This is a genomic window from Halosimplex marinum (assembly GCF_051414075.1).
Classification (GTDB): domain Archaea; phylum Halobacteriota; class Halobacteria; order Halobacteriales; family Haloarculaceae; genus Halosimplex; species Halosimplex marinum.
The window spans coordinates 163,357-218,354 of record NZ_JBLKNY010000007.1 but is presented as its reverse complement, the minus strand read 5'-3'; the positions used below and the strand labels follow the sequence as shown (position 1 = coordinate 218,354).

Annotated in this window: 55 protein-coding genes (1 of these 55 running past the window's edge); 19 read left to right on the top strand and 36 right to left on the bottom strand. The window is 70.0% G+C overall.

The window, feature by feature from the left end; genetic code table 11:
* The 3 genes from ACMGFI_RS19650 to ACMGFI_RS19640 form a co-directional block, all read right to left on the bottom strand.
* Positions 1 to 2,164, bottom strand: the 5' portion of a protein-coding gene (locus tag ACMGFI_RS19650; protein WP_436911908.1) for an MEDS domain-containing protein. Its footprint begins 1,268 nt before the window's first position; 2,164 of the gene's 3,432 nt are visible here — the first part of the coding sequence; its start codon is at positions 2,162 to 2,164; the stop codon falls past the left edge of the window.
* Between the two features lie 424 nt (positions 2,165 to 2,588).
* Entirely contained in the window at positions 2,589 to 3,644 is a 1,056-nt protein-coding gene (locus tag ACMGFI_RS19645; RefSeq protein WP_436911905.1) for an alcohol dehydrogenase catalytic domain-containing protein, read from the bottom strand.
* Between the two features lie 117 nt (positions 3,645 to 3,761).
* Positions 3,762 to 4,865: a lamin tail domain-containing protein gene (locus ACMGFI_RS19640; RefSeq protein ID WP_436911904.1), complete on the bottom strand. Its 1,104-nt coding sequence runs from the start codon at positions 4,863 to 4,865 to the stop codon at positions 3,762 to 3,764.
* A 208-nt stretch (positions 4,866 to 5,073) separates the two neighbouring features.
* On the opposite strand from ACMGFI_RS19640, the gene ACMGFI_RS19635 reads away from it, so the two are divergent.
* Both ACMGFI_RS19635 and ACMGFI_RS19630 read left to right on the top strand, forming a co-directional pair.
* Entirely contained in the window at positions 5,074 to 5,898 is an 825-nt protein-coding gene (locus ACMGFI_RS19635) for a DUF7537 family lipoprotein (RefSeq protein WP_436911903.1), read from the top strand.
* A 100-nt stretch (positions 5,899 to 5,998) separates the two neighbouring features.
* The gene (locus ACMGFI_RS19630; protein ID WP_436911902.1) at positions 5,999 to 6,307 is read left to right on the top strand and encodes a hypothetical protein; all 309 of its coding nucleotides are present in this window, start codon (positions 5,999 to 6,001) and stop codon (positions 6,305 to 6,307) included.
* Positions 6,308 to 6,437: 130 nt separating this feature from the next.
* Here ACMGFI_RS19630 and ACMGFI_RS19625 read toward each other — a convergent pair whose 3' ends face one another.
* A complete protein-coding gene (locus tag ACMGFI_RS19625) occupies positions 6,438 to 7,613 on the bottom strand; it encodes a multicopper oxidase domain-containing protein (RefSeq protein ID WP_436911900.1) in 1,176 nt (391 codons plus the stop codon).
* 252 nt (positions 7,614 to 7,865) lie between these two features.
* Between ACMGFI_RS19625 and ACMGFI_RS19620 the strand changes: the two genes are divergently transcribed.
* Together ACMGFI_RS19620 and purL are read left to right on the top strand one after the other, a co-directional pair.
* On the top strand, positions 7,866 to 8,729 hold the full coding sequence (locus ACMGFI_RS19620; RefSeq protein WP_436911899.1) for a universal stress protein: 864 nt from the start codon (positions 7,866 to 7,868) through the stop codon (positions 8,727 to 8,729).
* A 119-nt stretch (positions 8,730 to 8,848) separates the two neighbouring features.
* Positions 8,849 to 11,008 carry a phosphoribosylformylglycinamidine synthase subunit PurL gene (gene purL / locus ACMGFI_RS19615; RefSeq protein ID WP_436911896.1) on the top strand — a complete coding sequence of 720 codons (2,160 nt, stop codon included), beginning with the start codon at positions 8,849 to 8,851 and terminating at the stop codon, positions 11,006 to 11,008.
* A 53-nt stretch (positions 11,009 to 11,061) separates the two neighbouring features.
* Here the strand turns inward: purL and ACMGFI_RS19610 are convergent, their stop codons facing one another.
* Complete coding sequence (locus ACMGFI_RS19610; RefSeq protein ID WP_436911894.1) at positions 11,062 to 11,280, bottom strand: hypothetical protein; 219 nt, start codon at positions 11,278 to 11,280, stop codon at positions 11,062 to 11,064.
* Between the two features lie 110 nt (positions 11,281 to 11,390).
* Entirely contained in the window at positions 11,391 to 12,581 is a 1,191-nt protein-coding gene (locus ACMGFI_RS19605; RefSeq protein ID WP_436911891.1) for a hypothetical protein, read from the bottom strand.
* A gap of 132 nt (positions 12,582 to 12,713) precedes the next feature.
* Between ACMGFI_RS19605 and ACMGFI_RS19600 the strand changes: the two genes are divergently transcribed.
* Positions 12,714 to 13,307 carry a YbhB/YbcL family Raf kinase inhibitor-like protein gene (locus ACMGFI_RS19600; protein ID WP_436911889.1) on the top strand — a complete coding sequence of 198 codons (594 nt, stop codon included), beginning with the start codon at positions 12,714 to 12,716 and terminating at the stop codon, positions 13,305 to 13,307.
* A 9-nt stretch (positions 13,308 to 13,316) separates the two neighbouring features.
* On the opposite strand, the gene ACMGFI_RS19595 is transcribed toward ACMGFI_RS19600, so the two are convergent.
* The 4 genes from ACMGFI_RS19595 to ACMGFI_RS19580 all read right to left on the bottom strand — a co-directional run bounded on the left by ACMGFI_RS19595 (position 13,317) and on the right by ACMGFI_RS19580 (position 19,486).
* Positions 13,317 to 13,523, bottom strand: a complete 207-nt coding sequence (locus ACMGFI_RS19595) for a DUF7550 family protein (RefSeq protein ID WP_436911888.1) — start codon at positions 13,521 to 13,523, stop codon at positions 13,317 to 13,319.
* 89 nt (positions 13,524 to 13,612) lie between these two features.
* Entirely contained in the window at positions 13,613 to 16,183 is a 2,571-nt protein-coding gene (locus ACMGFI_RS19590) for a beta-mannosidase (protein ID WP_436911886.1), read from the bottom strand.
* A 60-nt stretch (positions 16,184 to 16,243) separates the two neighbouring features.
* Positions 16,244 to 18,958: a cytochrome c oxidase subunit II gene (coxB, locus tag ACMGFI_RS19585; protein WP_436911885.1), complete on the bottom strand. Its 2,715-nt coding sequence runs from the start codon at positions 18,956 to 18,958 to the stop codon at positions 16,244 to 16,246.
* A gap of 108 nt (positions 18,959 to 19,066) precedes the next feature.
* A complete protein-coding gene (locus ACMGFI_RS19580; RefSeq protein ID WP_436911883.1) occupies positions 19,067 to 19,486 on the bottom strand; it encodes a DUF6789 family protein in 420 nt (139 codons plus the stop codon).
* Positions 19,487 to 19,652: 166 nt separating this feature from the next.
* Between ACMGFI_RS19580 and hisF the strand changes: the two genes are divergently transcribed.
* Positions 19,653 to 20,468, top strand: a complete 816-nt coding sequence (gene hisF, locus ACMGFI_RS19575) for an imidazole glycerol phosphate synthase subunit HisF (RefSeq protein ID WP_436911881.1) — start codon at positions 19,653 to 19,655, stop codon at positions 20,466 to 20,468.
* 1 nt (position 20,469) lies between these two features.
* Positions 20,470 to 21,366 carry a spore germination YkwD domain-containing protein gene (locus ACMGFI_RS19570; protein ID WP_436911880.1) on the top strand — a complete coding sequence of 299 codons (897 nt, stop codon included), beginning with the start codon at positions 20,470 to 20,472 and terminating at the stop codon, positions 21,364 to 21,366.
* A gap of 32 nt (positions 21,367 to 21,398) precedes the next feature.
* Here ACMGFI_RS19570 and ACMGFI_RS19565 read toward each other — a convergent pair whose 3' ends face one another.
* Together ACMGFI_RS19565 and ACMGFI_RS19560 are read right to left on the bottom strand one after the other, a co-directional pair.
* Positions 21,399 to 21,593 (bottom strand): hypothetical protein, encoded by a 195-nt coding sequence (locus tag ACMGFI_RS19565; protein WP_436911878.1) that lies wholly within the window; start codon positions 21,591 to 21,593, stop codon positions 21,399 to 21,401.
* A 114-nt stretch (positions 21,594 to 21,707) separates the two neighbouring features.
* Positions 21,708 to 22,196 (bottom strand): HTH domain-containing protein, encoded by a 489-nt coding sequence (locus ACMGFI_RS19560; RefSeq protein ID WP_436911876.1) that lies wholly within the window; start codon positions 22,194 to 22,196, stop codon positions 21,708 to 21,710.
* 442 nt (positions 22,197 to 22,638) lie between these two features.
* Here ACMGFI_RS19560 and ACMGFI_RS19555 point away from each other — a divergent pair, with 442 nt between their 5' ends.
* Positions 22,639 to 23,781 carry a CBS domain-containing protein gene (locus ACMGFI_RS19555; RefSeq protein ID WP_436911873.1) on the top strand — a complete coding sequence of 381 codons (1,143 nt, stop codon included), beginning with the start codon at positions 22,639 to 22,641 and terminating at the stop codon, positions 23,779 to 23,781.
* A 93-nt stretch (positions 23,782 to 23,874) separates the two neighbouring features.
* Here ACMGFI_RS19555 and ACMGFI_RS19550 read toward each other — a convergent pair whose 3' ends face one another.
* The 5 genes from ACMGFI_RS19550 to ACMGFI_RS19530 all read right to left on the bottom strand — a co-directional run bounded on the left by ACMGFI_RS19550 (position 23,875) and on the right by ACMGFI_RS19530 (position 29,258).
* The gene (locus ACMGFI_RS19550; protein ID WP_436911872.1) at positions 23,875 to 24,024 is read right to left on the bottom strand and encodes a DUF7557 family protein; all 150 of its coding nucleotides are present in this window, start codon (positions 24,022 to 24,024) and stop codon (positions 23,875 to 23,877) included.
* A 120-nt stretch (positions 24,025 to 24,144) separates the two neighbouring features.
* A complete protein-coding gene (locus ACMGFI_RS19545) occupies positions 24,145 to 24,909 on the bottom strand; it encodes a DNA-directed RNA polymerase subunit epsilon (RefSeq protein ID WP_436911966.1) in 765 nt (254 codons plus the stop codon).
* Between the two features lie 413 nt (positions 24,910 to 25,322).
* On the bottom strand, positions 25,323 to 25,664 hold the full coding sequence (locus tag ACMGFI_RS19540; protein ID WP_436911871.1) for a DUF6176 family protein: 342 nt from the start codon (positions 25,662 to 25,664) through the stop codon (positions 25,323 to 25,325).
* A 131-nt stretch (positions 25,665 to 25,795) separates the two neighbouring features.
* On the bottom strand, positions 25,796 to 26,251 hold the full coding sequence (locus tag ACMGFI_RS19535) for a hypothetical protein (protein WP_436911869.1): 456 nt from the start codon (positions 26,249 to 26,251) through the stop codon (positions 25,796 to 25,798).
* A gap of 781 nt (positions 26,252 to 27,032) precedes the next feature.
* Entirely contained in the window at positions 27,033 to 29,258 is a 2,226-nt protein-coding gene (locus ACMGFI_RS19530; RefSeq protein ID WP_436911867.1) for a CDC48 family AAA ATPase, read from the bottom strand.
* Between the two features lie 254 nt (positions 29,259 to 29,512).
* Here ACMGFI_RS19530 and larC point away from each other — a divergent pair, with 254 nt between their 5' ends.
* Entirely contained in the window at positions 29,513 to 30,853 is a 1,341-nt protein-coding gene (gene larC, locus ACMGFI_RS19525; RefSeq protein WP_436911865.1) for a nickel pincer cofactor biosynthesis protein LarC, read from the top strand.
* Positions 30,850 to 31,785 (top strand): sugar nucleotide-binding protein, encoded by a 936-nt coding sequence (locus ACMGFI_RS19520; protein WP_436911863.1) that lies wholly within the window; start codon positions 30,850 to 30,852, stop codon positions 31,783 to 31,785. Before larC ends, ACMGFI_RS19520 begins: the two co-directional genes overlap by 4 nt.
* 25 nt (positions 31,786 to 31,810) lie before the next feature.
* Here ACMGFI_RS19520 and ACMGFI_RS19515 read toward each other — a convergent pair whose 3' ends face one another.
* Positions 31,811 to 32,548: a hypothetical protein gene (locus tag ACMGFI_RS19515; RefSeq protein ID WP_436911861.1), complete on the bottom strand. Its 738-nt coding sequence runs from the start codon at positions 32,546 to 32,548 to the stop codon at positions 31,811 to 31,813.
* Positions 32,549 to 32,644: 96 nt separating this feature from the next.
* Here ACMGFI_RS19515 and radB point away from each other — a divergent pair, with 96 nt between their 5' ends.
* Positions 32,645 to 33,331: a DNA repair and recombination protein RadB gene (radB, locus tag ACMGFI_RS19510; RefSeq protein ID WP_436911859.1), complete on the top strand. Its 687-nt coding sequence runs from the start codon at positions 32,645 to 32,647 to the stop codon at positions 33,329 to 33,331.
* Positions 33,332 to 33,352: 21 nt separating this feature from the next.
* On the opposite strand, the gene ACMGFI_RS19505 is transcribed toward radB, so the two are convergent.
* The 7 genes from ACMGFI_RS19505 to ACMGFI_RS19475 all read right to left on the bottom strand — a co-directional run bounded on the left by ACMGFI_RS19505 (position 33,353) and on the right by ACMGFI_RS19475 (position 40,632).
* Positions 33,353 to 33,499, bottom strand: a complete 147-nt coding sequence (locus tag ACMGFI_RS19505; protein ID WP_436911857.1) for a hypothetical protein — start codon at positions 33,497 to 33,499, stop codon at positions 33,353 to 33,355.
* A 922-nt stretch (positions 33,500 to 34,421) separates the two neighbouring features.
* On the bottom strand, positions 34,422 to 35,102 hold the full coding sequence (gene phoU, locus ACMGFI_RS19500) for a phosphate signaling complex protein PhoU (protein ID WP_436911854.1): 681 nt from the start codon (positions 35,100 to 35,102) through the stop codon (positions 34,422 to 34,424).
* A gap of 118 nt (positions 35,103 to 35,220) precedes the next feature.
* A complete protein-coding gene (locus tag ACMGFI_RS19495) occupies positions 35,221 to 35,880 on the bottom strand; it encodes an HAD family hydrolase (RefSeq protein WP_436911853.1) in 660 nt (219 codons plus the stop codon).
* Between the two features lie 63 nt (positions 35,881 to 35,943).
* Entirely contained in the window at positions 35,944 to 36,873 is a 930-nt protein-coding gene (pstB, locus tag ACMGFI_RS19490; RefSeq protein ID WP_436911848.1) for a phosphate ABC transporter ATP-binding protein PstB, read from the bottom strand.
* Entirely contained in the window at positions 36,870 to 38,510 is a 1,641-nt protein-coding gene (gene pstA / locus ACMGFI_RS19485; RefSeq protein WP_436911846.1) for a phosphate ABC transporter permease PstA, read from the bottom strand. The genes pstB and pstA overlap by 4 nt, the downstream gene beginning before the upstream one ends.
* Positions 38,507 to 39,550 carry a phosphate ABC transporter permease subunit PstC gene (gene pstC, locus ACMGFI_RS19480; protein ID WP_436911844.1) on the bottom strand — a complete coding sequence of 348 codons (1,044 nt, stop codon included), beginning with the start codon at positions 39,548 to 39,550 and terminating at the stop codon, positions 38,507 to 38,509. The genes pstA and pstC overlap by 4 nt, the downstream gene beginning before the upstream one ends.
* Positions 39,547 to 40,632, bottom strand: a complete 1,086-nt coding sequence (locus ACMGFI_RS19475; RefSeq protein WP_436911842.1) for a PstS family phosphate ABC transporter substrate-binding protein — start codon at positions 40,630 to 40,632, stop codon at positions 39,547 to 39,549. The genes pstC and ACMGFI_RS19475 overlap by 4 nt, the downstream gene beginning before the upstream one ends.
* Positions 40,633 to 41,098: 466 nt before the next feature.
* Here ACMGFI_RS19475 and ACMGFI_RS19470 point away from each other — a divergent pair, with 466 nt between their 5' ends.
* Positions 41,099 to 42,097, top strand: a complete 999-nt coding sequence (locus ACMGFI_RS19470; protein WP_436911841.1) for a PhoU domain-containing protein — start codon at positions 41,099 to 41,101, stop codon at positions 42,095 to 42,097.
* Between the two features lie 338 nt (positions 42,098 to 42,435).
* On the opposite strand, the gene ACMGFI_RS19465 is transcribed toward ACMGFI_RS19470, so the two are convergent.
* Complete coding sequence (locus ACMGFI_RS19465) at positions 42,436 to 42,807, bottom strand: 30S ribosomal protein S8e (protein WP_436911839.1); 372 nt, start codon at positions 42,805 to 42,807, stop codon at positions 42,436 to 42,438.
* 209 nt (positions 42,808 to 43,016) lie between these two features.
* On the opposite strand from ACMGFI_RS19465, the gene ACMGFI_RS19460 reads away from it, so the two are divergent.
* From ACMGFI_RS19460 to ACMGFI_RS19450, 3 genes are all read left to right on the top strand, one after another.
* Positions 43,017 to 43,466 (top strand): DUF2240 family protein, encoded by a 450-nt coding sequence (locus tag ACMGFI_RS19460; protein WP_436911837.1) that lies wholly within the window; start codon positions 43,017 to 43,019, stop codon positions 43,464 to 43,466.
* Positions 43,466 to 43,837, top strand: coding sequence for a DUF7993 family protein (locus ACMGFI_RS19455; RefSeq protein WP_436911836.1), 372 nt, complete (start codon positions 43,466 to 43,468; stop codon positions 43,835 to 43,837). Before ACMGFI_RS19460 ends, ACMGFI_RS19455 begins: the two co-directional genes overlap by 1 nt.
* Before the next feature lie 76 nt (positions 43,838 to 43,913).
* Positions 43,914 to 44,594 carry an HAD family hydrolase gene (locus ACMGFI_RS19450; RefSeq protein WP_436911834.1) on the top strand — a complete coding sequence of 227 codons (681 nt, stop codon included), beginning with the start codon at positions 43,914 to 43,916 and terminating at the stop codon, positions 44,592 to 44,594.
* On the opposite strand, the gene ACMGFI_RS19445 is transcribed toward ACMGFI_RS19450, so the two are convergent.
* Both ACMGFI_RS19445 and ACMGFI_RS19440 read right to left on the bottom strand, forming a co-directional pair.
* Complete coding sequence (locus ACMGFI_RS19445; protein ID WP_436911832.1) at positions 44,546 to 45,022, bottom strand: hypothetical protein; 477 nt, start codon at positions 45,020 to 45,022, stop codon at positions 44,546 to 44,548. The two genes, ACMGFI_RS19450 and ACMGFI_RS19445, sit on opposite strands and share 49 nt — an antisense overlap.
* Positions 45,019 to 45,852: an SDR family oxidoreductase gene (locus ACMGFI_RS19440; protein WP_436911830.1), complete on the bottom strand. Its 834-nt coding sequence runs from the start codon at positions 45,850 to 45,852 to the stop codon at positions 45,019 to 45,021. Before ACMGFI_RS19440 ends, ACMGFI_RS19445 begins: the two co-directional genes overlap by 4 nt.
* Positions 45,853 to 45,937: 85 nt before the next feature.
* Here ACMGFI_RS19440 and ACMGFI_RS19435 point away from each other — a divergent pair, with 85 nt between their 5' ends.
* Together ACMGFI_RS19435 and ACMGFI_RS19430 are read left to right on the top strand one after the other, a co-directional pair.
* Positions 45,938 to 46,600: a helix-turn-helix domain-containing protein gene (locus ACMGFI_RS19435; RefSeq protein ID WP_436911828.1), complete on the top strand. Its 663-nt coding sequence runs from the start codon at positions 45,938 to 45,940 to the stop codon at positions 46,598 to 46,600.
* Between the two features lie 94 nt (positions 46,601 to 46,694).
* The gene (locus ACMGFI_RS19430; RefSeq protein WP_436911827.1) at positions 46,695 to 46,970 is read left to right on the top strand and encodes a hypothetical protein; all 276 of its coding nucleotides are present in this window, start codon (positions 46,695 to 46,697) and stop codon (positions 46,968 to 46,970) included.
* 128 nt (positions 46,971 to 47,098) lie between these two features.
* On the opposite strand, the gene ACMGFI_RS19425 is transcribed toward ACMGFI_RS19430, so the two are convergent.
* Positions 47,099 to 47,470, bottom strand: coding sequence for a hypothetical protein (locus ACMGFI_RS19425; RefSeq protein WP_436911826.1), 372 nt, complete (start codon positions 47,468 to 47,470; stop codon positions 47,099 to 47,101).
* Here ACMGFI_RS19425 and ACMGFI_RS19420 point away from each other — a divergent pair.
* Entirely contained in the window at positions 47,453 to 48,034 is a 582-nt protein-coding gene (locus ACMGFI_RS19420; RefSeq protein ID WP_436911825.1) for a hypothetical protein, read from the top strand. The two genes, ACMGFI_RS19425 and ACMGFI_RS19420, sit on opposite strands and share 18 nt — an antisense overlap.
* A gap of 216 nt (positions 48,035 to 48,250) precedes the next feature.
* On the opposite strand, the gene ACMGFI_RS19415 is transcribed toward ACMGFI_RS19420, so the two are convergent.
* The 4 genes from ACMGFI_RS19415 to ACMGFI_RS19400 form a co-directional block, all read right to left on the bottom strand.
* A complete protein-coding gene (locus ACMGFI_RS19415; protein WP_436911824.1) occupies positions 48,251 to 49,924 on the bottom strand; it encodes a GTPBP1 family GTP-binding protein in 1,674 nt (557 codons plus the stop codon).
* A gap of 132 nt (positions 49,925 to 50,056) precedes the next feature.
* Positions 50,057 to 50,728 (bottom strand): phosphoglycolate phosphatase, encoded by a 672-nt coding sequence (locus ACMGFI_RS19410; protein ID WP_436911822.1) that lies wholly within the window; start codon positions 50,726 to 50,728, stop codon positions 50,057 to 50,059.
* Positions 50,729 to 50,849: 121 nt separating this feature from the next.
* Entirely contained in the window at positions 50,850 to 51,695 is an 846-nt protein-coding gene (locus tag ACMGFI_RS19405; protein WP_436911821.1) for a M14 family metallopeptidase, read from the bottom strand.
* Between the two features lie 101 nt (positions 51,696 to 51,796).
* The gene (locus ACMGFI_RS19400; RefSeq protein WP_436911819.1) at positions 51,797 to 52,390 is read right to left on the bottom strand and encodes a J domain-containing protein; all 594 of its coding nucleotides are present in this window, start codon (positions 52,388 to 52,390) and stop codon (positions 51,797 to 51,799) included.
* A 150-nt stretch (positions 52,391 to 52,540) separates the two neighbouring features.
* On the opposite strand from ACMGFI_RS19400, the gene ACMGFI_RS19395 reads away from it, so the two are divergent.
* Entirely contained in the window at positions 52,541 to 52,750 is a 210-nt protein-coding gene (locus tag ACMGFI_RS19395) for a hypothetical protein (RefSeq protein WP_436911818.1), read from the top strand.
* A 36-nt stretch (positions 52,751 to 52,786) separates the two neighbouring features.
* On the opposite strand, the gene ACMGFI_RS19390 is transcribed toward ACMGFI_RS19395, so the two are convergent.
* The 3 genes from ACMGFI_RS19390 to ACMGFI_RS19380 form a co-directional block, all read right to left on the bottom strand.
* The gene (locus tag ACMGFI_RS19390; protein ID WP_436911816.1) at positions 52,787 to 53,431 is read right to left on the bottom strand and encodes a sensor domain-containing protein; all 645 of its coding nucleotides are present in this window, start codon (positions 53,429 to 53,431) and stop codon (positions 52,787 to 52,789) included.
* A 94-nt stretch (positions 53,432 to 53,525) separates the two neighbouring features.
* Positions 53,526 to 54,335 carry an orotidine-5'-phosphate decarboxylase gene (pyrF, locus tag ACMGFI_RS19385; protein WP_436911815.1) on the bottom strand — a complete coding sequence of 270 codons (810 nt, stop codon included), beginning with the start codon at positions 54,333 to 54,335 and terminating at the stop codon, positions 53,526 to 53,528.
* 230 nt (positions 54,336 to 54,565) lie between these two features.
* Complete coding sequence (locus tag ACMGFI_RS19380; RefSeq protein WP_436911813.1) at positions 54,566 to 54,955, bottom strand: DUF7827 domain-containing protein; 390 nt, start codon at positions 54,953 to 54,955, stop codon at positions 54,566 to 54,568.
* Between the last annotated feature and the right edge of the window lie 43 nt (positions 54,956 to 54,998).

The following is a 54,998-nucleotide window of genomic DNA, read 5'->3' as shown; positions in this document are numbered from 1 at the left end:
GGTCGGCGCGGCCGCAGGCCGTCTCGACGGTCGCGGCCGTCGTCTCGACGAACTCCAGCTCGGCGTCGCAGAACCCGCCGGGCGCCTCCGTCGCGGTGACGAACACGCCGTGGGGACCCAGCGGCACCGCCGCGACCGCGGTCACGTCGTCGCCCGTCCCCGACACGTCGAGGTCGTCGACGACCCGCGTCTCGCCCGCGGTGAACGCCGCCCAGAGCGGCCCCGACGGCGTCTCGCTCAGCGCGGCCGTCGGGAGCTCGTCGACCGCGCGGTCGGTCCGCGCGGCGGTCTCCAGGCGGCCCTCGCCCCTGTCGTAGCTGACCACCGCTGTCAGCGGTAGCTCGAGCCGGTCGGCGGCGTGGTCGACAGTCGTCTCGGCGATGGCCGCCGCCGTCTCGGCGCCCATCAGGTCGCGGCTCGTCTCGTTGAGCGCCGCCAGTTGCGCCTGGCGCTGCTCGCGCTCCAGCTCGTAGCTGACCCACTGGGCGGTCAGCTCCAGGAAGGTCCGCTCGGCGTCCGAAAAGGGCCGGTCGCGCGCCTCGCGGGCGGCGAAACACAGCGTCCCGTAGCGCTCGCCGCCGACGGTGACCGTCGTCCCGACGTAGCTGTCGAGGCCGTAAGTCTCGAAGGCCGGGTCGTCCGCCCACCCCGCCGCGGGCGCGTCGGCGACGGCGACGAGCCCGTCGTTCTCGACGACGCGGCGGCAGTACGTCTCCGAGAGGTCCGCCGTCCGGCCGGGCTGTATCAGCTCGTGGGAGCCAACCGCGTCGACGATCTCGAAGCGGTCGCCGGTCACCCGCGACAGGAACCCGATCTCCAGGTCGAACCGCGCGCGGCCGAGTTCGAGCAGCCGCCGGAGCTTCCCCTCGAAGGACAGGTCGCCGTCGGCCGTGACCTCGTACAGCTCCCGCTGGAACGCCTCGCGCTGGTGGCGGCCGAGCTCGTATTCGATCCACTGGCCCATGAGCCGCTGGAAGGTCCGCTCCTCGTCGGAGAACGGGCGCTCGCGGGGCCGCTCCGAGAGGAAGAAGAACGTCCGGTCGTCGCAGCCGTCGACAGCGACGTGGGTGCCGAGGTAGGCCTCGACGCCGAGTTCGCGGCGGGCGACCGCGTCGGCGAACCCGGCCGCCTCGGGGTCGTCGACGCCGACGACGCCGCGCTCGTCGGCCGTCGCCGCGCAGTAGGTCTCCGACAGCGGCAGCTCCAGCCCCGACCGGAATCGGTCGTGGTCACCGCTGACGTGCTCGATTTCGAGGGTGTCGGCCCCGCGGTCGATCCGCGCAATCGCGCCGAGGTCGAGGTCGAACCGCTCGCACCCCAGGTCGAACAGCCGCTGGAGCTTCCGCTCGAACGACTGGTCCGACTGCGAGATTATCTCGTGTTGCTCGCGCATGACGGCGGTCTGCTCGTGCAGCGACGCCTTGGCCTGGGCCCGTTCGCGCAGCGTCCCCAGCATCCGGTCGAGCTCGCGCTCGGGCCGGTCCGGGCCGCAGAACTCCTCCGGCGGCGTGTAGTAGACGTTGTGGCAGACGGTCGTGTCCGAGATGAGGTGGGGGTGGACGCGGACGACCTCGATCAGTTCCTCCGGCGGGAACGTCGTCCGGTCGTACTGGCACATCGCGATGGCGTCCGCGTCGTCGAACAGCTCGTTCACCCGGCTCTCGTACTCCATGAACGCCTCGATGGGGACGCCCGCTTCGACGATCCAGTCCGTCTCCGCGACCACCCGGAACGCGTCGAACTCGTCCGTGGCGGCCTCGATCTCGGCCTCGTAGAGGTCCATCATCGACTCCGGGTCGAACGAGCCGTCCCGGAGGTAGGTGTTCGCGACGCTCTCGAAGACGAGCGCGCCGGACTCGACCGCCTCGTCGACGGGGATACCCCGGTCGCGGAGCAGGTCCGCGACGGTCTCCAGCGAGCGCTCGCTGCCGACGTACATACACTTCTCGCCCCCCTCCAGCCCCTGCCGCAGGAACGGGACGGTCGCCGCGAACTGTTCGTCGCGGTCATCGTAGATGAGTGCGAAGTGGTCGTTGGTGTGGTCGTGGCCGTCCAGGGGTTCGATGGGGCCGCGGAACTCCGCGCTCTCCCTGAGCGCCTCGGTCCCGTTGTCCAGCCCCAGCACCCGGCTCCGGCTCCCGCCGGCGTGGTCGTCCGCGCTCATCGGCTCCGCACCTCCGGACTCACCCCCATCGCTCGCGGGCGACCGGGGTCGCGACCGGGCGGTCCGAGCCGCCGACGGTTCCGTTCCGAGGCGGCGGCGTCGCCGCACGCGCCCTGTCGGAGTACCCGGTCGGTCTCGGTTCCGAGTTCGAAGAGAGATGTGTGTGTCATGGTCGGAGGGGCGCGGGCCGGTCCCGCGGTTGTCGTCGAAGGTAGGAGGATGCTAACCCGTATAAGGGACGCGATCGTTCGTTGACAGTACGTGCCGTATCGGCGCCGGAATCGAACCCGTCGCTCGCCGGCTACGGCCCGGTAGTGACCGGGTAGTTGCCGACTCGTATCGCCGAGCGGACCGACACGGGGACCGAGCGGTGTCGCGCGGTCCGGGCGCGCTCGGACCCCGGGACCGCCTCCGGACCGTCGACTCAGAACTCCGTGACGACCTCGACGCCGACGGTGTCGAACTCGCTCATCGCCGCCAGCCGGTCGGGTACGTCGGCGAGCGCGACCCGGTCGGTCACCAGGGCCCCGGGGTCGACCTGCCCGGCGGCGACCATCGCGAAGATGTCGTCGTAGCGGCGCGGGGGCATCCCGCGCGAGCCGGCGACGGTCAGGTCCGCCTGGACGAGTCGGTCGACCGGCAGGTCGACCTCGCCGCGGTCGTCGTCGCCGGTCAGCCCCACCTGGACGTGCGTGCCGCCGCTCGCCAGCGAGTCGACGGCCGTCCGGAACGTCTCCGCGGAGCCGAGCGCGTCCATCGACACGTCGGCGCCGCCGAACCGCTCGCGGACCCGCGCGGGAACGTCGACCGCGTCGGCGTTCAGCGTCGCCGCGGCGCCCGTCTCGGCGGCCAGCTCCAGCGGCGCCTCGCGCACGTCGACGGCGACCGGGGCGGCGCCGAGCGCGCTCGCTATCTGGACGGCCGAGAGGCCGACGCCGCCACAGCCGACGACGGCGACCACGTCGCCGCCCCCCGCGTCGGCGGTCGCGTCCAGCGCCTCGAAGGCGGTGACGAACCGACAGCCCATGCTCGCGGCGGCGACCGCCGAGACGCCGTCGGGGAGCGGGACGGCGTTCACGTCCGCCGCGGGGACGTGGAACCGCTCGGCGAACGCGCCCGGCGCCTCGGGGCCGAACCCCAGCGCGGTCGCGCCCTCGCAGTAGTTCTGTCGCCCCGCCCGGCAGGCCGGGCAGGTGCCGTCGGCGAGGCTGAACGGGACGACCACGCGGTCGCCGACCGCGACCGTCTCCACGTCGGCGCCGACTTCGCGGACGGTCCCCACGGGCTCGTGCCCGAGGACCTGCCCCGTCGGGACGCGGTCGTCGACCCAGTCGCCGTGGCCCTGCCAGGCGTGCCAGTCGCTCCGGCAGATCCCGCAGGCCTCGGTCTCGACGACGACGCCGTCGGGGTCGGCCTCGGGTTCCGGTACGTCGCGGAGTTCGAGCGGTTCGCCGTGCTCGGCGAGGACGACTGCGCGCATGGTCGCAGTTCCCGCTCGCGGAGGGTCACCGTTTCGGTCGCGCCGGCCGTCGCGCCCGTCGCTGCGGGGGTCGACTCGATCGAACCGGCAGTCACCGGGTCGGTCTGTCGCCGCCGCTCACCCGTAGGCGTACCGCAGGACCGTCTCGCCGTCGCGGGCGACGACCACCGTGTCGCCGCCGTTGTTCCAGACCGCCGAGTCGCTGCCCCAGTAGAGAGTGTCGGCGGTGTCGGTCCCCGAGCCGGTCCGGAGCGTCACCGTCTCGCCGGGGTCGAGCGCGAAGCCGTCGGGGAACGTGTACGTGTGGTCGGCTTCGTCGCTAACCATCCAACCGCCCAGGTCCAGCGGCCCCTCGCCGTCGTTGCCGAAAACGACGTATTCGTCGTTGCGGTTCTCGTGGTCGTTGCCCGCCGCGTCCGCGTGGACCCGCTCGACAGCCAGTCCTGACGAGGACGTGGCGACCGGGCCCTCCGTGTCACGAGGGCCCCCCTCGGCCACCGTCGCGTTCGGATTCCGGCAGTGCCACAGGCCACGGCGGTCGGCCTGCGCTTCGGCCTCGGCCGCGTAGTATCGGTCGGACCGCCGGAACGTGCTATCGTAGACGCGAGCGTGGCCGGTCGCGACCAGCCGGTAGTTGAAGTCCGTGCGGTCGGCCGCGACCCGGTCGGTCCCCGTCGGTCCGGCAGCCGCGGTGCCGTCGTTCGTGGCAGTCACAGCCCCGTTCGCGCCGCTCGCGTTCGTGCCGCTCGTACTCCTGTCGCTCACGTTGACGTGGACGTACGCCAGCAGCCGGCCGTAGCTGCCCCGTCGGTCGGCCGCCGGGTCGGTGACCAGGGTCACCCGCTCGCCGGCCAGCCACCGCTCGGCGAACGCGGTGGCGTCCTCCCCCGCGGATCCGAGGCAGGCGCGGCCCGCCCCGTTGTTCGGCACCCCCTCGTACTCGGCGGGGTCGTTGTCGGCGTACACCTCCGGCGTGTCCACGCCCAGCAGTCGCACCGTCTCCGTCGACCCGTTGGCGTACCGCACGTCGACCGTGTCCCCGTCGACCACCTCGACCACGGTCACAGTCGTCCCGTTCGCCACGTCCGGCGCCGCGGCGGTCGGTCCGGCGGTCTCCTCGCCGACCGACAGCGAGATCCCCGCGCAACCGCTCAGCACCGCCAGCAGCGCCAGCAGCGCCACCGCGAGGACCGCCGCGACCCGGTCCGGTCGGCCGTTCATACCTCCGATCGAGCCGCCAGCCGCATGAGGGTTGCCACCCGGACGCGCGGCGTCCGGTTCGGAGGGCGAATCCCGCAGGGAACCCTGGCAGGGTCAGTGTGGGAGAGACAGAGACGACAGCGCGCCGACCGCACGCTCACAGCCGCCTCGTCTCCGAACGGCGCACATCCGCCACGCACCTTTTGCTCGCGCGGGCCGAACGCAGGGTATGCGCCGGGCGCTCGTCGCGCTGCTCGTCGTCCTCGCGGGCTGTAGCGCCCTGACCCCGGGAACGGACCGGCCGACGGTGACGCCGGCGCCGGTACCGACCGACTCGCCGCTCCCCCCGGGCGTCGAGCCGAGCGGCGTGACCGATCCGGCGGCGCTCGCGAACGCGCACGCCGCCGCGCTCGGGAACCGGAGCTACACGCTCGTGACGAACCGGACGGTCCGGGCCGCGAACGGGTCGCTCAGGTCGGCGCTGACCGTCCGGCTCGCCCTCTCGGCGGCGCCCGCGCGGAACTACCACGCGAGGGTGTCGGTCGAGGGCCCGGACGCACCGCTCGTCATCGGCGAACCGCCGACCCGCGCCGAGTACTGGGCGAACGACGAGGTGTACCTCCGCCGGCAGGCCATCGACAACCGGACCGAGTACAGCCGCTACGACGACACCGACGCCTACGTCGGGACCTGGAGCTTCTGGCTCGGGACGGTCGCGCTGGACCTCGGACCCGAGACGGACCTGCGCTCGACGCTCGAAGGGTTCGAAACGCGGGTCGCCGACCGGCTGCCCGGGAGCGAACGGGTCCAGCTCGTCGGAACGACCGTCCGCTCCGAGGGGTTCGTCGGCGACTCCACGGCCGACGACATCGAGAACGCGACGCTGCACGCGTTCGTCGGCGAGTCGGGATTCGTGAGCTCGTACCACGTCGTCTACGACGCGACCGTCGACGGCGAGCGCGTCCGCGTCAGGCGGAGCGTCCGGTTCGAACGGGTCGGCGCGACGACCGTCGACCGACCGACCTGGTACGACGAGGCGATGGAACAGGGGTGAGGAATCGATCCGGTCGGCCCGGTCCGGCCCAGCCCGACCGCCCGGGACTGGCGAACTCGTTCGGGACCGTCCGTTTCCGGCCGCGGGTCGAGCCAAGGGTATGAGCGACAGAGCCGCCGCCCTGTCGGCGCTCGCCGAGCGGGTGGCCGACCGCGAGGGCGTCGTCGACGCCTGGACGGCCAAGAGCTTCACCGACCGCCTGTTCGTCGTCGAGGTCCCGCCGGAGAGGCGGCTCCCCGAGGCGGTGCGGGAGACGCTACACGACCACGACCTGCGGGAGGCCGACGAGGTCTACGAGGTCGAGGGCGCCGCCGACGCCGACTTCGCCGGCGACCTCGCCGACGGCCGCCGCTACCGGTTCGTCGACGTGCAGACTCGGGGTGACCTTCAGTCGTACGTCGTGGAGTAGGAGCCAGGAGACAGCGGGGGAGAAAGACGGCGGGGTTCGGGTTCGGGATGCCTGACGGCAGTGGGGTCGGGGTCTGGACCCGGTGGATTTCGGTTCCGGGTTCGGGAGCGGTGGGGCCGGCCGTGGATGGTCAGCCCTCGTAGCCGGCGTACTCCATGAGCTGGGCGAAGATGTCGGAGTCCATCGCCTCCTTGTACACGATGGCGCCGACCATGCCGCCGGGGTAGGAGTTGCCGTTCATCGCGTGGAACACCTTGTGGCAGTGCATGAGGTAGATGCCCGGGTCGGCGTCGGCCTCGAACTCGACGGTCTTGCGCTCGGCCGGCGCGATGTTGAGCACGTCCTCCTTGTAGCGGGCCGCCTCGGGGACGGGCGAGCCGTCCTTCTCGACGACTTCGAAGCGGTGGTTGTGCGTGTGCATCGGGTGCATCATGTACCCGTTGTTGGCGAAGTGGATGCGGACGGTGTCGCCCTGCTCGACGATGACGGGCGAGCCGTCCTCGGGGTGGAGCGTCCGGGGCGCGGACTTGCCGTTGATCGTGAACACGTCGGGGTTGCGCTGGCGCGGCGAGTAGGAGGCGTCCATCCCGGCCATCTGCTTGTTGAGGTCGCTGTCCCAGTCCTTGAGCGTCATGAACAGCTCCTGGTCGGCCTCCTCGTAGCCCTCCGGGTCGACCCGGAAGAAGCCGTACATCCCCATGTCGATGTGGCGGTGAGTCTGGTAGTGGCAGTGGTAGAGGTGGGTGCCCGGGACGTTAGCGGGGATCTCGTAGGTGTGGCTCTCGCCCGGGGGGACCGTGATCCCGGTCGTCGTCGGGACGCCGTCGTCCTCCCAGTTCTTGCGGACGCCGTGGAAGTGGACGGTGTGCGGTCGCTTGCCGTCGGTGTTGTCCAGCGTCACCTCCATGTCCTCGCCCTCGGTCGTCCGGAGGATCGGCCCCGGGACGGAGGGTTCGCGGTCGTCGGCCTGGAACGCCCAGGTGGCCGGCAGGTCGACGGGGCCGCCCATGTTCTCCAGCGGGTGGACCTCGTGGTAGGACGGGACGCTCCGCAGGGTGACCTGGTTGCCCTGCTCGTCGACGTTGACGACCTCCGGCGGCGAGGTCTTGGGCAGGTCCGCCGGGTTGGTCGTCTGTGCGGGCGTGGAACCGCTCCCCGGTTCGACCTCCGAGACCGTGACGCCGCCCTCTTCGGCGGGGGCGGCCTGACAGCCGGACAGCGCCATGAAGCCGGTCGTGCCGGCGGCGGCCTTGGCGAACTCGCGACGCGACATGTCCGTTCCGGGCGCACCGATGTTGTCGGTCATGCTCAACTCGGAGTTGGGAGCCATCCCATAAAGCCCGGCAAGGGGATTCCCGCGGTCTGAAAACAGCCCCCAGCATCGGGGATCAATGAGTTATAAACGGACCCGAACTGGTTCGCGGCACCTCTCAGAGGCGAACAAGTTCGGTTCGCGGGCGCCTCCCGGTCGGTCGCGTGTCGGGCCCTCGCCGTCCGGGGCGGACACTCGGCCGAGTCGCAGACAGCGCTTTTGAGGCTGGCCCGTGGAGAGGGGGATATGTACGACGACATCCTCTTCCCGACGGACGGGAGCGACGCGGCGGAAGCAGCCCTCGACGCGGCCATCGCCGCGGCCGACGCCCACGACGCGACGCTGCACGTGCTGTACGTGGCCGACACGAACCAGCACAGCCTCGCCAACATCCAGGGACAGGTCACGGACGTGCTGGAGGGCGAAGGGCAAAAGATCGTCGAGGACGCGGCCGCCCGCGCCCGCAACGTCGGGGTCGACACCGTCGACGAGGTGATCCAGGGCGGTCCCTCCGAGACTATCTGCGAGTACGTCGACAACAGGGGGATCGACCTCGTCGTGATGGGCACGCGCGGGAGCCGCGACATCGAGCGGATCATCCTCGGGAGCGTCACCGAGCGGGTCGTCCGCAACACCACGGTCCCCGTGCTGGTCGTCCCGCCGGAGAGCGACCCCGAGTACCCGCCCGAGTCGCTGCTCGTCGGCACCGACGGCAGCGAGGGCTCGGCGGCGGCCGTCGACGAGGGGCTGGACATCGCCGAGGCCGCGGGGGGGACCCTCCACGTCGTCTCGGTCCTCGACTCGAACGTCCTGGGCATCGACATCGGCTCCTCGCAGATCGACGAGGCCCGCGAGCAGCGCGACGCGGCGGCGCTCGCACCGGCCAGGGAGCGCGCCGAGGAGCGCGGCGTCGCCGTCGAGACGGCCGTCGAGGAGGGCGACGTGGTCGACCGGCTCAACGGGTACGTCGACGACCACGGGGTCGACCTGGTCGTAGTCGGCACCCACGGCCGGACGGGCCTCGACAAGCGCATCCTCGGCAGCGTCACCGAGAACCTGATGCGCTCGGCGTCCGTTCCGGTGCTGTCCGTCCGGGCGTCCGGGGAGTAGACGACCTCCGGCGGGAACGACGGTCGGCCAGGGCAACCGACCGCTCCGGCCCCGGAGGGGCGCGGGCGTCCGGGCCCGCATGGAAAGCGATTTAGCCGGCCGGGAGCGACCGTCCGGTAATGAGTCTGTCCGACGCCGACCACGAGCTCGTGGTCGAGGAACTGGGCCGGGAGCCCACCCGGGCCGAGGCCGCGCTGTTCGAGAACCTCTGGAGCGAGCACTGCGCCTACCGCTCGTCGTGGCCGCTGTTGAGCGCCTTCGACAGCGAGGGCGACCGGGTCGTCGTCGGCCCCGGCGACGACGCCGGCGTCGTCTCCATCCCGTCGGACGGCGACGAGACGTACATCACGATGGGCATCGAGAGCCACAACCACCCCTCCTACGTCGACCCGTTCGACGGCGCGGCCACCGGCGTCGGCGGCATCGTCCGCGACACGCTCTCGATGGGTGCCTACCCCATCGCGCTCGCGGACTCCCTCTATTTCGGTGACTTCGACCGCGAGCACTCCCGCTACCTCTTCGAGGGTGTCGTCGAGGGTATCTCCCACTACGGCAACTGCATCGGCGTCCCCACGGTCGCCGGCTCGACGGCGTTCCACGACGACTACGAGGGCAACCCGCTCGTGAACGTCGCCTGCGTCGGACTCATCGACGACCCCGAGCGGCTGGTCACCGCGGAGGCACAGGAACCCGGGAACAAGCTGCTGCTCGTCGGCAACTCGACCGGCCGCGACGGCCTGGGCGGGGCCTCCTTCGCCAGCGAGGACCTCGCGGAGGACGCCGAGACCGAGGACCGCCCGGCGGTCCAGGTCGGCGACCCCTACACCGAGAAACTCCTGATCGAGGCCAACGAGGCGCTGATCGACGAGGGCCTGATCGAATCGGCCCGCGATCTGGGCGCCGCGGGCCTGGGCGGGGCGTCCTCCGAGATGGTCGCCAAGGGCGGCCTCGGGGCGAACATCGAGCTGACGAACGTCCACGAGCGCGAGCCGAACATGAACGCCATGGAGTACCTGCTCGCGGAGAGCCAGGAGCGGATGTGCTACGAGGTCCGCCCGGAGAACGTCGACCGCGTGAAGGCGATCGCCGACCGCTACGATCTGGGCGCCTCAGTCATCGGCGAGGTCACGGACGGCAATTACGTCTGCACGTTCGAGGGCGAGACCGTCGTCGACGCGCCCGCGGCGTTCCTCGGCGACGGCGCGCCGTACAACGACCTGCCCGCCGAGGAACCGGCGGAACAGGAGCGGGACCTCCCGGAGGGCGTCGACCTGACGGGGGCGTTCGAGGCCGTCGTCGGCAGTCCGAACACGGCCTCGAAGGAGTGGGTCTACCGGCAGTACGACCACGAGGTGCAGGTCCGCACCGCCACCCGGCCGGGCGACGACGCCGCCGTGCTGGCGATCAGAGAGGCCGAAACGGGCCTGGCCTTCTCCTCGGGCGCCGACCCCAACTGGACGGCGGCCGCGCCCTACGAGGGCGCCCGGGCGGTCGCGCTGGAGAACGCCACCAACGTCGCAGCGAAGGGCGCGACCCCCCACGCCGCGGTCGACTGCCTCAACGGCGGCAACCCCGAGAAACCCGACGTGTACGGCGGGTTCAAGGGGATCGTCGACGGGCTGGCGGAGATGTGCTCGACGCTCGACGTGCCCGTCCTCGGCGGGAACGTCTCGCTGTACAACGACTCGGCGGCCGGCCCGATCCCGCCGACGCCGACGCTCGCCCTGGTCGGCGTCAAGGACGGCTACGAAGCGCCGCCGCACTCGCTGGCCGGCGAGGGCGACCTCCTGCTGGTCGGCGCGCGCTCGCTGGAGGGCGACGCCGAACCGCGGCTCGGCGGCTCGGAGTACCTCGCGCAGTTCGGCGGGACGGACCGGTTCCCCGAGTCGCTGGCCAACCCCGACGCGTTCGTCGACACGCTGGTCGACGTGGCGAACGACGACGCGACGCTGGCCACTCACGACGTGAGCCACGGCGGCCTCGCGGTGACCCTCGCCGAGATGGTCACCGACGACGCCGGCGCGAGCGTCGGCCTCGACGCCCCGTCGAAGGGCTCGCCCGCGGCGCTGCTGTTCGGCGAGCAGGCCGGCCGCGTCGTCGTCGAGACGACCGACGCGAGCGCGGTCCGCGAGGCCTTCGACGGCGTCGCGCCCGTCTACGACCTCGGGACGGCCGACGACTCCGGGACTCTCGACGTGGCGCTTGCGGACGCCGATCTGTCCTACGACGCCGCCGAGATCGCCGACCTGCGCGACGTGATCGAGCGGGAACTGGACTGACCGCGGGACGAACGGGTACCGCGTCACGCTCGCCGCCCTCGGCGGGCGGTCGGTCAGACCCGTTCGACCTTGATGCCGCCGCAGTTCTGACAGGTGTTGATGTCCATCGTCGGATCCGCGAAGTACTCCTTCCCGCAGCTCTGACAGACGTGGCTCGGTTCCGCCGGCGACCCGTCCCCACTCCCCCGGTCCGCGGTCGCTCGGCCGGTCGCTCCGTCCTCGTTCTCCCCCTCCTCGCCGAACAACCGGGTGATCCGTTTCAGTAGTGGCATTCTATCTCTCCCATCGAACGTCGGTCGGCGACGGGGATGGGTGTTCCTGCAGTTACGCGTCGGGGTGCGTGTCAGGGAGTGTCACGTTACGGGTTCGAAGCGTGCGACCCTCAGGCGAGTGTCAGAAGAACCGTCGCCGCCCCGTTACCCGGGCCGCCCGAGAGGGCGTAGTAGGGCGCGAGCTGTATCGCGACGCCGTGGGCCGCGTAGACGGCGGCCGGTGCCCAGACCGTCCGGGCGCGTTCGGAGGCGAGCGCGGCGGCGCCGACGGCGACCGCGTAGCTGACCGCGGCGGGTCCCGGGCTGAGCCCGACGAACGCGTATCCGACGACTGCGACGACGGCACCCACCGCCGCGCCGGCGCCGGCGGCGGCCAGTGCCGGTCGGCCGGAGTCCGAGAGCGCGTCCCGTTCGTCCCAGAGGCGGCCGCACGCGACCGCGGCGGCCAGCACGGCCACGACGGCGAGTACCATCGCCGCGAGGACGACGAGCCAGCGGACGGAGGCGGGAACCGGACCGAGTGCCGGTGAGAGCGCGGCCGGGACGGCGGCGCCGACCCAGTCGGCGCCGAACGCCAGCAGCGTGACCGCACCGACGGCGGCGGCCGGCGACCGATGGCGACGGAACGCCGCCTGGACGGCGCCGTTGAACAGCAGGGCGGTCCCGACCGCCGTGATCGTCGCTGGGACGACCGTCCCGAGCACGAACGAGAGGGCGGACGGCGCCGCCCCGTACCGGAACGCGGCGAACGGGCCGTCGAGCCACCCGGCCGCCGTCGCCCCGACCGTCGCGAGCGCGACGACGACGGCGACGGCGACGACCGCGAGGCCGGTCGCGAGCCAGCCGTCGCGGGTCGGCGGCGCCGTCGGGACCTCGAGGTCGGCGACGCGGGCGTACCCCACGGCGAGGAGACCGACGGCGACCGAGTAGCCGGCCGACCGGACGACCGGTTCCGCGGAGACGCCGACCGCCGGGCGTCCGATCGCGAGGTAGACGGCGACGACCACCAGCGCCGCCGCGGCCAGGCCCGCCTGCACCAGTTCGTCGCCGTCCAGGCGCCCCCCGCGTCCGGCCGTGAGCGCGACGAAGCCCGCCCCGAGTGCGGCGAGCGCGACCGCGCTGTACGCGACGGTCACCACCAGCGGCACCCTGAGAATCCCCGTGACCGAGCGGAGCGCCCCTGTGCCGTAGCCGACGCCGACCCTGACGACGACGAGTCCGGCCAGCACCGCCGCGAGCGCGGCGTACTCGGCGGCTATCGGCCAGCCGGCCGAGGGCTGTCGCTGGAGGGAAGCGCACATGCAAGAGAGTAGTCGACCGTCCGGCATAAGCTTGGGGCCCGCCGGCTCCGTCGCGTCGACGGAAGCGACCGGATGGACCGCTCACGCGGCGTCGATCGAAGCCCCGATTACGCGGTCGGCCCCAGGTCCGCTATGCGCCGTCGGGACCTCCTCGCGACGCTCGCCGGCGGGACTACCATCGGCCTCGCGGGCTGTGGCGCGTCCGGGGACGAGACGCCGCGACCGTTCCGCGTGTCGAGCCCGGCGATAGCCACCGACGAAGCGCTCCCGACGCGGTTCACCTGCGACGGCGAGGGGGTCTCCCCGCCGTTCGCCGTCGAGAGCGCGCCGGAGCCGACAGCGGGGTTCGCCGCGACGGCGTCGTTCAACCAGGGGCCGATCACCGACAGGACCTTCTGGACGCTGTGGAACGTCCCGCCCGACCGCGACCGGATCCCCGCCGCGCTCCCGGGCGAGTCGGTCGTCGAGTCGCTCGGCGGCGCGCGGCAGGGCCGGCCCGAGGGCGGCGAGGTCGGATACAGCCCGCCCTGCCCGCCCGGGGGCGAACCGTTCACCTACCGCTTTCAGGTGTACGCGCTCTCGGAGCGCCTCGGCGTCGAGGGCGGCGCGACCCACGACGCCGCGAGCGAAGCGGTCGGCAACGCCGTCCTCGCGAGCCGCCGGTTCACCGTCGAGTACACGCGGCCGCTGTCGGACCCGACGATGGTCACCCGGTCCGACCGCTGAGAAGTCGCGTCAGACCAGCGCGAGCGGGAGAACGAACGTGACGACGAGCCCGACGAGGGTGACGGCGACGCCGACGCCCACGTCGCGGCCGGTGTAGTCGCTCTGCGGTGCCGTCGAGCGCAGCGGCGGCTCCCGCGCCGGGAGGTCCTTGTCCGCGGGGTCGTAGTCCGGGCGGTCCTCGTGTCCGTGCGCCGCGTCCTCGTGTTCGTCGACCATGGACGCCGATTCAGCCGGGGGCCACCTTAGCGTGTCGGAACGGCTCGGTGCCCAGTTCCTCTCGCCCCCGCTCCGGTTTCGGACCTCGGTCAGCACGTCTCCCGGAGGTGCCGCACCGAGAGTTCGTCTTCGAGCTCCGCCTCGACGAGCGCGTCGCGGCGGCCGTCGTAGGCGTCGAAGGTGAGCGTCCGCTCCTCGCCGGGCGCGAGGTGGACGTAGTTGTCCGAGAACGCGCCCGGTATCGTGCCGGGGTCGAGTTCGACGAACAGCGCCGCTTCCTCAGTCGCGACCGTCACGTCCGCGCCGTCGACTTCGACTTCGAGTTCGGTCTCGGGCAGATCCAGGCGCTTGTAGTCCTCGAAGAAGGCGGTGGCGGGGTACGAGTCCGGGATTGTTCCGCCGTCGCGGTCGCCTTCGAACGTCGCGCGGACCATCACGTCGGACGGGCCGACGCTCTCGGGCAGGTCGTCGCGGTCGACGGTCGCCAGTTCGGCGCTCTCGTGGGCGTCGACGTCCACCGCGACCGTCTCCTCGCGGACGAGTTCCCCGTCGAAGGTGACGACTTCGAGGGCGGCTTCGCCCGACAGCGGGTCGGTCTCGTCGCTGGTCACCCACAGGGTCTGAGCGGTCACGTCGCCCCAGTCGGCCTCGTCGGGGTCCTCGGCCTGGGCGTTGTCGACGCCGTCGCGCCCCTCGAAGGAGGGGTGGAAGGAGAGGAGGACGGGCGCGAACTGCCGGCGGGCGGCGTACTGCTGGGCCTTCCACTTGCCGTCGTACTCGACCGAGGACCACGACGCGACGGGCCACAGGTCGTTGAGCTGCCAGTACAGCGCGCCCATGGTGGTGGGCTTGCGCCGGCGCCAGTGCTCGATGGCCGTCGACATCGCCTCGGCCTGCAACAGTTGCGAGAGGTAGACGAAATCGTCGAAGTCGAAGGGGATCCGGAAGTAGTCGGCCATCCGGCGGAGGATGGTCGTGTTGCCGTCGGGGTTGCGCTGGTGGTGTTCCATCATCGGCGAGGTGGGGTTGAAGTCCGCCTCGTCGAGGACGGTTCTGAGGGAATCGGTGGAGGGGAACGACTGGTAGCCGAACTCGGAGACGAACCGCGGTTCGGTGGTCAGGTAGTCCTCGAAGGGCTGGCCCCGGTGCCACACGTCCCAGTAGTGGATGTCGCCCTTCTCGAAGACGTACGGTTCGAGTTCGTCCGGGCCGCTGGACGGCGAGCCCGGCCAGTAGGTCCGCGAAGGGTCCTCCTCGCGGCAGGCCGGACCGACCGTCTCCTCGTAGAGCTTGCGGTAGTCGTCGAGGTGCTCGGCGTGGTGGTCGTGCTCGACGAACCAGTTCTGGGCGGCCTCCTCGTTCTCGTTGTTGGCACACCACAGCGCGATAGAGGGGTGATTCGCGAGCCTGCGGACCTGGTAGCGAACTTCCTCCTCGACGGTGTCGAGAAAGTCGTCGTCGGCGGGGTGCAGCGAGCAGGAGAACATGAAGTCCTGCCAGACGAGGATGCCGTACTCGTCGCAGAGGTCGTAGAAGGTGTCTTCCTCGTAGTAACCGCCGCCCCACACTCTGAGCATGTTCATGTTGGCGTCGGCGGCGCTGCGGACCAGGTGCTCGTAGCGCTCCTCGGTCACGTCGCCGTAGAACGGCGAGGTCGGGATGGTGTTGGCCCCCTTCGCGTAGACGGGTTCGCCGTTGACCTCGAAGTAGAAGGAGGTGCCCGCCTCGTCCGGTTCGACGACCAGGTCGACCTCGCGGAAGCCGACGCGGTCGGCGTGGGTGTGTCCCGCTCCCCCGGCGGCGACCCCGGCGTCGCCGCCCGGCCCGACGGTCACGTCCAGGTCGTACAGCGGCTGGTCGCCGTAGCCGTTGGGCCACCACAGCTCGACCGAGTCCGCGTCGACCGGGACCGTCAACTCGACCTCCTGTTCGCCGGGGTCGAGGTCGACGGACTCGGTGACGACGGTGTCGGCCACGTCGACGGTCAGGTCGCAGGTGCCGGCACTGGGGGCGTCGATGCCGGCGCGAACGGTCAGGTCGATCCCCTCGCCCGGGTGGTCCTGTTCGGTCTTGGTGTAGCGCACGCGAGGCTCGGAGTAGCCGACGACGGCGATGTCGCGGTAGATGCCTACCGTCGGGAGGCAGGGGCCCCAGTCCCAGCCGTAGTGACACTGGGCCTTCCGGATGAAGGGCCGTCCGGGCTGGTCGACGGGGTACCGAATAGCCGGCACCTCGTAGGGGTACTCGGCGGCTCGCTCCTGCCCGTACTCGACGGGCGAGCGGAAGGCGACGGCGATCTCGTTCTCGCCGGGAACGAGGGCGTCGGACACGTCGAACTCGTGGCCGACGTGCATGTTGACCGACTCGCCGACGATCTGGTCGTTGACCGAGACGGTGGCGACGGTGTCGAGGCCGTCGCACTGCAGGAGGAGTCGGTCGTGGTCGAGCAGGCGCTCGTCGACCGAGAACGTGCGGCGGTAGGTCCAGTCGGACTTCCCGACCCACTGCACGTCGAGTTCGTTGTCTTCGACGAACGGGTCGGGGATCGCGTCGAGATTCAGGAGATCCGTGTAGACGCCGCCCGGCACCGACCCCGTCCGCCACTCGCCGCCGTCTCGCTGTCGAAACTGCCACTCGCCAGCGAGTGAACGTTTCTGCATATCCGGGACTCGCCAGCCGTCAGTAAAACCCTGCCGTCCCCGGAACGTCGGTCCGGCGACTCACCCGGCCCGAGCGGACGGGGGACTGGTCTTCGCGACCGCGGCGGAGGCGTTCCCCGCGGCGATCGCGTCGACCCGGTCGCGGTACTCGTCGGGCGAGACGACGCTGAGAGTCGTCCGCATCCGCGAGTGGCCGACGCCGCAGAACTCCGCGCAGTAGAGGCGGTACTCCCCGGTGTCGAGCAGGCGCGTGCGGATCTGGTTCCACTGACCGGGGAAGGCGTCCTGCTTGAGCCCCAGGGCCGGGACGTGGACGGAGTGCAACACGTCCTCGGCGGTCACCTCGAAGTACACCGGCCGGTCGGTGGGCGCGTATATCACGTCGGCGTCGGCGACGGATGCGTTGGCCGCCGGGTAGCGGACGCCGTAGTCGAACTGCTCGGCGACGATCTCGATCTCGACGGCGTCGGCGGGCCGCTCGCGCTCGGGTTCCGGCGCCGCGGCGACGAACGGGGAGCCGAGCACCTGGTAGGAGACGACGGCGACGAACAGGAGCACGAACGCGGTGGCGACCGTCCAGCCGATCTCCAGGGGCTTGTTCTCGGGCGTCCGGAGCGCGACGCCGCCGCGGAACCGGACCACCGCATAGACGAGCACACCCTCGACCAGCAGGGCCAGCGGGACGGCCACCAGCAACAGCCGCCGGTTGAGCGTCCGGATCAGCGCCTCCGTCGTCGAGTCGAAGCCGTCGAGTGGGAACAGCAGGCGGCCGGCGACGACGAGGACGGCGATGGCGACCGTCACCGCGGCGACCAGTCGGAGCGGCCCCCGCCCGCCGATCTGCTCGTCGCGGGTCGAGCGGTCGAGGGCGCTCGGGCGGTCCGGTTCGGCCGGCGTCTCGTCGGTCGGCGCGCCGCCGCCGGTGTCTGCTTCGGTCCCGTCGCCCTCCGTTGCAGGATCGCGGACCGCGGGCGCTCGTTGCGTCGGGCGACCGGAGGGATGGTGCCACTCGCGGGCGCGCTGGTCGGTCTCGGCGAGGTTCCAGGCGTCGTCGTCGGTGACCGGCGGGCCGACGCGGTAGGACTGCACCATGTTGAACAGCCAGAGGACGGCGGCGAGGCCGACCAGGTACGCGCCGGCCGAGGACACCTGGTTGAGGAAGGCGAACGCCTCGGGGTAGGTGGCGTAGCGCCTGGGGAGGCCGTCCATCCCGGTGACGAGCATCGGGAGGAAGGTGACCGCCGAGCCGACCGTCAGCAGGACGGCCTGTGCGACGGCGACGGGGCGGTTGTACCACCGGCCCGTGATGAGCGGGAACCAGTAGTAACAGGCCGCGAACATGCTGAAGGGGATGACCCCCATGACGATGAGGTGGAAGTGGCCGACGACGTAGTAGGTGTCGTGGACGAGCAGGTCCACCGGGACGGAGGCGAGGAAGACGCCGGTGATGCCGCCGACGACGAACAGCGCGAGGCCGCCGAGACAGAACAGCATCGGCGCGGTGAGCCGGACCCGACCGTTCCAGACCGTCGCGAGCCAGTTGAACGTCTTGACGGCGCTCGGGACGGCGATGGCGATGGAGACGGCCATGAAACTCGCGCGGACCCGCGGGTCGATGCCGGTCGCGAACATGTGGTGGGCCCAGACGCCGAAGGAAAGGACGCCGATCGCGAGCGTGGAGTAGACGACGAAGCGGAAGCCGAACAGCTCCCGCCCGGCGAACTTCGGGAGGATGTAGCTGACCAGGCCGAACGCGGGGAGCACGAGGATGTACACCTCGGGGTGGCCGAAGAACCAGAACAGGTGTTGCCACAGGATGGGCCCGCCGCCGTCGACGGTGAAGAAGGTCGTCCCGACGGTGCGGTCGAGCAGTAGCATGACCATCGCGCTGCCCAGCAGGGGGAAGGCGAACAGGATGATCCCCGACTGGGTGAGGATGTTCCACGAGAAGAGATCGAGGTCGGCCCACGAGACCTCGGGCCCGCGCTCGGTGACGATGGTCGCGATGAAGTTGATCGCGCCGAGGGTGGTCGCGACGCCGCTGAGGTGCAGGCCGAGCAACAGCAGGTTGATCTGTTCGTTGGGACTCTGGATCGACAGCGGCGTGTACATCGTCCAGCCGACACCGGGCGGCTCCAGCAGGAGGAGCGGGTCGACGACGGCGCCCGGGCCACCGAACCAGGCGAGGACGCTCGGCGGGACGAGCCCGAGCGCGCCTTCGAGTGTCTTGCCGACGAGTTCGGTGACGATGCCGGCGCGGGCGAGCAGCAGCGCGGGGGGCAACAGCCAGAAGGCGAGGGCGTTGATCCGCGGGAACGCCATGTCGTCGGCGCCGATCAGCAGCGGGATGACGTAGTTGGCGATGCCGGCGAACACCGGCGCGGCGAAGAAAAACAGCATCGTGATGCCGTGGGTGGTGAAGAGGGCGTTGTACGTCTCGGCGTTCCAGACCGAGACCGTGGGCGTCAGCAACTCCGTCCGCATCATCATCGCGTCCATCCCGCCCCAGAGGCCGGCGATAGTTCCGAAGGCGAGATAGAGCAGGCCCACGTCGCGGTGGTCGACGGTCGTCAGCCAGCGGCGCGGGCCGAGCGGCTTCGCGCGCACGGTCCCGCCGTCGGTGGTTGGGGTTGGGGTGGCGTCGTCGGTCCGGCCGCCGTCGATCGGCTCGGCCCGCTGCTCACGGGGGCGCGCGAAGGGGTCGGTTCGGTACCAGACCGCTGCGACGAGGATGCAGGGAGCTACGACGGCGAGGGCGGCGAGGAGTCCGGACATGAGCGCGGTGGGTAGCTGTCGGCTGTTGCGATAGCCGAGCCAAAAGTATACGTCGCGCATCGCGCGGTCGGACGGACTTACTCGCCGAGCGGGCGGTGTAGCCTCTCCCTACGCGTATTCGTCCGAGAGACTCGCGTACACCGCACCGAGGACGAACCCGTAGACGAGGTGGGCGATCAGCGTGAACCCGACGAAGAGGACGACGATCGCGCCGGTGACGTCGCCGCGGCCGACGACGGCGAAAGCGACCCACAGCGGCAGTGCGAACAGCATCCCCGCGACCGCGGGGTCCAGGTCGAGCGGGACGTACCGCTTCAGGCTCACGAACAAAAGCGGCCAGGCGACGGTGCCGACCAGCGCGTAGACGACGAAGCCGACGAAGAGGCTCTCGGGCATCCGGACGAACCGGGCGATAGCGCCGAAGATCCCGATCGCGTAGCGGGTCTGGACCTCGAAGATCGCCAGCGCCGCCGACATGACCATCGTGGCGACCACACCGGCGACGACCGCGCTGACTGCCCGGTTCATTCCGTCGGCGGTTCGCGGATCCGGCCCAAAAGTATGCCCCGGATACCGCCGCTGGCTCCGCCGGTCGGGTTCGCAACTGTCCGCCGGTGCCGGGAGTCGGGGCGGGGGCGACTCGTCCGGAAAGGCGGATACCTTTTGCCACTCGCCGCCCGAGGCGTAGGTATCGATGGCTCTGACGAAGCGGATCATCCCCTGTATCGACGTTGACCTGGACGACGACGGGGAGGCGGCCGTCTACACCGGGGTGAACTTCGAGGACCTGGCGTACACGGGCGACCCCGTCGAGATGGCCAGGAAGTACAACGAGGCCGGCGCCGACGAGTTCGTCTTCCTCGACATCACGGCCAGCGCGGAGGGCCGCGAGACGATGCTCGACACCGTCTCGCAGGTGGCCGACGAGGTGTTCATCCCGCTGACCGTCGGTGGCGGGATCCGGACCCGCGAGGACGTCAAGGAGACGCTCCGGGCGGGCGCGGACAAGGTGTCGATCAACACCGGCGCGCTGGAGCGGCCGGAGCTCATCACGGAGGGCGCCCGCGCGTTCGGCAACCAGTGCATCGTCATCAGCGTCGACGCCCGCCGACGCTTCGACGAGGAGGGCGAACACTACGTCGAGGTCGACGGCGAGTCCTGCTGGTTCGAGTGCACGGTCAAGGGCGGCCGCGAGGGGACGGGCGTCGACGTGGTGTCGTGGGCCGAGGAAGCGGAGGAGCGCGGGGCGGGCGAACTGTTCGTCAACTCCATCGACGCCGACGGGACGAAGGACGGTTACGACATCCCGCTGACGCGGGCGGTCTGCGACGCCGTCTCGACGCCGGTCATCGCCTCGTCGGGCTGTGGCGGCCCGGAGGACGCCCACGAGGTGTTCACCGAGGCCGGCGCGGACGCGGCGCTGGCGGCGTCGATCTTCCACTTCGACGAGTACTCCATCGACGAGGTGAAACGGTACCTGGACGACCGCGACGTGCCCGTCAGGCTGTAAGATGAGCGGCGGCGACAGCGAGGGCGGGGACGGCGCGACCGGGGCGTCCGGGCCCGACACAGACACCGGCGGTTCGGCGAAGTGGCGCTGCGCGTGGTGCGACAAGCCCCACGAGCGCAACGACCCGCCCTGCGACAACTGCGGCCACCACAAGTTCGAGAAGGCCGTCGTCCCGGTCGCGCCCGAGGACCCCGACCACGAGCGCGAGCCCGTGTGGGTGTGTCCGGAGTGCGGGCGGGTCCATCAGAAGAACTCGCCGCCCTGTAGCCGCTGTGGCAACACCACGCTGGAGCGGACGATCCCCGACGAGGCCGACTACGCCGAGGAGCTGGCGGGCACCTCCTATCTCGACCTGTTGAGCGCCCGCTACGTCGCCGGGCTGGTCCTCGCACTCGTTGCCGGAGCCGTCCTCGTGCTCGCGCTGCTTGGCGTGGTCACGCTCCCGGGGATGGACAGCGTGCCCGGCAGCGCCGGGGAGTACCGGGGCGTCGACCTCGGCGAGACCGAGGCGGCGTTCGTCGCCGAGTTGAACGACCGACGGGCCGAGGCGGGCCTGTCCGAGTACGAGCGCGACGAGAACGTGGCCGACGCGGCGCGGCTGTACAACCAGGGGTGGGTCAGCGAATCGGCCGGGACCGGTTCGATACCGAGCGGCGAGCGACTCGGGCGAGCCCTCGACGGCGCCTGCGGCGGGGAGGTCGAACGGATCACGCCCCTGGCCCGGTCGTTCTCCGGGGACGACGCCGCCCTCGACTCGCCGGACGCCCTGGGCGGCGCGCTGGTCGACGGTTACGCCGCCGAGGCCGGCGGCCTCGCAGGGGGCGAATCCGAACTGGTGGGGGTCGACGTGCACGCCGGCCCCGAGGGGCGCGTCTACGCGACCGTGTTCGTCTGCTGAGCGGCGGTCGCACCTGCCCGGACCGGCGGACGTTATCGGACCCGTCGCGCGACCCGGAGCGCGACCGAGGTCAGCGTCCCCAGTCCGGGGATCCGCGAGGACAGCGCCGCGGCGACGACGAGCAGGAGGCCGCTCTTTCTGCGCCCGCGGGCGAACGCCACGGCCGCGTCCACGAGCGTCGAGACGATGCTGAGCTTGCCGAACGTACCGGCGGTTCGCGTTGCCATTGGTACCGGAAGGTGGGTCGCTCGCGCAATGGAGACCGGCCTTGCGATCGCAGGGCCGGGACGGAACTCCGACGGCTCGCCGGGAGACGGGCGGAGAAGTGACGGGGGAACGGGTCAGTCCGAGAGGATCGATACGTCGCCGGACCCCTCGACTGCGGTCGGTTCGCCGCGTTCGAGGCGGTCGAGCCGGTCCATGATGGTGTGGACCTCGTCGCCCTCGGTGCAGGGGGCGACGTGGCGCAGTTCCTCGCCCTCGTACTCGGCCAGGCCCATCACCGGGAGGACGATGGCCGAGCGGGGCTCGTCGGTCGCGTCGTTGGCCACGTCGTGTTTCTGGTAGAACGACTCCAGCGAGACGTTGTTCGACAGCGCCCACTGCTTGAACTCCGCGACGCGGTTGAGGATGTACTCGCCCTCCTCGGTGCGGGCGCCCGCCGAGTCGCGGGCGATCTGCTTGCCCCAGACGATGACCGAGTACCCCTCGATCTCGTCCTCGGCGTCGAGCCGTTCGAGCCGGTCGATGACCGCCTCCTGTCGGTTGTGCGCACCGTCCGGCAGCAGCGACCGGACGTACAGTTCGATCCGCGGCCGTGTCCCCGTCATCGTACCCGAACCAGCGAGCGGGGAGATGAAAAAACTTCTGCTGTTTTTCCCGATTTACCCATGTTTGTATTTGTCATACCGGTCATTCGGCACCGTAGATGAACGAACGTTAATTTCCGTTCCGTTCTCCTTTCGGATTTCCGGCGAAACGATGGATTCGATTAAAGTCGTAATATTATTCGACTACTGTCGAACTCGCGTCGCCGGGCTGGCCGGAGAGACCCGCCGGGTCCGCTCTCCGGTGCGGGTACTGATCGTCGCCGGAGTAAGCCCACCGTACCGACGGGAGAACGGTTCGCGGTCGGTGCAGTTCGCAGTCGGGATCGAGGGAGACTGTGAGGGGAACCGATGGCTGCGGGGCAGGCGTGGCCGTGTCGATTCGTGGGAGTGTTCGCCAAGTTTGAATAGCGTCGGCGTCGAACTTCCGGGATGGGAGATCCAGATGGATATTGCTGACATCGCCACCAGCGAGTACGTCGCGGTCGACGTCGACGAGCGCCTGGGGAAAGTCCGGTCGAAGTTCGAGCGCGAGAACCCCAAGGGCCTGATCGTCACCGACGACGGCGAGTACGCTGGGATCATCACGCAGAAACAGCTGGTGCAGTCTCACGTCGAAGACAACACGAAGGCGAGCGCGATGCTGCAGTCGGCCCCCCGGGTCGAGCGCACCGACGACGTGCGCGAGGTCGCCCGCGTCCTCGTCGAGGGCGGGACCAAGGTCGCCCCCGTCTTCGAGGCCGACCGCCTGTGGGGGATCGTCACCGAGGACGCGATCCTCCAGGCGGTCCTCGAGAACCTCGACGCCCTCACCGTCTCGGACATCTACACCGAGAAGGTCGTCACCGTCGACGAGGACACCAACGTCGGTCAGGCGATCAACCTCCTCCGCGAACACGGCATCTCCCGGCTCCCCGTGCTCGACGAGGACGGCCACCTCTCGGGGATGGTCACCCGCCACGACATCGTCGACATCGTCGTCCGGGACATGGACAAGGCCACCCGCGGCGAGCGCGCCGGCGACATCGAGCGCGTGCTCGACCTCCCGGTCTACGACGAGATGTCCAGCCCCGTCGCCACCACGACCCTCGACGAGTCCGTCCGCGACGCCGTCGAGCGCATGCTCGACAACGACTACGCCGGGCTGGTGGTCACGCCCGAGGACGACGACCGCGTCGTCGAGGGCATCCTCACCAAGACCGACGTGCTCCGCGCGCTCACCTTCACCGAGGAGGAGCACATGGACGTGCAGATCACCAACATCAAGCTCCTCGACACGATCAGCCGCGAGGACATCCGCAAGCGTATCGAGCGCGTCGCCGACAAGTACCAGGACATGCAGGTCCAGCACGCCCACGTCCGCTTCCACGAGCACAAGGAGAAGCTGCGGGGCACGCCGCTGATCCGCTCGCAGATCCGCCTGCGGACCAACAAGGGCCAGGCCGCCGGCTCCGGCGAGGGCTACGGCGCCGACTCCGCGTTCGGCGTCGCCCTCGACAAACTGGAGCGGAACGTCCTCGAACTCAAGGACGTCCAGGCCGACGAGGAGTACCGCGGCCAGCTACTCCGCAAGCTCGGCGAACTGTAGATCCGGACCGTCGACCGCGCCACGGACCGTCGTCCCGCCGTCACGACGGTCCGTCCCGCTCGCTGTCGGTGCCGCCCCCTCCGACCGACGACGTTACTCCGAGTAGCCTTCCTGGAGGAACGCACCCTCCGTCTCGTACATGTTGACCAGCTCCTCGACCAGCTCGGCCATCGACTCGTCCTCCTCGAGGTGGGCCTCCATCCGCTCGGCGAGGTCGTCGTCGATCTCGATTGCGGTTGTCATGTGGGCTCTGCGTACCGATTGCACGCCGAGCGGCAAGAACCTGATGGGGGCACCGACAGGGGTGTCGGTGCGGACACCGATGGCCTCGATGCGGTGCCGATGGAAGGACGGCTCCGGACCTCACTCCGCGGTCGGGTCGCCGTCCGAGCGCGGCACCTCGGTGGGGTCGCGGTCGCGGATCTGCGGCAGGCTCGGGTCCCGGTGGGGGTTGCGTCCGAACACGGCCCCGCGCAGGTCCTGCTCGTCGAGCTGGTCCTGCAGCGTCCGGTCGAGCCGGTTGACGCTCGTCACGTCCAGTCCGACCAGGTCCATGAGCGTCCGGTAGCGCGGGTCGTCCTTGATCGAGTCGAACCGCTCGTGCAGGTCGGCCAGCGACTCGGGCGGCTGCTCGGCGACCCACTCCCGGTCGTGCAGCCCGAGCACTCGCTGGCGCTCGTCGTCGACGACGTGGCGGATCACGACCAGCGCGACCTTCTGGATGGCCCGCTGGCTCCCGAAGACGGTCAGGTCGAGGTCGGTCATGATCCCCAGCGCCCGGTCGCGCTCCCACGGCGTCAGCGCCAGCCGGTTGCAGAAGGCGTGGGTTATGCGGGCCTTCTCCAGCCGGTGCATCCGCTCGGCGTGGCCCGCCATCGCCGGGTGTTGCTCGTCGTGCAACCGCCGGAGGTTCTCGCTCACGTCCTCCCCCGGATTCTCGGGCCGCCCGATGAGCGTCGCGCTCGGCGTCGTCACGTCCCATCGGCGGAACGCCTCGTCTTTCGCCGCCTCGACGCGTCCGAGCGACCCGTCGCCCGGCCGCGTGCTCACGTCCCGTTCCGCGCGCGGGTCGACCGGCTCGCCGCTGGCTCGGAGCCCGTGGTCGGCCCTGTCGCGTCCCCCGTTCATCTCGTCGGCCTTCGCCCTCGCCACTATAGAAAGCTCCGGCTAGGCAGTCGCCGAGATCGGGGAGAACCGACGGCTTCCTCTTACTATATCCCGTTGTGACGAGAACCACTTAAAGAACGAGTCGGCAGCCGGAGTCAGAACGGAGTTACCGGATCGGAGCGGTTGATGCGAGTCGGTGAAGGGGACCGCGCGTCCGCTGTCCGGTCGTAGTCCCTCGAGAACTCCTCTTACTAGAGACCCTTGTGACGAGAATGACTTAAAGGAACGCTCGCGACGAGCAGCCGGAGAAAGGGGCGTCGCACTGGTCCGCAGACGGCCGGCGAGAGACGTAGCGTCCGCTGGGCGATGTCGGGTCTCCGCAGAACTCCTCTTACTGTAGACCATTGTGACGAGAACCACTTAAAGGAACGCCGTCAGCGCTCCGGGTTCGTGAGGTGATAGAGGCGTTCGTACTCGCCCACGTCGCGGCCGTCAGCCAGCACTTCACTCATGACCTGCTCGTGTTCCCGGTCGATATCGTGGTCGGAGTCCTCGTACTGGTCCCAGACCCGCTCGATGTCCTCGGCCTCCATGTAGTAGACGAGATGCGGCCCGTCGTCGGTGCGTTCGAGGAACGCCGACTCGGTCAGCATTCCCTCGTCGCGAAGGGTCGCTTCTGCCTCGTCCCGTCGGTCGCGGACCTCGGCCATCCACTCTCTCAGCCGGTCGACTTTGCCCTCCTCCACGCGCTGTTTGACCATCACGACATCGGTCATTCCGTCTCGACGATGTTGCTCGCAGTCGCTTCCCGTTTGGGGGCGGTTGGGAGGCGATGACGTGCGCAGGCGATCAGTCGAGGATCCGCAACTCCTCGGAGCGTGAAGTGGCCGGGGGAATCGGACCGATATCAGCCGGCGTCCTGACCGTAGCAGTCCACCGTCCCGTCAAGAGAGACGGCCACTTCCCGGTCCCTGGTGATCTCCACTCGGATCACCATACAGCCCTGGATATCCTCGGTGAGGTGTGTTTCCCGCGCTCCATCGTCCATCGACCACTTCAATCGGTACTTCCCGGTCCGTTCCGGTACGTCCGACACCCATTCCTCGGTCGGTGTTCGTTCACCGTCCGTCCGGACCGTCGCAGGGCCCAGGCTCACTGTCCGTTCCACTACCACCTCCCCTCCGTCGGGACCGTTCGAAATCGTCACGTCGAGTGTATGTGGGGCAGTATCGTAGTTGGCGAGTTCGACGCGTGCCAGTCCGTCGAAGGTGTCGTCCGCGTCCCGCCGCGCGTCGCAACCGGCGAGCCCGGTCGCCCCGACAACGAACGTCCCTCGGAGGAGGGCCCGTCTGGTCACGGCCATATCGGCACATGTGGGACGACGGGTGAAATGTTCGCTGGCCTGAAACAACCACGGACGGGTGTCACACCGTTTCCCATCGACTACCCGGGGACGGAGCGTCCGCTGGACGACAACGGATCCCTCCAGAACTCCTCTTACTATAAACCGTTGTGACGAGAGCTACTTAAAGGAAAGATGGGGTTCGTGAGGGGGGTGCTCAGTCCGTAACGCGAGTTGAGCAGTGGTTTCTGCTGATCAAGTTGTGAACGAGATAGTGGCGACCGCGACCGCACTCGACGGTGAGCGCTGAAAGCCCTCGGCGCGCTCGCGGTCGCTGAGTCGGATATCCGCGCGTCGAGCAACCGCACCGCACAGCACTCGCGCGGATAGTGCCGACGCAGACGACTGCATAAACGCGAGCGCGCCTCGCCCTTTCAGTCCACCAGGGACCGCACAGCACGGCACCGCGACCGCACGACACCGCGACAGCACCGCAGACAGCCACACACCTCCCCAGCCGATTGCGCTCCGCGCGCCTGCGGCGTGCGGTGCTCATCCCTCGCGCGACTGTTTCGAGCGGCCCGCCAGGAGGCGGGCACGCTCGACAGCGCGCGCCGACCGCACCGCAATCACTCACTGCAACAGCCGTCACCTTAAGCATCCGACGCGGGGCTCGCTCCCGCAGATATCGGGCGCCAGCGAGCGGAGTGAACGAGTCGTCCGGCAGTGTATCCACAGGTTTTTGCGAGAGGGTTCCCGCAGGGAGCGCAGCGACCGAGGGAGCCCTCCGAAAAAATGGGCTCTACTGGAACCCGATGCGGCCGCCCGAGCGGGGGCCCTGCCGGCTCTGACCGCCGCTCTGGAACTCGTCTTCCATCTGCTCGTAGTAGTCGCGGATGTCGTCGGTGATGGTCGGCCGGACGTTGTCCAGCGCCTGCCGGAAGTGGCTCATCTCGACGACCTCGGCGTCCTCGTCCTCGCGCAGCGCCTCGATGGCGGCCTCGCGGCCGATCGATTCGAGGTCGGAACCGACGTAGCCCTCGGTGATCTCCGCGAGCTCGCGCAGGCTCACGTCGGGCGAGAGGGGCTGGTCCTCCGTGTGGATGCGGAGGATCTGCTCGCGGCCCTCGGTGTCGGGCTCGCCGATCATCACGAGGCGGTCGAACCGACCCGAGCGGATGAGCGCGGGGTCGATCATGTCCGGGCGGTTGGTCGCGCCGATGACCATCACGTCCTCCATGTCCTCCAGCCCGTCGAGCTCCGTCAGCAGTTGGTTGACGACGCGCTCGGAGACGTTACTGCCCACGTCGCCGCCGCGGCCGGGCGCCAGCGAGTCCAGCTCGTCGAAGAAGATGACGGTGGGCGCCACCTGCTTGGCCTTCCGGAACGTCTGCCGGATGGCCTTCTCGCTTTCCCCGACCCACTTCGAGAGGAGTTGCGGGCCGCGCACGCTGATGAAGTTGGCGTCGGTCTCGTTGGCGACGGCCTTGGCCATCAGCGTCTTGCCGGTGCCCGGCGGGCCGTACAGCAGGACGCCCGACGGCGGATCGATCCCCATCCGCTGGAACTTCTCGGGCTTGTTCAGCGGCCACTCGACGGACTCCTGGACCTTGCCCTTGGCCTCTTCGAGGCCGCCCACGTCGTCCCAGGAGACCTTCGGCAGTTCCACGAGGACCTCCCGCATGGCGCTCGGACTCACCTCGTTGAGGGCGCCGCGGAAGTCCTCGCGCTTGATTATCATCCGGTCGATGAGGCTCGGCGGGATGTCCTCCTCGTCTAAGTCGATCTCGGGGAGGTACCGCCGCAGGGCCTTCATCGCGGCCTCCTTCGTGAGGCTCTCGATGTCGGCGCCGACGAAGCCGTGGGTCTCGTCGGCGAGGCGACCGAGCGCCACGTCGTCGGACAGCGGCATCCCGCGGGTGTGGATCTGGAGGATTTCTTCCCTACCCATCTCGTCGGGGACGCCGATCTCGATCTCGCGGTCGAACCGGCCCGGCCGGCGAAGCGCGGGGTCGACGCTGTCGACGCGGTTGGTCGCGGCGATGACGATGACCTGGCCGCGGGATTCGAGGCCGTCCATCATCGTCAGGAGTTGCGCGACGACGCGGCGTTCGACCTCGCCGGTCACGTCCTCGCGCTTGGGCGCGATGGAGTCGAGTTCGTCGATGAAGATGATCGAGGGCGCCTCCTCGCTGGCGTCCTCGAAGATCTCCCTGAGCTGTTGTTCGGACTCCCCGTAGTACTTCGAGATGATCTCCGGACCGGCGATAGAGAAGAAACTCGCGGAGGTCTCGTTGGCGACGGCCTTGGCGAGCAGGGTCTTGCCGGTGCCCGGCGGGCCGTGGAGCAGAACCCCCTGGGGCGGCTCGATGCCGAGCTTCTTGAAGATCTGGGGGTGTTTCATCGGGAGCTCGACCATCTCACGGACGCGCTGGATCTCGTTTTGCAGGCCGCCGATGTCCTCGTAGGTGATCCCGCCGCCGGTCTTCTCGAACCCGGAGATGGGCTCCTCGCGGAGTTCGACCTCGGTGTCCTCGGTGATGAGACAGACGCCTTCGGGTTCGGTCTCGACGGCGATCAGGGGGATGGCCTGGCCGGGCGAGCGCATGAACGGGTGGTTCGTCGAGGACATGACCGGGACGATGTCGCGCTCGACGACCGGCCGCTTGAGGATCTGTCGCTTGACCATGCCGGCGGCGTCGGAGCCGAACTGGACCGACGCCTCCTCGGGCGGCGCGAGGACGAGCTTGTCGGCCTTCTCGGCGTCGGCCTTGCGGATCTCGACGCGCTCGCCGATCCCCACGTCGGCGTTCTGGCGCGTGAACCCGTCGATGCGAACAGTATCAGTATTCCAGTCCTGGCGGTCCGCGCGCCAGACCTTCGCGGCGGTCACCTCGCTGCCCTCGATCTCGATGATGTCGCCGGGAGAGAGCTTGAGGTGGAGGAGCGTGTCGGGATCCAGCCGGGCGATGCCGCGCCCCGAGTCGTTCGGGTACGCTTTCGCCACTTCTAGTTGCACTTCGTTCATAGGTGAGTGGGAGTGTGTCTCACTCGGGTACCCCCGCGGATATGCTTTTTGCCTCCGGCGGTCCCCTCGGTCGATCGACAACGTATTTCCCCGTCACGTCACCCAGTTCCCCCGTTCCGGTGATCCGGCCACGGCCGCTCCCCCCGACGCACCTCGCGGGGCGCCTCGGGGCCCCGCGTCGCACTCCGCTCGCCGTGTCTCGACCCGCGAGTCACCGGACCGTTTTTGCCGCCCCCGCGCGGGTGTTGGTGTATATGCGAACGCTCGCGTTCGACGGTCGGATGGGTGCCAGCGGCGATATGCTCCTGGGCGCGCTCGTGGCGGCCGGCGCCGACCCGGCGGTGCTGGACCCCGTCGAGGAGGCCCTGCCGGTCCGCTACGAGGCCCGGTCGGCCACGAAAAACGGCATCGCCGCCACCGCCGTCGATGTGCGGCACACGGAAGACAGCGACGGTGGCGACCACGACGAGAGCGACCGTGACGACGACACACGCAGTAACGGACACGACCACGACGGACACGGCCACAGCCACGACGACCAGGGGTACGCCGATCAGGACCACGGCGACCACGGTCACAGCCACGAACACACACACGCGGAGGGCGCGGGGTCGAACCGGACCTACGCGGAGGTCGTCGACCTCGTCGAGTCGATGGACCTCCCGTCGGGCGTCGAACGGGACGCGCTCGACGTGTTCGAGTTGCTCGGGGAAGCCGAAGCGAGCGTCCACGGCACCGAGGTCGACGAGACGCACTTCCACGAGGTGGGCGCAGACGACGCCATCGCCGACGTGGTCGGCGTCGCCCTGCTGCTGGACGACCTCGGTGTCGAACGCGCCGTGACGACGCCGGTCTCGGCGGGCGGCGGCGAGGTGGAGATGAGCCACGGCACCTACCCGGTCCCGGCGCCGGCGGTCGTCGAACTCGCCGAGCGCGCCGACTGGTCGCTCAAAGGCGGCCCCGTCGAGCGGGAGCTGTTGACCCCCACGGGCGCGGCGCTGCTGGCCCACTACGCGGACGGTGTCGAGGCGCTCCCCGACCTGGACGTGTCGGCCTCCGGGTACGGCGCGGGCGGCTACGACCTCGACGAGTACCCCAACGTGCTCCGGGCCATCGTCGGCGAGTCCCGGGGCGGCCTCTCGCGGGACGCGATCACCGTGCTGGAGACGAACCTCGACGACGCGACGCCCGAAGTCCTCGGCGGCCTCCAGGAGACGCTGGCCGAGGCGGGCGCGCGGGACGTGTCGGTCCTGCCGGCGACGATGAAGAAGTCCCGCCCGGGCCACCTCGTGAAGGTGGTCACCAAACCGGAGGACGCCCAGCGGGTCGCGCGGCAACTGGCCGAGGAGACGGGCACCCTGGGCGTCCGCGAGCACGGCGCCGGTCACCGCTGGATCGCCGACCGCGAGGTCCGCACGGTCGAACTCGAAGTCGACGGGGCGACCCACGAGGTGGCGGTCAAGATCGGCACGGACAGCGAAGGGGAGACATTCGACGTGAGCGCCGAGTACGACGACGCCGCGGCGGTCGCCCGCGAGACCGGACTCGCGGTTCGGGAGGTCGCCCGCCGCGCGGAGGCGGCCGCGAGAGAATGACCGAGACCGTCCTCGTCGTCGGCGCGAGCGGCTACCTCGGCCGGTCGGTCGTCCGGCGGCTCCGCCATCCGCGCGACGGCCGGACGGACCCGGCCGACCGGGACGAACTGGTCGACCGGGACGGATCGGACGACAGGGAGGACCGCCGCGTCCTCGGGACCTACTGCTCGGAGCCGGGGCCGACCGCCGAGGTGGCGTTCGACTTCTGGACGGACGACGCGGGCGAACTGGTCGACGAGCACGACGCGGACACGGTGGTCTTCGCCGCAGCCGTCGAGTACGGCGGCGACGCGGACACCGGCGAGTCGGGGGTCGACGCGACCTTCGCCGAGCGCGCCGAGCGGTTCGCTGAGGGGGTCGCCGACGCGCGGGTCGTCTACGTCTCCAGCGCGTCGGTGTTCGACGGGACCGGCTCGCGGTACACGGAGTCGGACCCGCGCGCTCCCCGGGACGACTACGGCCGGCGGCTTATCGAGTTCGAGGACGCCGTCGACGACCACTGCGACGACGCGGCGGTGTTGCGGACGAGCTACCTGTTCGGCTTCTCGACGGGTCGGCTCGACCGCCGGCTGGCGCGGACCCGCGACCACCTCGACCGCGGCGAGTCGGTCGCGTACTTCGCGGACATGTACAAGAGCCCGGTGCTCGTGACCGAGGCCGCCGACGCGGTCACCGCGCTGGTCGACGGCGACGCGACCGGCGTCGTCCACGTCCCGACGCCGCGGATCAGCGTCTACGACTTCCACTGCGAGGCGATGCGAGCCCTGGGGTACGACCCCGACCCCATCGAGCGCGATTCGATCCCCGCGGAGATGGACGTGGCCCCCGACACCTCCCTGACCTCGGAGCGGTTCGACTCGCTGGTCGACTTCGAACCGTCGGCTGTCGGCGAGGGACTCCGCTCGCAAGTCGAGTCGGGCGGGACCGAGTAGGCGGTCGGGGCGCCGGCGGGGTCGGTCACTCCCCGTCGTCGCGGTGTTCGGCCAGCGCCTCGTCCATCGTCAGTTCGCCGAGGGCGACGCGGCGCGCGAGGGTTTCGTCGATGGCCCGGTTGGCCTCGCCCGCCTCGCGGGAACGCTCCTTGACCCGCTGGAGTTCCCCGGCCGTCGGCTCGATGGTGCGCGAGTCGACGCGCTCGCCCGACAGCCGCGCGATGTTGACGGCGGCGAGCACGTCGCCCATGCCGCGGGCGCCGGTGCCCAGGTAGGGAGTCGTCCCCGTCTCGTCGACGAGTTCGACCGGCACGTCCTCCAGGTCGTCGATGACCTTCGCGCCCTGGAGGCGGGCGCCGTCGCCCACGCGGACCAGCGGGTCGACGGCGTCGTCGACCTCCTCGCGGACGACCGCGGCGGCGTCGGCCAGCGGAACGTGGAACGTGGCGACGACCATCTCGCCCGAGAGGACGGCGACGCCCGGTCGCTCCCCGGGGTCGACGCCGACGACGGTGCGGCCGCTGCCGCCCCGGAGGATGGCGACTACCTCGTCGACGGCGCCGCGGGGGTCGTCGGGGTCCGCACGGACGACCGGCACGTCGTCGGGGTTCGGCGGCTCCTCCCCCGCGGCGCTGACGACGACAGTCGTCTCCTCGGGGAGGGCGTCGTCGAGTTCGATGGTCGTGAACGTCACGCCGCGGTCGCGTAGCTCGTTGACGACGCCGTGGTAGACCTCGAAGTCCGCCGTCGCGACGACGATCACGGTCGCACTTCGCGGCCCTCCCACCTAAGTGTTCGACGTCTCGACCGCGACTGCCGTTTGCGAGCGTTTTTGTCGGGTGACGCCGAACCCGCTCACGTGAGCGAGCGCATCCCGACCGGCTGCGAGGCCATCGACGACCTGCTGGGCGGCGGGTTCGAGCGCGGCGCGGTCACGCAGGTCTACGGTCCGCCGGCTGCTGGCAAGACGAACATCGTCCTCTCGGCGGCCGTCGAACTGGCGGCGGCCGGCGACTCGGCGCTCCTCGTCGACACCGAGGGCCTGTCGGTCGACCGCATGGAGCAACTCGCGGGCGCCGGCGGCCGCGACGCCGACGACGTGGCCTCCCGGCTCATCATCAGCGAGGCGTACACCTTCGAGGAGCAGGAGGAGGCCGTCCGCGACGCCGAGGAGTTCGTCGACGTGGTGGACTTCATCGCCGTCGACAGCGCGACCGGCTTCTACCGCCTCCAGCGCACCGAACAGGAGGAGGGCGAGGCGCTGCGCGCCGTCGGGCGACAGCTCGCGCACCTGCTCTCGCTGGCCCGGAAACACGACATCGCCGTCGCGTTCACCAACCAGGTGTACACCGACCCCGACTCCGAGCAGGCCAGCGCACTCGGCGGACACACGCTGAATCACTGGTCGGCGACCATCCTCCGCGTCGACCGCTTCCGGGGCGGCAACCGGCGTGCCACCCTGGAGAAACACCGGGCGAAGGCCGCCGGCGAGAAGGCACAGTTCAAAATTACGAACGGAGGGCTCGTCGGTGGGGAATCGCGGTAATCGGTCGGTCGAACGGACCACTCAGTCGGCAGCGACGGTGAACGTGAATTCCCGTTCGACCGCTTCGGGGTCGTCGTCGTGCGGAGTCGCACGCACGCTGTAGGTGTACTCGCCGGCGTCGGCGTCGTCGGGATCGAGACTGGGATCGTTATCTCGATGTTCGTACACTCGTCCCAGCCGTATCCGGGCGGAGAGGCGTCCGATCCGTACGCGGGTTCCGGTGAGAGCGACGCGTCGCCGAATTCCATCATCGGGATCGCTACGTGTGAGCCGGTACCACCGAAACTGAGCCCGGTGACGCTCGCGACGAATATCGCGACGCTCGACTCCTCTCCGGGCTCGAGCGTCGGTTCCTCGGCCTCGATACCGGGAGACCAGTCGCCGGAACAGTCGGCCGGGGACGCGGTGCCAGGGAACGGAGTCGGTCGACGAGTGTCCGGAGCGTTCGGCGTCGCGGAGTCACGTCCGGGTGCAGCCGTGCAGCCGCTCGCAAGTGCCCCCAGCGTCACGAGAACCGTTCGGCGGCGCATGTTCCACCCACCAGACTGTACTGGTAAATTCTTTGTGCGTGTTGAGCGAGTGTTTCGAGGTGTTCTGGTGTGGAAGAACCGTTGACGACCGCGACCGCACTCGACGGCGAGTGCTGAAAGCCCTCGACGCGCTCGCGGTCGCTGAGCGGGATATCCGCGCTCTCGGCACCGCCCGCGCGGATAGTGCCCGCTCAGACGACTAAACTGCACGCGAGCCCGCCTCGCCCTTTCAGTCCACCAGGGACCGCAACCGCACCGCAGACAGCCACACACCTCCCCAGCCGATTGCGCTTCTCGCAAGCTGCGATGCTCATCCCTCGCGCGGCTGTTTCGAGCGGCCCGCCAAGCGGCGGACACGCTCGACAGCGCACGCCGACCGCACCGCAACAGCTACCGCCTGTACTGAGCATCCGGCGCCGAAGGCGCCGGTTCACCGCCGGAGCGGGGCGGAGCCCCGCGGAGGCGGCCTTTTTCACCCATGTTTTTGCGTCGGGGGTACCCGCAAGGAGCGTAGTGACTGAGGATACCCCCGGCGGAAAAAGATGGAAACTAGGTGGGTCCTAGTAGATAAGCTGGTCGTCGTTCTCGACCATGTAGAGGGTGCGGGCGGCGATGTTGACGGCGTGGTCACCGACCCGTTCGAGGTCACGGACGGTGAGCAGGAGCCGGGACACGTCGGCCATGAGCTGTTCGATCTCCGCCTCGTCGGTTTCGTCGTCGACCTCGCGCTCGATGAGGTCGCGGACGATGGTGCTGGAGGCGGCCTCGCAGCGCTCGTCGATGGCGTCGTCCTGCTCGGCGATGGCGACGCAGGCGTCGGGGTCCTCGGCCTCGTAGGCGTCCATGGCGGCCTCGACCATCTCGATGACGAGCGTCCCGATCTCCTGGATGTCCACGTCGGGGTACAGGTCCCGTTCGGCTTCGAGGGTGTAGTCGCCGAGGTTCGTCGCGAGGTCGGCGATGCGTTCGAGGTCGGTGATGATCTTGAACGAAGCGGCGATGAAGCGCAGGTCGGAGGCGACGGGCTGCTGGAGCGCCAGCAGGTCGATGCAGTCCTGTTCGAGGTCGAGGTAGAGCTGGTTGACCTCGTCGTCGCCCTCGATGACCTCCCAGGCCAGGTCCTCGTCTTTGGTCTCCAGGGCGTCCAGGCCCATCCGCAGGCGTTCGAGGACGACCTCGCTCATGTAGAGCACGTCCTCCTGTAGCGCGTCGAGCTTCTCCTGATATCCTTCGCGTGGCATACCTACGACGACCACCGGCCGGGCAATGTAAGTTGTGTCATCCGCGCGAATTGCCGGGCCTGAGACGAAGCGGAAGGACGGGCGATCCGTCGATCGGCGGCCCGGGCGACCGGCGGGGTCAGTCGGCCAGCCGGTCGGCCAGCGCGGTCAGCGTCTCGACCTCGTAGGTCGGCTCGCGGTCGAGGACGGTGTCGGTCCGGTGGCTCCGCCGGAGGAACGCGCTGTCGACGCCCGCGCGGTGGGCGACTGCCACGTCCTTCGGGGAGTCGCCGACGTAGAGGGCGTCGCGGGTGCCCAGCTCGTCCAGCGCGGCGTCGAGGTAGTGCGTCTCGGGTTTCCGGCGGCGGGCGCCCTCGACGGTGGGGTCGCGGCCGACGACGTGTTCGAAGTGGTCGGACAGACCGTGATGCTCGACGACGAACCGGACCGTCTCGTGCTGGTTGTTGCTGACGACGGCCTTCCGGTGGGGGAGGTCCGCCAGCGCGGTCACGTCGTCGTACAGCGGCTTGGCGCCGGCCTCGACGGCGTCGCACTGGTGGTCGACGGCGTGGTCCTCGCGGCTGGCCCAGTAGTCGGCCAGCGGGAGGCCCAGGGCGTCCTCGACCCGGGCGAGGTCGTCGAGGTCGCCGCTGGCCGCGTGTTCGACGAGCGCCTCGGGCGGGTCGTCGACGCCGTGCTCGGCGAACGCCGCGCGGGCGGCGCGGCGCAGCAGGTCCATCTCGGTGAGTTCGACGAGCACGCCGTCGTGGTCGAAGACGACGGCTTCGTAGGTCGTCACTGTGTGCGGTGCTCGGAACGCGACCGCCGTATCGGTGTCGGTCGGCGGGAGAAAGCGGACCGACTACCCGAACTTGCCGGTGATGTAGTCCTCGACGCGCTGGCTCTCGGGGTTCTCGAAGATCGTCTCGGTGTCGTCGTACTCGACGAGTTCGCCGCCGGTCAGGAACACGGCGGTCTGGTCGGAGATGCGGGCGGCCTGTTGCATGCTGTGGGTGACGACGACGACCGTGTAGTCCTCGGCCAGGTCCTCGATGAGGTCCTCGATCTTCGAGGTCGCGACGGGGTCCAGCGCCGACGCGGGTTCGTCCATCAGGATGACCTCGGGGCCGACGGCGAGACAGCGGGCGATGCAGAGCCGCTGTTGCTGGCCGCCGGAGAGTCCGAGCGCGTTGTCGTCCAGTCGGTCCTTGACCTCGTCCCACAACGCGGCCTGCCGGAGCGACTGCTCGACGAGTTCGCGCTCCTCGTCGCTGTCGTCGCGGCCGAGCAGACGCGCGACCAGCCCGGTGTTCAGGTCGCCGTGTTTGCGCGGCCCGTAGGAGATGTTGTCGCGGATGGACTTGGGGAACGGGTTCGGTGCCTGGAACACCATGCCGACGCGCTTGCGGAGTTCGACCAGATCGACGCCGTCCTGGTAGATCTCCTCGCCGTCGAGCTCGACCGAGCCGTCGACGCGGGCGGCGCTGATCCGGTCGTTCATCCGGTTGAGACACCGGAGGAACGTCGACTTGCCGCAACCGGAGGGGCCGATGAGCGCCGTGACGCTCTCTTTGGGGATGTCCATCGAGACGCCCTTGAGCGCGTGGTCGTCGCCGTAGTGGACGTCCAGATCCTCGACGCTGAGCTTCGCATCGCCGGCGAACTCGTACTCGCGCCACTCCTCGCGGACGCGCTCGTCGGTCTCGCCGGCCGTGGTCTCGGTCTCAGTCTCGGCGGCCGCGTCGGTTTCGGGTGTCGGTTCCTCCGTCTGGGTGAAGTCCGTTTCGCTCATTGTGTGAGTTTCCTCCTGAAGTAGACGCGCGAGGCGACGCCGACCGCGTAGAAGCTCATGACGACCAGCAACAGCACCAGCGCGGTCCCCCACGCGAAGTCGAGGTTCTCCCCGAGGCCCGCGCCGATGACGGCGAACAGCTGGTAGGGCAGCGCGCTGGACGACTGGACGAGGTTCACGTCCGGGACGGCGACGAAGGGGAACGCCGAGGTGAAGCGGAAGCCGCCCTCGATGACGCCGGCGACCTCCGAGGGGAACGGCGAGCTCGTCGTGACCAGCAGGATGGGCGCCGTCTCGCCGGCGATGCGGCCGACGCCGAGGATGACGCCGGTGATCACGCCGGGCAGCGACGCCGGGAGGACCACGCTCTTGATGGTCTCCCACTTCGAGACGCCAAGCGCCGCGCTGGCGTCGCGGTACTCGTCGGGGACGCTCTTGAGGCTCTCCCGGCTGGTGATGACGACCAGCGGCAGCAGCATGAACCCGAGGACGAACTGGCCGGCCAGGATGGAGTTGGTGTTGCCGAGCCGCGGGACGAGGAAGGCCAGCCCGAACAGGCCGTAGACGATGCTCGGGGTCGACCAGAGGCCGTTGGTCGAGATTTCGACCAGCGCCGTGAACCGGCCCTGCTCGGCGTACTCCGTCAGGAAGACCGCGGCGCCGACGCCCAGCGGGACCGCGAAGACGACGGCGCCGGCGACGAGCCAGACGGTCCCGACGATGGCCGGGAGGACGCCGTCGACGCCGGCGCCGAGCGTGCTGTAGCCCTCCATGACGAACGGCCAGTAGAACCAGACGATCGGCCCCTCGACGACCACCCACGTGTCGAGGACCGGCGGGTTGAACCAGGTCCAGGGCCCCCAGTAGAGGCCGTACTTGATCCCCTCGGTCATCGGGCCGAACCCGCGGACGACGATGAACCCGACGATCGAGCCGAGGAGGGCGATCATCCCGGCGGCGTTCGTCGCGATGAGGGTGTACGCTCCCAGTTGCCGTCCCTGCGGGCCGAAGCCGCCGTAGACGCGAGCGGCCGTCCACGCGCCGACGAGTCCGGCGAACAGCGCGACCAGCGGGACGCCGACGACGCCGGTGACGGTGATCGAGAATCCCTCGGGCGTCCAGGTCCAGCCCGGTTCGACCAGGCCGGCGAGGACGACGAGGCCCGAGAGTAACACGAACAGCCCGGCCGAGAGGGTGACGCCCAGGTCCTCGCGGGCGACCAGCGCGACGCCGCCGGCGACGCCGCCCGCGGCCAGCCCGACGACGGGCCACAGCGTCGAGAGCCCGAGCGTCTGGGCGCCGACGAGCCCGCCGACCGCGAACCACAGCAGTCCGAGGAACGCGGCGGAGGCGAGCCCGCCCGTGTGGCCCGGTTCCGTCGCGAAGCGGCCGGTGTAGGAGGCGCCGCCCAGCGCGACGATCCCGACGCCGACGGCGGTCAGCGCCCCGCCGAGCAGCGACGCGACGGTCACGCCCGCCAGGGTCGTGTCCGCGGGCACGTACTGCGCGAGCGCGAGCAGCCCGAGGACGAACGAGGCGAACGACAGGGCCGCGGCGGCGCCGCCGACCAGCTCGCGGGTCGAGGAGTCGCCGGTGACCAGCGCGTCGGCCGTCCCGGCGTCGGTGCCGAGGCTCATTGTTCGCCCCCCAGCCGCTCGCTCATCCGGCGCTCGATGAGCTGCGAGCCGACGGAGAAGCCCATCACCGTGACGAACAGGACGACGCCGGCGGCGAACAGCGCGGACATCTGGAGGCCGCTGGCGGCGCCGTACTGGCTGGCGATGAGGCTGGTCAGCGTGACGGTGCTGCCGAAGACGTTCAGCAGGGGTTCCGGGAGCTGGACGACGTTCGCGAGGATGACCGTCGCGGCCATCGTCTCGCCGACGGCCCGGCCGACGCCGAGCAGGACCGCTGCGGAGATGCCCGAGAAGGCCGTCGGCAGCGTGACGCTCGTCGTCGTCTGCCAGTCGGTCGCGCCCAGCGCGTGCGCGCCGTCCTTCGTGGGACCGGGGACGGCCGCGATGGCGTCCTCGGCGACGGAGACGACCGTCGGCAGCGCCATCACGCCGATGACGAAGCCGACGATGAAGAGGTTGCCCAGCTGGGGGACGCTGAGTTCCTGCTGGAAGTACGGGGAGAGGACGGTGTAACCGATGAAGCCGTAGACGATGGAGGGGATGCCGGCCAGCATCTCGACGGCCGGTTTCACTATCTCGCGGGCCCACCCGGGGGCGACCTCGCTGATGAAGACGGCGCCGGCGACCCCGAGCGGCGCGGCGACGAGCGTCGCGATGACCGTCGTCAGGAAGGTCCCCCACATCATCGGGACCAGCGAGTAGACGCCCGTCCCGGTCGACCAGAACGGGTCCGAGCCGACGAGCAGGTACAGCCCCATCTCCTCGAACACCGGGACGGCGTTGAGGACCAGGTAGACGGTGATGAATCCGAGTATCAGGACTGTCGAGGTGGTCGTCAGAAACAGGAGAAAGCGGGCGGTGCTCCCCTCGGCGACGAGGTAGCTCCCGACGACGAACGCGGCGAACGCGAGCAGGAGGGGGCCAGTCAGCGCCGGCGCGACGAGAAACGAGAGGACCCCGGCCGTGACGAGGGCGGTCCCGACGCCGCCGATCACGCGGGTCTCCGTGTCCAGGCCGCCGAGTCGCGTCGCGACGCTCATGCTTCGGGCTCCGGCAGCTTCTCGAACTCCTCCTGCTGGCGCTCCTCGGTCAGCTTCGAGTACCCCTCGACCTCGACGAAGTTCTGCTGGCCGAAGTCGCTGAGGATCATCCGGAGGAACGCGGCCTCCATCTCCGAGGTGCCCTCCCAGGTGTAACAGTGGAGGTCGCGCGCGAGCGGGTAGGAGGGGTCCGAGAGGTTCTCGCCCGGCGTGTAGGTCGTCCCGTCGAACTCGAGTTCGACGGCGGGCACCGAGTCGTCGGTAAAGGCCAGCGCCATGTACGCGACCGCGTTGTTGGAGTTCGAGACGGTGGTCTTGACCTGCTGGTTCTGTCCCTTCCGGCCGTCGACGCCGCCCATCGGGGCGTTGGGGCCGCCCAGCATATTCGTCCGGAAGGCGGTGTCGGTCCCCGACCCCTCGGCGCGCCCGATGGCCTGGATCTCCCTGTCGGGGCCGTCGTAGTTCGGGATCTCCGACCAGTGGGTGATCTCGCCGGTGTAGATCCCGCGGACCTGCTCGGCCGTGAGCTTCGACACGCCGGCGTCGTAGATCTCCGTGCTCACGACGATGGGCTGGGCGTCGACGGCGATGACGTGTTCCGTGAAGCTCGACAGCTCCTCCTCCGATTCGTTGGGGAACTCGGCGCTGGCGGGTGCGCTCGCGTTCCCGATGTCGATCTGCTGGTCGCGGAGCTTCTCCAGCCCCGTTCCGGAGTGGCTGAGGCCGACGTTCACCTCGAAGGGCGGGGACACGTCGCCGTCGGCCTCGAAGCCGTACTTGCTCGCCCAGTAGTCGGCCAGCCGCTCGTCGGTCTCGATGTCGTACTGGCTCGGCCCCCAGTACTCCCGGTCGGTCGGCGGGTAGTTCGAGGCCCAGTACGACGCGGCCCGCTGGACCATCGGGAACAGCGTCGACGAGCCGCCCGCCTTGAGCAGTTCGGTGTTCGAGCCCCCGCCGCCGCCGGCGCCGCCCGCGGCCTGTCCCGGCGGCGTTGGACTCGTACTGATACAGCCACCCAGCGACGCGGCGACGCCCGCCGCGCCAGCCAAGACTTCCCGGCGGGTTACAGGTGTGTCCCGCATTACCCGTAGGGTGGCCCCAGATTGACTAAATACTCTACTATTATGGCTATATAGATGTACATACTCATGCCTACCGCTCGGGTCGTCGACGCCGCCGGTAGGCACATCTTACAGTCCGGGCCTCACGCGGGTACCGGTCGACTGTCGGTAGTGTGATCGGTATTACCGACCGGATCGTCTCTTTCGAGGGTTCTGCGGTCGATCCACCGGCCGATCCGTCGCTTCCGAACCGACTGGAACCGACAACCGCCTCGGCGGGCCGGCGACTCGTCGCCGAGTACGGCGGTAATATCTGTCTCTGATGCATATATAGCACTCCGTACGAAACGGCCGAAATCAGAGTCCGAATCCGCATTCGCCACTGGGCGGCCCGAACCGGGTCGATATATGCCGCAATATACTGGTATGTAGCCGTAAATATATAGAAAGGGGTTGATTTATTTGGTAGTGACGACGACGGTCCGCTATGGAGACGCGCAAGGTCCAGGTCACGGGCGGGTCGACGTACACGGTGTCGCTGCCGAAGGACTGGGCGACGGAGAACGACGTGAGCGCGGGCAGCGTCGTGGAGTTCCACTCCGAGGAGGACATCCTGCTGCTGTCGCCGAAGAGCGAGGAGGAGCGCGAGGAGGGGTCTATCGAGATCGACGGGCTGGAAGGGGACCAACTCACGCGCGCGGTGATGACGATGTACGTCAGCGGCTTCGACGTGATCAACTTCGAGGCCGCCCGGGTCACGGCCGGCCAGCGCCGCACCATCCGCGAGGCGACTCAGGGGCTCGTCGGCCTGGAGGTCATCGAGGAGACCGGCGACCGGGTCGTCCTCCAGGACCTGCTGGACTCCTCGGAGCTGTCGGTCCACAACGCAATCACGCGGATGCGGCTGGTCTCGCTGACGATGCTCTCCGACGCCGTGACCGCCCTGCTGGAGGACGACGACGAACTCGCCCACGACGTGATCGAGCGCGACGACGACGTGGACCGGCTGTGGTACATGGTCTCCCGGGTGTTCCGGACGGTCCTCCGGAACCCCGCCGCCGCCACCGAGATCGGCTTCCCCCGCGAAACCGTCTTCGACTACCAGTCGAGCGCCCGTCAGTTAGAGCGGATCGCCGACCACGCGACCAAGATCGCGACCATCGCCCTGGAGATCGGCCCGGTCAACGAGTCTGTCGCCGAGGTGCTCAGCGACCTCCAGACCGCGGCCGTCAGAGTCCCCGAGACCGCGATGGACGCGCTGCTTGAGGACGACCCCGACGAGGCGGTCGAACTCGCGACCGAAGCCCGCGCCGACCTGCCCGACATCGACGAGCGCGCCCGCGACGTGGACGACGTGATCCGCGACCTGGACGACCCCGAACTCGCCCAGTCGCTCGGGCTCGTCGTCGACTCCCTCTCGCGGACCGCCGACTACGGCGGCAACATCGCCGAGAGCGCCCTCCAGAAGGCGGCGCCCTCGCCCTGAGACTCGGCCGGCTCACCCGGCAACGTCATCGCACGTACGCTTCTGCTGGATCCGACCGTACCGAGAGCTGCCGGAAACGTGGAAAGCGGGGCCGGGTGCCCCGGGACGAGGTGGCAGTCTCGCTCGGCGTGCGAGGCGCGTGTCGAAGGGGTGCAGGTGCTCGGTGGCGGGCGCCGCACGCCATCGGCAACTCGGACGGTATCCGCCATAAGGCTCGCTAAGAGTGGTACGGTCGGCTCCGCTCCCGACCCGAGGGGATCGGACCCATATATAGACGCTCGAACGCCGGGCTCGCGCAGGGGGTCCGGTCGCGGCGAACGCGGGGAGAAGTCCGCGAGCTACTCGACGAGGACGGCGTTGATCTGTCCGTCCTGGCCGGGGCGGGACGTGACGCGGGCGCGGCCCTCGCTCGTCTCGATGATAGCGCCCTTGGTGATGATGTTCCGGCGGACGTAGTTGGGGTTCGAGGGGTTCTCCTCGACGTCTTCGATCTCGGCGGCGACGACATCGCCGTCGGCGGCGACGCTGGCGGTGTCGGTGGTGACCGCGCGGACCTTCTCGGTGTTGCCGCGGGCGTCGACCGTCTTCAGGCGCGGCTCGCCGATGCGCGTCTCCGTCGGCTGGTCGCCCAGCTCGTGTTTCTTCTTCTTGCGGTAGTCGCGGCGCCGACCGCCGGTCCGCTTGCGCGTGGAGCGTCCCTGGTACTTCATACCCGGTCAGTGTCCCAGCGTCTACTTGAACCTCTCGACTCCCGGTCGCCGCCGGGCCGAGCGCGGACGACTCGCGGGCGACCCGTCGCCCGGCGCCCCTTGCGGCACGTTCCCGCTCGGCACGGGCCTTCTCGCCCTCCTCGTCCCGCCCGGCCGGAGCGACCGGCGACCGGCAACGTTACGGTCCGGGCCGCGCCCATCGACGGACGATGAGTCTGCGCCGCGCCGTCGCCGTCCCGTTCCGGGCGAAGGGTCGGGAGACCCTCTCGGAGAGCGAGTTCGTCGTCGCGCTCTCGCTCGACCGCGAGTGGTTCTCCCCCGAGCAGGCCAAGCGGCTCGTCGACGTGGCCGCCACCGAGGGCCTGCTCGCCCGCGAGGACGACGAACTCGACCCGACGTTCGACCCGCGGGAGGTGACCGTCCCAGACGGGTTCGAGCCCGGCGACGACGTGTTGCGCCAGCGGTCGAACTTCGAGCGCGCGCTCGACGCCATCGTGCAGTCGGGAGTGGAGAAACAGGACGCCGTCGCGGCCGTCAACCGCCTACAGGCCGACCTCGGCGTCACCGTCGAGGCCGCGGCGGTCGTCTACGCCCGCCGCGAGGGCGTCGAACTCGGCGACCTGGCCGACCGCGCGGCCGACGAACTGGGGGACGACTGATGGTCGAGGACCGGGTCACCGACGGCAAACGCATCGCACAGTTGCTCTCCTCGGAGCTGTCGGGCCGCGACCGGGGCACACTCGGCGACGTGGCCGTCGTCGACGCCGACCCCGACGCCGAGCCCGCTCCCGAGGGGACCGTCGGCTACGGGGTCACCTACCGCGACGAACGGGTCGGGACCGTCCGGCTCTACCCCGGCGCCGCGGAACTGTCCGTCCGGGCCGACCCCTCGCTCGCAGAGCGAGTCGCCGACGCGGTCGACGGCCCGGACCTGTCCGTGACCGACAGCGGGTCGGTCCGGATCGAGTCCGGCGCGGCGGTCAAGCGAGCGGTGGACGCGCTGGTCGCCGGGCTCTCGGGCGAGGAGTGACGAGAACGGGGGTCCCGACGACGGAACCGGCCCGGGATCGACCGGCTTTTGGCCGCCGGCGCGATACTACCTGGCAATGACGGGGCCAGTGGAGGCCGTCCTGTTCGACTTGGACGACACCCTCTGCACGTACGAGCGCAGCGCCGACGACATCCTCGCGCTCGCCTTCGACCGGGTCGGCGTCGACCCCTTCTTCGACGGCGCCGAGTACGTCGAGCGGCTGGGCGAGTTCTCCGACGCGGGCGACGACATCCGCGACACCCGACGGGCGGCGTTCGGTACCTTCGCCGTCGAGGCGGGCCACGACGAGGCCGTCGGCGATGCGGTTGCCGACATCTACACCGACGAACGCGACCAGTCGAACGTCCGCTTCCTCGACGGCGCCGAGCGGGCGCTCGACGCGCTGGCCGACGCCTACCGGATCGGGATGGTCACCAACGGCGACCCGTGGATGCAGTCCCAGAAGCTCGCCGGCCTGGGCATCGAGGACCGATTCGAGGTGGTCGTCCACGGCGGCCACGACGCGCCGTACAAGCCCGACCCCGAGCCGTTCCACCTCGCGCTGGAGGAACTCGGTGTCGACGCCGACCGGACCGTCCACGTCGGTAACTCCCACGCCTCGGACGTGACCGGCGCCCACGCCGCCGGCCTGCGGTCGGTGTGGCTCGCCGACGGCGACCCGCCGTTCGACCACGACCCCGAACCGCATCACGTCGTCGAGTCGCTGCACGACCTCGCAGAGGAACCCTGGGGCTGAGTCCGGAGCGTCCACGCCGCGACGGCCACGAGCACCGCGTCCCCGAGCACCGAGAGCCCGGCGGTCCCGGCGAACAGGGTCCAGCCCGTCGCGACGCTCGCGACGTGGTCCGGGTTCTCGACGACGAAGTGCGCGACCACTTCGAACACGAGCGCGCCCAGACCGCCGATCAACGCGACCGCCGCCCCCGTCGCCGGCCGACCGAGGCGGACCAGCGTCGCACCTCCGAGGGGGAATCCAACCAGAACGACGGCCGCGTACCCCTGCTGCCAGGTCGCGAGCGGGACCGGGATCCGGCCGTGTGCGGCCCCGTGTATCGCCGTCAGCGTCAGCGAGACGGCGACAGCGGCCAGGAGCGCGCGAGTCGACCGACGGGCGGCGCCCGGCTCCGAACGCCGGGTACTCGCTCCCGTACCTGCACCCGTCACCGTGACGTGGCGCCCGCCCGGTCGGCCGCCGAGGTCGCCGCCCCGCCGTACTGCTCGGCCAGCCACGACTCCCAGGTCGCGGTCCCGACGGCGCGGTCCGGACAGGTGGCCTTCCCGGCGCGGAAGCCCTTCGCGACGCCGCCGGGGACCGGCAGTCGAACGATCGCCCGACGGAGCCCCCGGGCCTCGCGGTACGCGCTCGCGAGTTCGCCGAGCGTGTGGACCGCCGGACCCCCGACGGGGTCCGCGCGGCCGCGGGGGCCGTCCGCGAGGCAGTCGACGATCCGGTCCGCGACCTCGCGGTGGTCGACCGGCTGAGCCCGAAACTCCGTCGGCAGCGGCCACACGGGAAGTCTCGCGACCGTCGCCAGTATCTCGTCGACGAACGCGTGGAACTGCGTCGCCCGGAGGACCGTCGACGGGACCGGACTGGCCTCGACCGCCCGTTCGGCCTCGCGCTTGCGCTCGTAGTACGAGAACGGGATCTCGCCGACGCCGACGATCGAGGGGTAGAGGAGGTGTTCGACCCCCGCACCCTCGGCCGCGTCGAGCAGCCGCTCGGTTCCGCGAACGTCGACGGCCTCGGCGTCCCCCTGCGGCGCCGTTGCGGCGTGGACGACCGCCTCGGCGTCGGCGACTGCGCGATCGATCCCTCGTCCCTCCGCGAGGTCCAGTTCGATCCACTCGACCGTTCCGGCGTCTCCCGCGGTCGGAGGCGGATCGTCGGGCCACCGGGTCCCTGCCAGCACCCGCCACCCGGCCTCGACCAGTCGGTCGACGAGCGCGCCCCCGAGCGTTCCGGTCGCGCCGGTCACCAGTACGCTGTCCATGGTCGAACAGACGCGCCGAACGGACCTGTCGGTACTGCCGCATCTGTCCGTCGGGTTTATGCCAAAGACGGGCGGACTGCCGACCGTGAAGCGCCTTCGAGTCGCGATCACCGCCGGGGGCCGCGCGAGGGAGATCCACCCGATGTACGGCGTGCTGACGCGGGCGCCGTTCGTCGAGCGGGCGACGGCGCTGCAGTGGAACTTCACCGGCGACGCGCTGGGCATTCTCCACTACGTCGAGGGCGACGCCGACGCCTTCGCGGCGGCGGCCGACGACATCGACGTTGTCGTCGGCTACGACATCGAACGCGTGGGGGACGACGCCTTCTACGCCTACGTCCGCGACGCGACGACGGACTCGCTCGCCGACCTGTTCGGCCCAATCAGCTGCGGCGGGCTCGTGGTCGTCCCGCCCGTCGTCTACCGGCCCGACGGGACGGTGAGGCTCACGATATTCGGTCCGGAGGCGGAACTCCAGGCGGCGATGGACGAGATTCCCGAGCCCGTGCAGGTGACCGTCGAGGCGGTCGGGTCGCTCGCGGCCTCCCGCGTCGCGCCGACGGCGCGGCTGACCGACCGCCAGCGCGAGGCGGCCGAGGCCGCCCTCGACCTGGGCTACTACGACGTGCCGCGGACCGGCGGCCACGAGGCGGTCGCGGACGCCCTCAGCTGCGCGCCCAGCACCGCCGCCGAACACCTGCGGAAGGCCGAGTCGAAGCTCCTCCGGGCCGTCCTTCGCGGGGAGTAGCTGCCGGGGGTCCCGCCCGAACTGCCGCGCCCGGCCCGCCGGCCTTTCGATTGCCGGCAGACGGTTCTCCCGCCGGGAGGGACTACCGCCCGGTATGGCGAGTTCCCGGTCGATACAGGGCGTCGAACGGAGCGAGAACTACTACCACGTTCGCTACCGCGACCCCGACGAGTTCGACGAGATCCGGACGCCCGACTGGGCGGCCAACGTCGCCGGGTCGGTCGTCTCCGGCGCAGAGGTGCGCACCGGCGACGAGCACGGCAACGAGGACTGGACCGCCCAGAGCGTCCTGGTCCCGGTCGACGGCGTCGCCGACGAGAGCGAGGCGCGCGACGCGGCCGACCGGATCGTCGAGAAGATGGAGTCCTGACGCGGGTTTCGACGTTCTTCTCCGGGGTCGTGGTCGTCCGATAGCCGTCGCTGTCGGGCTCGTCACTCGAAAAAACGCGGATATCACGCCGTCGACCGCCGGGGTAGGAGGGATCGCTCCCGGGACGTCTACTGCCAGTTCTGTTGCCGAGTGCCCTGCTGACTCTGCTGGGGCTGCTGACTCTGCTGGGCGTACATCTGTCCGCCGGACTGCCCCTGCTGGCCCTGTTGGCCCTGCTGACCCTGCTGTCCCTGCTGGTTCTCCGGCAGGAACTGACCGGTCTGGGGGTCGCGCGGCTGGTGTTCGGCCTTCTGGTGCTGGAACTCCCGGAACTGCTGGGAGTGGCGCCGGTCCTGGGTGCCCTGGTCGGCCCCGCGGCCCTGCTGGCCGGGGAAGCCGGCCTGCTGGCCGCTGGGCTGCTGGGTCGCCGGGATGTACCCCTGCTGCTGCCCCCCCATCTGCTGGGGCTGCTGGCCGGTCTGTTGTGTGCTCTGCCCCATCTGCTGGGGCTGCTGGCTGGTCTGTTGTGTGCTCTGCCCCATCTGCTGGGGCTGCTGGTTCATCTGCTGTGTCTGGGGCTGCTGGCTGAACTGCTGTTGGCCCGTCTGCTGGGACTGCTGGGGCTGCTGGTACTGCTGCTGACGCTGCTGACCACCGCGCTGCTGGGACTGCTGGCCGCCCTGGCCGCCGGTCGGCAGGAACTGCCCCGTCTGGGGGTCACGGGGACGCTGCTGGGCCATCTGGCTCATCCGCTGGCGAAACTGCTGGGAGTGGCGGCGGTCCTGTGCGCCCTGGTCGGCGCCCCGGCCCTGCTGACCCGGGAAACCTGCCTGTTGTCCCGACGGCTGCTGGGCGGCCGGGATGTACCCCTGCTGTTGCTGGGGCTGCTGGCCGGTCTGTTGGCCCATCTGCTGGGACGGCTGCTGGTTCTGCTGGCTGTGCGTTCCCTGTCGTCCGCTCTGATTTCCGAAGCTCATGATATCTCTCCTGTGCGCGGGAACGAGCGCCTGCTGTGCCCGTCCGCACGCGTGTCACCCTCTGAGCGTTCCGGGGAAAGTTACTAGCCGGCTGTTCGGACGGTAGCGTGGCGGTACGAACTCGGGGACGGCGGTTGGATCGCCTTTCGGGCGGTACCGAGGTGATACCGGTGTCGTAACTCCCGGTTGACGAGACGGCGGCACCGTAACGCTCGGTTGATGGGAGGGACGGCTGTCGCTACTTGGGACTCATCGGTTGGAACCCGCCGCTAACCCGCTATCACGGCCTGCGTCGGAAAGCCGTCACTCGTCGGGGCGAACGTCGGTGACCTTGCCGACGCCCTTCGACTGGCCCTCGCGGAAGACGAACCGCTGGCCCTCCTCGACCAGGTACGGGCGGAACTTGAAGCGGACCCGCGTCGTCCCCGAGTCGCCGGGGAGCAGGCGCCCCTCGTCGGGGTAGAAGGCGGCGGCCTCGCTGACCGTCTCGAGGTGGACGACCGGCTCGTACCCCTCCCCGATTCGGGTCGGGTGGTTGAGCACCATGACCTCCGCCTCGAACTCCCGGACGGGCTCGGGGTCGGCGTCGCGGGGGAGGAGGGCCATCCCGCGCTCCACGTCGGCCTCGCGGACGCCCTTCAGGGCGATGCCGACGATGCGGCCGGCCTTCGCGCGGTCGACGCGGTGGTAGTGCATCTCGATCGACCGGACCTCGACCTCGCGGAAGCCGCCGTCCTGCATCGGCCCGAGCAGGAGTTCGTCGCCGGCCTCCACGCGGCCCGAGCGGATGGTGCCCGAGGCGACGGCGCCGACGCCGGTGACCTCGTACGAGCGGTCGACGTACATCGCGAACTCGTCGTCGGTCGGCCCGGCCGTCTTGGGGAGTCGCTCCAGCAGCTCGTCGAGGGTGTCCATCCCCTCCATCGTGACGGCGCTGGTCGCCACCACCGGGACGACGTTCTCGTCGATCTCCTCGACGGCCGCGCCGACGCCGTGGCGCGCCACCGACAGCGGCGTCTTGTCGACCTCGCGGAGCTGGCGCTCGACCTCGCGCTCGACCTCCGACAGGCGCTCGTCGCTCACGATGTCCGCCTTCGTGATGACGACCATCGTCGGCAGGTCGGTCGCCAGCAGGATCCCGAGGTGCTCGCGCGTGGTCTTCGTCGGGCCGTCGTCGGCCGCGACGGTCAGGAGGCCGTAGTCGAGCTTCTGCCCGACCAGCCCGCGGATCGTGGTGCGCAGCCACGGCTCGTGGCCGACCGTGTCGACGAAGCTCACGAGCCGGTCGGCCTCCTCGACGACGCGGGCGCGGTCGGACTTGCGGTCGGGGTTGTCCATCCGGACCGGGCCGTCGTCGTCGAAGCCGTAGACGCCGTAGGACAGGTCCGCGGAGAGGCCGCGTTCGACCTCGTGGGGTTGCACGTCGAGATACGAGCGGGTGCCGCCCTCGCCGTCGTCGGGCTGGCCGGTGACGAGGGTGCCGACCAGCGTCGACTTGCCGTGGTCGACGTGGCCGGCGGTCCCGACGACGATGTGCTCGTCGTCCTCAAGCACGGCGCCCTCCCGGACTGTCGCGACGCCGACGATGCCCTCGGCGGGGGCGTCGGCGGACCCGGAGGAGTCGGCCGGGCGACCGTCGCCTTTCGGTTTCGCGCGGCCGTCGGCGTCGACGCCCCAGGTCTCGACGTTCTCGATGTGGGCGTCGGCCTCCTCGGCCAGCAGGCTCAGCACGTCCATCGACTCGGTGAACGCCTCGGGGGCGATGCCGGCGAGGGCGCCGTCGTCGGTGACGCCGACGACGTAGGTGGCCTCCCCGTCGCCGGAGAGGACGCGGTGGCGCAGTTGGGCGGCCAGCGACTCCCGACGGCCGTCCGCCAGGTGGAGGTCCTTCGTGAGCCGCTCTTTGAACTCGACGCTGCCGCCCTCGCGCTCACCGCGTTCGATGGCGCGTTCGAGGACGGCCCGGTCGGGGCTCATGGGGGTCGGTAACGGGGGCCAGTACAAAAGCCTTCTCCGGGTTTGCGCCGGATTCCCGTCCGGAGCGCTCCCGGAGCGGTCCGTATCGGTCCCCAGACCTCGTGAACGGGCCCGCCGCGGCCGACCCCCGCGCTACCGCACCCGCTCGACCGCTTCGAGGAACCCCTCGCCGTAGGCGGCGTCGAGCACCACGTCCGCGGTCTCCCGGGCCGGCTCGTCGGCGTTGGCGACCGCGAACGACCGCCCCGCGACCTCGAACGTCGACACGTCGTTGATCGAATCGCCGACGGCCACGAACTCCCCGGGATCACGATCCAGCCGCTCGGCGACGGCCTCAAGCGCCCGGCCCTTGCTCACGTCGGGCGACTTGACGTGGTAGGCGAAGCCGGTGTCGACGACTTCGAGGCCGTGGTCGGCGGCGATCCGCTGGAGCGGCTCCAGCGGCGCCTCGCGGCTGACGGCCACCTCCGTCTCGCGCCAGCGGTTGACCAGGTCGTGGGACCCCCAGCCGAGGTCGTGGCCCGTCTCGACGTACTCGTCGACCACGCGCTGGGCGGCCTCGCGGTCACCGAGGAACAGCAGGTCGTCGGTCGCGTGGACGAACGCGACGCCGCCGTTCTCGGCCACGACCGTCCGCTCGACGCCCGCGAACTCGCAGAGTGCGACGGGGTAGGGGAGTGCCTTCCCAGTTGCGAGTACCACGGGAGCGTCCCACTCCCGAAGGACGGACAATACGGGCGGGTGGACGGCGCGGTCCTCGTCAGTCAGGGTTCCGTCGATGTCGACGGCGAGCGGTGGCGTCACTGGTCGCTACTCGGCGGTCCGCGGGCAAAAACGTGGGTGGAACCGCCGTCGGGCTTCACGGCTGCTCGGTACAGAGAGTGTCGCCGGTACGGGTCTGTCGTTCCACCAGCCGGGTTGTCAGTCACGTCTCTCCGTCGAGCCACGCCTCCTTCGCGTCCTCGACCGACTCGCCGATCTTCCGTCCCCGGTAGCCGAATATCTCACCGTACCCCGACTGTGACATCAGGACGGGAACGAACGGTTCGTCGGCGAGGAGGACCCCGCTCTTCGATTTTGCGTACGCCTCCCCCTTCTCGACTCGCTCGAAGTTCCGTGCGAGCAGTTCGTACGATCCGTCCCCCGACGGCTTCTCGACTTTGTCGTAGATCTCGAAGTAGTTCGTCACGGGGGCGTGCATCGGAGGTTTCTCTGAGATCGCGCGCTCGTTGTCGAGGAACGCCCGGATCAGCATCTCTGCTTTCGCAACCGAGTTCGGTTGCCCGACCTTCCCGGCCTCTATAGAGACGACCCGCCCCGTCGAACTGAACGAACCGTCGACGACCGACGCCTCGTTGACGACATACGAGGTCGGGATCTGTGAGACGATCTCGAGCGAGCGGGGATTCCCCTCCGAGACGAATGCGATCGGCTCGGGGGTCGCGTGGGTCGTGTGGAAGGAGATGGTATCGCAGCCGGCCGTCTCAGCCACGAGCTGGGCGGCGAGGCGCCGCTCACGTTCGTCGGCCTCTGGGTCGCCCGGGAACACCCTGTTCATGTCAACGTCGAGAAACCGACGATGCGAGATGGACGCCGGCGGATTTGCGACGATGAACTTTACGCCCCGCTCGAATTCGGGCGACGACGTGAGGACACGACGGATCGCGCGAGCACCTGTCGGTTCGTCCCCGTGCATGTTACAGACCACAGCGAGGTCCGCGTCGCCCGGGCCGAGTTCCACAACGTCAGGGGCGATCTCTTGGTCGAACATTTGGTCGGTTATAGACGCTACACGCGGAAAGTCCTCCGCCCGCTGGAGCGCTCGAAAGGGTGGCGACGATGAACACGCAGACAGATCGAACAGGACGATACTCAGTCGGTCAGTCGCTCGTAGGCCGACTGCACTTCCTTGAACGCCTCTTCGTCGCCGTCGGGGGAGTCGGGGTGGACCTCCTTGACCTTCTCGCGGTAGGCGGCCTTGACGGCGTCCTCGTCGGCGCCCCGATCCAGGCCGAGCGTATCGTAGGCCTCGGCAACCGTGGGACCGCTCCGCTGTGCGGCGGCGGTCGCCCGCCCGCGGCGCCGGCGGCGCTGACCGCCCGCGCGAGCCCCCTGTCGCTGACGACGACCGCCCCCTGTCTGCTGACCGCCGGCCGCCTGTGCCCGCCGTCGCGCGCCCTCGTCGCGGGGCTGTTCCCAGTCCTCCCGCGGGCCGGCGCCGAAGCCGCCGCGGTCGCCGCGGCCACCGCGACCGCCGCCGCCGGGCGCCGCGCGGTCCTCGACGCCGCGGTAGAGCCGCCGGGCGAACCGGCCGGAGGCGTGGTACCACATGAAGTACGCGACCGCGCCGAACAGCGCCGCGACGACGAAAAATCCGAGGTTGGCGACGACCCCGAAGATAGCGAAGAGGACGGCTATGCCCGCGAACACCGCGGCGAGCGCCGAGACGAGTCGGGGACCGTACACGCTCGCCCCTTGGCGTCGGTGCCCCCTAAACGTCTCGGACGCGGCGGGACCCCGACCGGCGGCCCGTCGCGTCGGCGCCGAATCGGCCGCTCTCGGGACTCTCCCGCTCGCCGCCCAACCCCTTTACCCGCTCGCCCGCTACGGCGTCACATGAGCGTGTCCGGGCTCTGCGAAATCTGCCAGCGTCCCGATGTCGACCACACCTGCGACCGTTGCGGAAACCTGGTCTGCGACCGCCACTTCGACGCACAGCGGGGGATCTGTAGCGAGTGCGTCGCACAGATCGAGGGCGGCGACCCCGCCGACCCGACCGGGACCGGCGACGACATGCCCGACGGCGTCGACACCTATCGGTTCTGAGCGCGCGCCGGCCGGCGTCCTCGTCGCCGGGAGGGGCTACCCGTCGCGGTCCGCCGACCCGAGCATCGCGTCGGTGTACTCGCCGACGACCCAGGCGGCGCCGTTGCAGAGGTGCAGGGAGACGACCGCGAGGACGACTCCGGTGGCCGACACCCCAAGGGCGGCGGGGAGCGTCTCGACGCTCCACGGACCCATCTGGTAGGTGATCCCGGACCGGTCGTAGAGGACCGGCGCGAGCGCGAAGGCGCCGGACGCCGTCGCGCTCGTAACCAGGATTGTGAACGCTGCGATGCCGATTGCGAACTTCGAGAGCAGGTAGCCGACGGCAAGGTAGCTCCGCGGGTCGAGCGCCAGCCGCTTCGCGAACTCGACCGGCTCCGCCTCGCCGCGGACCCGCAGCGGGGTCTCGTAGGTCACGTCCGTGCCGAGTAGGCCCCGGGCGAGCCGCGTCTCGAAATCCGCGAGCAGCGCCGCCAGCGCGAGCACCGCGAGCAGTAGCGGAACTCCGACGAGCAGCGGGACCAGCGACAGGCCCGCCGATCCGCCCGTCACGATGAGCGTGAAGTACAGCACGCCCAGCGGGAACGTCAACAGCAGGTACGTCAGGTTTCGATACGTCTGCGGGTCGACCACGACGCCGAGAAACCGCCCCAGCGCCGCGCGAACGGTGTCAGTCGTCATATCCGGACCGACGGCGCCGAACCCCGTATAAAAAGGCCACGGGCTTCGGGGTCGGCACACCGCCAGCAAAATTTATATATCGGTATCCGGCGCGCTATCGGTACTGATTCAGCCGCTTCTTCAGCCGCTTGGCGGCCTCTCCCGACGCCTGGGCGAACTCCTCGCCCTGGTCTTCGCCGGCGAAGATGATCCCCCGTGAGGAGTTGACGAGGCCGACGCCGTCGGCGAGGCCGTACTCGACGGCGGCCTCGGCGTCGCCGCCCTGCGCGCCGACGCCCGGGACGAGGAACGGGATGTCGGGGACGATCTCCCGGACTTCCTCCAACTCTTCGGGCGCGGTAGCGCCGACGACGAGCCCGATGTTGTCGTTGGCGTTCCACAGGTCGGCGAGCGCGGCCACCCGCTCGTACAGCGGCTCGCCGGTTTCGAGTTCGAGGCCCTGCAGGTCGGCGCCGCCGGGGTTGGAGGTCCGACAGAGGACGATGATCCCCTTGTCCTCCCGCGAGAGGAACGGTTCCAGCGCGTCGCGGCCGAGGTAGGGGTTGACCGTGATGGCGTCGATTCCCATGCCGTCGTCGTCCAGCAGTTCGGCGTACTTGCGGGCGGTGTTGCCGATGTCGCCGCGCTTGGCGTCCAGCAGGACCGGCACGTCCTTGCCGTGGGCGTAGGCGACGGTCTCCCGCAGGGCCGTCCAGCCGTCGGGGTCCTCGTAGAAGGCGGCGTTGGGCTTGAACGCCGCGGCGTGTTCGTGCGTCGCGTCGATGATGCGGCGGTTGAACGCCCAGCGGGGCAGGTCGTGGTCGTGCAGGTGGTCGGGGATCCGGGCGGGGTCGGGGTCCAGCCCCACCGAGACGACGCTGTCGACGGACGCGATGCGGTCGGCCAGCCGGTCGAAGAAGTTCATATCCGAGTCTCTCCGAGTCCGGTAAACAAGCTTCCGACTCCGGGTGCCCGGGAGAGCGAGGGCGGACTCGCTCGCCCCGTTCGACTCGCGGGCAGCCGTACACCGGACACCCACCCGGGGATTGCGGAAAGGAGTGAGCAATCCGGCCGGTCTGCTGCCCGCGGAGCGGGCCATGTGGGGATAGTCGTCCGATCAGATGGGCGAACCGACCTCTTCCGTGCCTGCCGGTTTCACCCCGACGAGGTGATCGAGACGGTACCGGTGTCGAGTTCTGTCTCCATCGCCGAACTCTCGTACAGGGACAGGTCGTAGGAAAAGGGTTCCACCGTCTCGATGTCGTTCGGGTTCGTCACGTTCGCGACCGACAGTGAGTCTCCTTCGTCGTCCGACCTGAGCCACGCCGCGTCTGAACTGCCCGCGTCCGTATCGAAAACGGCGGTGACATCGTAATCGCCACTTCCGTCGCTGATCACGGCCTGAATCTCGAAGTTGGCCAACTGTTCGTCGCCGACAACGAGGTACAGTTCGTCGTGCTCGCCGAGGGAGATCGGGATGTCGATCTCTTCGCCGCTCGTCCCGCTGTAGCTCTCCCGGTGGAACCCCGGCTGACCCGGATCCACCGGAGTCGGGGTCGCAGTCGGAGTTGCCGTCGGGGTCGCCGTC

Coding starts and splice junctions, on each gene's coding strand:
- ACMGFI_RS19645 (WP_436911905.1), bottom strand. CDS start 3,644: ATGCGCGCAGTCGTCCTCGCCGAGCACGGCGAACCGCTCGAACTCCGC.
- ACMGFI_RS19640 (WP_436911904.1), bottom strand. CDS start 4,865: ATGAACGGCCGACCGGACCGGGTCGCGGCGGTCCTCGCGGTGGCGCTG.
- ACMGFI_RS19635 (WP_436911903.1), top strand. CDS start 5,074: ATGCGCCGGGCGCTCGTCGCGCTGCTCGTCGTCCTCGCGGGCTGTAGC.
- ACMGFI_RS19630 (WP_436911902.1), top strand. CDS start 5,999: ATGAGCGACAGAGCCGCCGCCCTGTCGGCGCTCGCCGAGCGGGTGGCC.
- ACMGFI_RS19625 (WP_436911900.1), bottom strand. CDS start 7,613: ATGACCGACAACATCGGTGCGCCCGGAACGGACATGTCGCGTCGCGAG.
- ACMGFI_RS19620 (WP_436911899.1), top strand. CDS start 7,866: ATGTACGACGACATCCTCTTCCCGACGGACGGGAGCGACGCGGCGGAA.
- purL (WP_436911896.1), top strand. CDS start 8,849: ATGAGTCTGTCCGACGCCGACCACGAGCTCGTGGTCGAGGAACTGGGC.
- ACMGFI_RS19610 (WP_436911894.1), bottom strand. CDS start 11,280: ATGCCACTACTGAAACGGATCACCCGGTTGTTCGGCGAGGAGGGGGAG.
- ACMGFI_RS19605 (WP_436911891.1), bottom strand. CDS start 12,581: ATGTGCGCTTCCCTCCAGCGACAGCCCTCGGCCGGCTGGCCGATAGCC.
- ACMGFI_RS19600 (WP_436911889.1), top strand. CDS start 12,714: ATGCGCCGTCGGGACCTCCTCGCGACGCTCGCCGGCGGGACTACCATC.
- ACMGFI_RS19595 (WP_436911888.1), bottom strand. CDS start 13,523: ATGGTCGACGAACACGAGGACGCGGCGCACGGACACGAGGACCGCCCG.
- ACMGFI_RS19590 (WP_436911886.1), bottom strand. CDS start 16,183: ATGCAGAAACGTTCACTCGCTGGCGAGTGGCAGTTTCGACAGCGAGAC.
- coxB (WP_436911885.1), bottom strand. CDS start 18,958: ATGTCCGGACTCCTCGCCGCCCTCGCCGTCGTAGCTCCCTGCATCCTC.
- ACMGFI_RS19580 (WP_436911883.1), bottom strand. CDS start 19,486: ATGAACCGGGCAGTCAGCGCGGTCGTCGCCGGTGTGGTCGCCACGATG.
- hisF (WP_436911881.1), top strand. CDS start 19,653: ATGGCTCTGACGAAGCGGATCATCCCCTGTATCGACGTTGACCTGGAC.
- ACMGFI_RS19570 (WP_436911880.1), top strand. CDS start 20,470: ATGAGCGGCGGCGACAGCGAGGGCGGGGACGGCGCGACCGGGGCGTCC.
- ACMGFI_RS19565 (WP_436911878.1), bottom strand. CDS start 21,593: ATGGCAACGCGAACCGCCGGTACGTTCGGCAAGCTCAGCATCGTCTCG.
- ACMGFI_RS19560 (WP_436911876.1), bottom strand. CDS start 22,196: ATGACGGGGACACGGCCGCGGATCGAACTGTACGTCCGGTCGCTGCTG.
- ACMGFI_RS19555 (WP_436911873.1), top strand. CDS start 22,639: ATGGATATTGCTGACATCGCCACCAGCGAGTACGTCGCGGTCGACGTC.
- ACMGFI_RS19550 (WP_436911872.1), bottom strand. CDS start 24,024: ATGACAACCGCAATCGAGATCGACGACGACCTCGCCGAGCGGATGGAG.
- ACMGFI_RS19545 (WP_436911966.1), bottom strand. CDS start 24,909: ATGAACGGGGGACGCGACAGGGCCGACCACGGGCTCCGAGCCAGCGGC.
- ACMGFI_RS19540 (WP_436911871.1), bottom strand. CDS start 25,664: ATGACCGATGTCGTGATGGTCAAACAGCGCGTGGAGGAGGGCAAAGTC.
- ACMGFI_RS19535 (WP_436911869.1), bottom strand. CDS start 26,251: ATGGCCGTGACCAGACGGGCCCTCCTCCGAGGGACGTTCGTTGTCGGG.
- ACMGFI_RS19530 (WP_436911867.1), bottom strand. CDS start 29,258: ATGAACGAAGTGCAACTAGAAGTGGCGAAAGCGTACCCGAACGACTCG.
- larC (WP_436911865.1), top strand. CDS start 29,513: ATGCGAACGCTCGCGTTCGACGGTCGGATGGGTGCCAGCGGCGATATG.
- ACMGFI_RS19520 (WP_436911863.1), top strand. CDS start 30,850: ATGACCGAGACCGTCCTCGTCGTCGGCGCGAGCGGCTACCTCGGCCGG.
- phoU (WP_436911854.1), bottom strand. CDS start 35,102: ATGCCACGCGAAGGATATCAGGAGAAGCTCGACGCGCTACAGGAGGAC.
- pstB (WP_436911848.1), bottom strand. CDS start 36,873: ATGAGCGAAACGGACTTCACCCAGACGGAGGAACCGACACCCGAAACC.
- pstA (WP_436911846.1), bottom strand. CDS start 38,510: ATGAGCCTCGGCACCGACGCCGGGACGGCCGACGCGCTGGTCACCGGC.
- pstC (WP_436911844.1), bottom strand. CDS start 39,550: ATGAGCGTCGCGACGCGACTCGGCGGCCTGGACACGGAGACCCGCGTG.
- ACMGFI_RS19475 (WP_436911842.1), bottom strand. CDS start 40,632: ATGCGGGACACACCTGTAACCCGCCGGGAAGTCTTGGCTGGCGCGGCG.
- ACMGFI_RS19470 (WP_436911841.1), top strand. CDS start 41,099: ATGGAGACGCGCAAGGTCCAGGTCACGGGCGGGTCGACGTACACGGTG.
- ACMGFI_RS19465 (WP_436911839.1), bottom strand. CDS start 42,807: ATGAAGTACCAGGGACGCTCCACGCGCAAGCGGACCGGCGGTCGGCGC.
- ACMGFI_RS19460 (WP_436911837.1), top strand. CDS start 43,017: ATGAGTCTGCGCCGCGCCGTCGCCGTCCCGTTCCGGGCGAAGGGTCGG.
- ACMGFI_RS19455 (WP_436911836.1), top strand. CDS start 43,466: ATGGTCGAGGACCGGGTCACCGACGGCAAACGCATCGCACAGTTGCTC.
- ACMGFI_RS19450 (WP_436911834.1), top strand. CDS start 43,914: ATGACGGGGCCAGTGGAGGCCGTCCTGTTCGACTTGGACGACACCCTC.
- ACMGFI_RS19440 (WP_436911830.1), bottom strand. CDS start 45,852: ATGGACAGCGTACTGGTGACCGGCGCGACCGGAACGCTCGGGGGCGCG.
- ACMGFI_RS19430 (WP_436911827.1), top strand. CDS start 46,695: ATGGCGAGTTCCCGGTCGATACAGGGCGTCGAACGGAGCGAGAACTAC.
- ACMGFI_RS19425 (WP_436911826.1), bottom strand. CDS start 47,470: ATGGGGCAGAGCACACAACAGACCGGCCAGCAGCCCCAGCAGATGGGG.
- ACMGFI_RS19415 (WP_436911824.1), bottom strand. CDS start 49,924: ATGAGCCCCGACCGGGCCGTCCTCGAACGCGCCATCGAACGCGGTGAG.
- ACMGFI_RS19405 (WP_436911821.1), bottom strand. CDS start 51,695: ATGTTCGACCAAGAGATCGCCCCTGACGTTGTGGAACTCGGCCCGGGC.
- ACMGFI_RS19395 (WP_436911818.1), top strand. CDS start 52,541: ATGAGCGTGTCCGGGCTCTGCGAAATCTGCCAGCGTCCCGATGTCGAC.
- ACMGFI_RS19390 (WP_436911816.1), bottom strand. CDS start 53,431: ATGACGACTGACACCGTTCGCGCGGCGCTGGGGCGGTTTCTCGGCGTC.
- pyrF (WP_436911815.1), bottom strand. CDS start 54,335: ATGAACTTCTTCGACCGGCTGGCCGACCGCATCGCGTCCGTCGACAGC.